At 58.0% G+C, this 57,671-nt stretch carries 41 protein-coding genes, 1 tRNA gene and 4 pseudogenes (2 of these 46 cut by a window edge); 32 read left to right on the forward strand and 14 right to left on the reverse strand.

All coding sequences use genetic code 11. The features are described 5' to 3' along the window. From cyoA to EC915_RS19790, 7 genes are all read left to right on the forward strand, one after another. Window positions 1-215 carry the final stretch of a ubiquinol oxidase subunit II gene (cyoA, locus tag EC915_RS19760; RefSeq protein WP_133752199.1) on the forward strand. 721 nt of this gene lie to the left of the window's left edge, so only the last 215 of its 936 coding nucleotides appear in the window; its start codon lies off the left edge, out of view; its stop codon occupies window positions 213-215. 3 nt (window positions 216-218) lie between these two features. Next, a complete protein-coding gene (gene cyoB / locus EC915_RS19765; protein ID WP_133752200.1) occupies window positions 219-2,237 on the forward strand; it encodes a cytochrome o ubiquinol oxidase subunit I in 2,019 nt (672 codons plus the stop codon). Between the two features lie 3 nt (window positions 2,238-2,240). Continuing rightward, on the forward strand, window positions 2,241-2,861 hold the full coding sequence (locus EC915_RS19770) for a cytochrome o ubiquinol oxidase subunit III (RefSeq protein ID WP_133752201.1): 621 nt from the start codon (window positions 2,241-2,243) through the stop codon (window positions 2,859-2,861). Next, a complete protein-coding gene (cyoD, locus tag EC915_RS19775) occupies window positions 2,862-3,194 on the forward strand; it encodes a cytochrome o ubiquinol oxidase subunit IV (RefSeq protein ID WP_133752202.1) in 333 nt (110 codons plus the stop codon). A 10-nt stretch (window positions 3,195-3,204) separates the two neighbouring features. Next, on the forward strand, window positions 3,205-4,095 hold the full coding sequence (cyoE, locus tag EC915_RS19780; protein WP_133752203.1) for a heme o synthase: 891 nt from the start codon (window positions 3,205-3,207) through the stop codon (window positions 4,093-4,095). Window positions 4,096-4,383: 288 nt separating this feature from the next. Next, window positions 4,384-5,241, forward strand: coding sequence for a glycosyltransferase family 2 protein (locus EC915_RS19785; RefSeq protein WP_305955401.1), 858 nt, complete (start codon window positions 4,384-4,386; stop codon window positions 5,239-5,241). Window positions 5,242-5,281: 40 nt separating this feature from the next. Next, a complete protein-coding gene (locus tag EC915_RS19790; protein WP_133752205.1) occupies window positions 5,282-5,905 on the forward strand; it encodes a CatB-related O-acetyltransferase in 624 nt (207 codons plus the stop codon). Window positions 5,906-5,951: 46 nt separating this feature from the next. Here EC915_RS19790 and EC915_RS19795 read toward each other — a convergent pair whose 3' ends face one another. From EC915_RS19795 to EC915_RS19805, 3 genes are all read right to left on the reverse strand, one after another. Then, window positions 5,952-6,929, reverse strand: coding sequence for an ATPase (locus EC915_RS19795; protein WP_133752206.1), 978 nt, complete (start codon window positions 6,927-6,929; stop codon window positions 5,952-5,954). A 145-nt stretch (window positions 6,930-7,074) separates the two neighbouring features. Continuing rightward, on the reverse strand, window positions 7,075-7,857 hold the full coding sequence (locus EC915_RS19800; RefSeq protein WP_133752207.1) for a transporter substrate-binding domain-containing protein: 783 nt from the start codon (window positions 7,855-7,857) through the stop codon (window positions 7,075-7,077). 131 nt (window positions 7,858-7,988) lie between these two features. Continuing rightward, on the reverse strand, window positions 7,989-8,579 hold the full coding sequence (locus EC915_RS19805; protein WP_133752208.1) for a DedA family protein: 591 nt from the start codon (window positions 8,577-8,579) through the stop codon (window positions 7,989-7,991). Between the two features lie 405 nt (window positions 8,580-8,984). On the opposite strand from EC915_RS19805, the gene EC915_RS19810 reads away from it, so the two are divergent. The 6 genes from EC915_RS19810 (at window position 8,985) to EC915_RS19835 (ending at window position 24,456) form a co-directional block, all read left to right on the forward strand. Further along, window positions 8,985-10,235: an MdtA/MuxA family multidrug efflux RND transporter periplasmic adaptor subunit gene (locus EC915_RS19810; protein ID WP_133752209.1), complete on the forward strand. Its 1,251-nt coding sequence runs from the start codon at window positions 8,985-8,987 to the stop codon at window positions 10,233-10,235. Beyond that, a complete protein-coding gene (locus EC915_RS19815; RefSeq protein WP_133752210.1) occupies window positions 10,232-13,402 on the forward strand; it encodes an efflux RND transporter permease subunit in 3,171 nt (1,056 codons plus the stop codon). Before EC915_RS19810 ends, EC915_RS19815 begins: the two co-directional genes overlap by 4 nt. Further along, on the forward strand, window positions 13,399-16,506 hold the full coding sequence (locus tag EC915_RS19820; protein WP_133752211.1) for an efflux RND transporter permease subunit: 3,108 nt from the start codon (window positions 13,399-13,401) through the stop codon (window positions 16,504-16,506). Before EC915_RS19815 ends, EC915_RS19820 begins: the two co-directional genes overlap by 4 nt. Before the next feature lie 15 nt (window positions 16,507-16,521). Beyond that, window positions 16,522-17,946: an efflux transporter outer membrane subunit gene (locus EC915_RS19825; RefSeq protein WP_133752212.1), complete on the forward strand. Its 1,425-nt coding sequence runs from the start codon at window positions 16,522-16,524 to the stop codon at window positions 17,944-17,946. 408 nt (window positions 17,947-18,354) lie between these two features. Then, window positions 18,355-23,571 carry an AvrE-family type 3 secretion system effector gene (locus EC915_RS19830; protein WP_133752213.1) on the forward strand — a complete coding sequence of 1,739 codons (5,217 nt, stop codon included), beginning with the start codon at window positions 18,355-18,357 and terminating at the stop codon, window positions 23,569-23,571. A gap of 372 nt (window positions 23,572-23,943) precedes the next feature. After that, entirely contained in the window at window positions 23,944-24,456 is a 513-nt protein-coding gene (locus tag EC915_RS19835) for a Bro-N domain-containing protein (protein ID WP_133752214.1), read from the forward strand. Between the two features lie 158 nt (window positions 24,457-24,614). On the opposite strand, the gene EC915_RS19840 is transcribed toward EC915_RS19835, so the two are convergent. The 3 genes and pseudogenes from EC915_RS19840 to EC915_RS19850 form a co-directional block, all read right to left on the reverse strand. Continuing rightward, the gene (locus EC915_RS19840; RefSeq protein WP_133752215.1) at window positions 24,615-24,770 is read right to left on the reverse strand and encodes a hypothetical protein; all 156 of its coding nucleotides are present in this window, start codon (window positions 24,768-24,770) and stop codon (window positions 24,615-24,617) included. Window positions 24,771-25,262: 492 nt separating this feature from the next. Further along, window positions 25,263-25,561: pseudogene (locus EC915_RS25355) on the reverse strand (transposase); the annotation flags it as partial. 109 nt (window positions 25,562-25,670) lie between these two features. Next, on the reverse strand, window positions 25,671-26,654 hold the full coding sequence (locus EC915_RS19850; RefSeq protein ID WP_133752216.1) for an NADPH:quinone reductase: 984 nt from the start codon (window positions 26,652-26,654) through the stop codon (window positions 25,671-25,673). A 141-nt stretch (window positions 26,655-26,795) separates the two neighbouring features. On the opposite strand from EC915_RS19850, the gene EC915_RS19855 reads away from it, so the two are divergent. Next, entirely contained in the window at window positions 26,796-27,140 is a 345-nt protein-coding gene (locus EC915_RS19855; RefSeq protein WP_133752217.1) for a helix-turn-helix domain-containing protein, read from the forward strand. A 251-nt stretch (window positions 27,141-27,391) separates the two neighbouring features. Beyond that, window positions 27,392-28,180 (forward strand): DUF6671 family protein, encoded by a 789-nt coding sequence (locus tag EC915_RS19860; RefSeq protein ID WP_133752218.1) that lies wholly within the window; start codon window positions 27,392-27,394, stop codon window positions 28,178-28,180. Window positions 28,181-28,186: 6 nt separating this feature from the next. Here EC915_RS19860 and EC915_RS19865 read toward each other — a convergent pair whose 3' ends face one another. Next, a complete protein-coding gene (locus EC915_RS19865; RefSeq protein ID WP_133752219.1) occupies window positions 28,187-29,170 on the reverse strand; it encodes a LysR substrate-binding domain-containing protein in 984 nt (327 codons plus the stop codon). A gap of 643 nt (window positions 29,171-29,813) precedes the next feature. Here EC915_RS19865 and EC915_RS19870 point away from each other — a divergent pair. From EC915_RS19870 to EC915_RS19890, 5 genes and pseudogenes are all read left to right on the forward strand, one after another. Continuing rightward, entirely contained in the window at window positions 29,814-30,143 is a 330-nt protein-coding gene (locus EC915_RS19870) for a hypothetical protein (protein ID WP_133752220.1), read from the forward strand. Next, on the forward strand, window positions 30,140-30,304 hold the full coding sequence (locus tag EC915_RS25720) for a M20 family metallopeptidase (protein ID WP_166651045.1): 165 nt from the start codon (window positions 30,140-30,142) through the stop codon (window positions 30,302-30,304). The genes EC915_RS19870 and EC915_RS25720 overlap by 4 nt, the downstream gene beginning before the upstream one ends. Further along, complete coding sequence (locus EC915_RS19880) at window positions 30,237-30,755, forward strand: peptidase dimerization domain-containing protein (protein WP_166651046.1); 519 nt, start codon at window positions 30,237-30,239, stop codon at window positions 30,753-30,755. The genes EC915_RS25720 and EC915_RS19880 overlap by 68 nt, the downstream gene beginning before the upstream one ends. After that, complete coding sequence (locus EC915_RS19885; protein WP_133752222.1) at window positions 30,752-31,288, forward strand: cysteine hydrolase; 537 nt, start codon at window positions 30,752-30,754, stop codon at window positions 31,286-31,288. The genes EC915_RS19880 and EC915_RS19885 overlap by 4 nt, the downstream gene beginning before the upstream one ends. A 213-nt stretch (window positions 31,289-31,501) precedes the next feature. Next, window positions 31,502-32,882 (forward strand): annotated as a pseudogene (locus EC915_RS19890) (IS1182 family transposase). Between the two features lie 175 nt (window positions 32,883-33,057). On the opposite strand, the gene EC915_RS19895 reads toward EC915_RS19890, so the two are convergent. Together EC915_RS19895 and EC915_RS25360 are read right to left on the reverse strand one after the other, a co-directional pair. Further along, window positions 33,058-33,963, reverse strand: coding sequence for an arginase family protein (locus tag EC915_RS19895; RefSeq protein WP_133752223.1), 906 nt, complete (start codon window positions 33,961-33,963; stop codon window positions 33,058-33,060). A gap of 229 nt (window positions 33,964-34,192) precedes the next feature. After that, entirely contained in the window at window positions 34,193-34,708 is a 516-nt protein-coding gene (locus tag EC915_RS25360; RefSeq protein WP_256658790.1) for a hypothetical protein, read from the reverse strand. Between the two features lie 477 nt (window positions 34,709-35,185). Between EC915_RS25360 and EC915_RS19900 the strand changes: the two genes are divergently transcribed. After that, complete coding sequence (locus tag EC915_RS19900) at window positions 35,186-40,093, forward strand: DUF3320 domain-containing protein (RefSeq protein WP_256658791.1); 4,908 nt, start codon at window positions 35,186-35,188, stop codon at window positions 40,091-40,093. 213 nt (window positions 40,094-40,306) lie between these two features. Here the strand turns inward: EC915_RS19900 and EC915_RS19905 are convergent. From EC915_RS19905 to EC915_RS19915, 3 genes and pseudogenes are all read right to left on the reverse strand, one after another. Further along, window positions 40,307-41,547 (reverse strand): annotated as a pseudogene (locus tag EC915_RS19905) (DUF1835 domain-containing protein). Between the two features lie 220 nt (window positions 41,548-41,767). Next, entirely contained in the window at window positions 41,768-42,094 is a 327-nt protein-coding gene (locus tag EC915_RS19910) for a helix-turn-helix transcriptional regulator (protein WP_133752225.1), read from the reverse strand. Window positions 42,095-42,146: 52 nt separating this feature from the next. Then, window positions 42,147-43,271: an alkene reductase gene (locus EC915_RS19915; RefSeq protein WP_133752226.1), complete on the reverse strand. Its 1,125-nt coding sequence runs from the start codon at window positions 43,269-43,271 to the stop codon at window positions 42,147-42,149. A gap of 742 nt (window positions 43,272-44,013) precedes the next feature. Here EC915_RS19915 and EC915_RS19920 point away from each other — a divergent pair. Both EC915_RS19920 and EC915_RS19925 read left to right on the forward strand, forming a co-directional pair. Then, window positions 44,014-45,210 (forward strand): hypothetical protein, encoded by a 1,197-nt coding sequence (locus tag EC915_RS19920; RefSeq protein WP_133752227.1) that lies wholly within the window; start codon window positions 44,014-44,016, stop codon window positions 45,208-45,210. Between the two features lie 142 nt (window positions 45,211-45,352). Further along, window positions 45,353-45,948 (forward strand): annotated as a pseudogene (locus EC915_RS19925) (IS5 family transposase); the annotation flags it as partial. 126 nt (window positions 45,949-46,074) lie between these two features. Here the strand turns inward: EC915_RS19925 and EC915_RS19930 are convergent. Next, window positions 46,075-46,159, reverse strand: a tRNA-Leu gene (locus tag EC915_RS19930). 108 nt (window positions 46,160-46,267) lie between these two features. On the opposite strand from EC915_RS19930, the gene queA reads away from it, so the two are divergent. From queA to EC915_RS19970, 8 genes are all read left to right on the forward strand, one after another. After that, on the forward strand, window positions 46,268-47,332 hold the full coding sequence (queA, locus tag EC915_RS19935) for a tRNA preQ1(34) S-adenosylmethionine ribosyltransferase-isomerase QueA (RefSeq protein ID WP_133752228.1): 1,065 nt from the start codon (window positions 46,268-46,270) through the stop codon (window positions 47,330-47,332). Window positions 47,333-47,346: 14 nt separating this feature from the next. Then, window positions 47,347-48,462, forward strand: coding sequence for a tRNA guanosine(34) transglycosylase Tgt (gene tgt, locus EC915_RS19940; RefSeq protein ID WP_133752274.1), 1,116 nt, complete (start codon window positions 47,347-47,349; stop codon window positions 48,460-48,462). A 55-nt stretch (window positions 48,463-48,517) separates the two neighbouring features. Further along, window positions 48,518-48,856 (forward strand): preprotein translocase subunit YajC, encoded by a 339-nt coding sequence (gene yajC / locus EC915_RS19945; RefSeq protein WP_133752229.1) that lies wholly within the window; start codon window positions 48,518-48,520, stop codon window positions 48,854-48,856. Between the two features lie 62 nt (window positions 48,857-48,918). After that, the gene (gene secD / locus EC915_RS19950; RefSeq protein ID WP_133752230.1) at window positions 48,919-50,787 is read left to right on the forward strand and encodes a protein translocase subunit SecD; all 1,869 of its coding nucleotides are present in this window, start codon (window positions 48,919-48,921) and stop codon (window positions 50,785-50,787) included. A 9-nt stretch (window positions 50,788-50,796) separates the two neighbouring features. Continuing rightward, a complete protein-coding gene (gene secF, locus EC915_RS19955) occupies window positions 50,797-51,708 on the forward strand; it encodes a protein translocase subunit SecF (protein ID WP_133752231.1) in 912 nt (303 codons plus the stop codon). 118 nt (window positions 51,709-51,826) lie between these two features. After that, window positions 51,827-52,372, forward strand: coding sequence for a glycine zipper 2TM domain-containing protein (locus tag EC915_RS19960; RefSeq protein ID WP_133752232.1), 546 nt, complete (start codon window positions 51,827-51,829; stop codon window positions 52,370-52,372). 272 nt (window positions 52,373-52,644) lie between these two features. Beyond that, window positions 52,645-53,886: an OprD family porin gene (locus EC915_RS19965; protein ID WP_133752233.1), complete on the forward strand. Its 1,242-nt coding sequence runs from the start codon at window positions 52,645-52,647 to the stop codon at window positions 53,884-53,886. 66 nt (window positions 53,887-53,952) lie between these two features. Beyond that, window positions 53,953-55,551: an argininosuccinate lyase gene (locus tag EC915_RS19970; protein WP_133752234.1), complete on the forward strand. Its 1,599-nt coding sequence runs from the start codon at window positions 53,953-53,955 to the stop codon at window positions 55,549-55,551. Window positions 55,552-55,608: 57 nt separating this feature from the next. Here EC915_RS19970 and EC915_RS19975 read toward each other — a convergent pair whose 3' ends face one another. Continuing rightward, entirely contained in the window at window positions 55,609-56,883 is a 1,275-nt protein-coding gene (locus tag EC915_RS19975; RefSeq protein ID WP_133752235.1) for a cation:dicarboxylate symporter family transporter, read from the reverse strand. A gap of 130 nt (window positions 56,884-57,013) precedes the next feature. Between EC915_RS19975 and EC915_RS19980 the strand changes: the two genes are divergently transcribed. After that, window positions 57,014-57,671, forward strand: partial view of a LysR family transcriptional regulator gene (locus EC915_RS19980; RefSeq protein ID WP_133752236.1) — the 5' portion only. It continues 275 nt past the right edge of the window; the window shows 658 of its 933 coding nt (coding positions 1-658); it begins with the start codon at window positions 57,014-57,016; its stop codon lies beyond the right edge, outside the window.

Consider the following 57,671-nt stretch of genomic DNA (forward strand, 5'->3'; position numbering starts at 1 on the left):
AACAGCTGGGAACGGCTGAATACGCTGCATTGGCCAAACCTAGCGAACGCAACCCCGTTGAACTCTACTCTGCAGTCGCCCCAAACCTGTTCCAGACTATCATCGATAAGTATGAAGGTATGAAGCCGGGCAAGATTGTTCACGAGAAGAAAGAAGTGGCCGGTACGGAAGTGATGGACATGGGTAAGCATTCAGCTGCGCAGGCAGAGGAGTAAACGATGTTTGGTAAATTAAGTCTGGACGCGATACCGTTTCACGAACCGATAGTCATGATCACGCTTGCCATGATCGCTATAGGCGGCGTGGCGGTATTCGGTCTGATTACATATTTCAAGAAATGGACCTACCTTTGGACCGAGTGGCTGACTTCGGTTGACCACAAGAAAATCGGTGTGATGTACATCGCCATCGCCATGGTCATGCTGATTCGTGGCTTTGCTGACGCCGTGATGATGCGTTCCCAGCTGGCCCTGGCCACCGAGGGTTCGCCTGGCTATCTGCCGCCTGAACACTATGACCAGATCTTCACCGCCCACGGTGTGATCATGATCATCTTCATGGCGATGCCGTTCTTCACCGGTCTGATGAACATCGTTCTGCCTTTGCAGATCGGCGCTCGCGACGTTGCCTTCCCGTTCCTGAACTCCCTGTCCCTGTACCTGCTGATCTCTGGCGTGGTTCTGGTGAACATTTCTCTGGGTGTCGGCGAATTCGCACGTACCGGTTGGGTTGCCTATCCGCCGCTGTCTGAACTGGGGTATAGCCCGGGCGTAGGTGTGGATTACTACATCTGGGCACTTCAGCTATCGGGTCTGGGTACGACACTGACGGGCGTGAACTTCCTGGTTACCGTCCTGAAAATGCGTGCACCCGGCATGAAAATGATGGACATGCCGATCTTCACCTGGACCTGCACCTGGGCAAACGTCCTGATCGTGGCTTCGTTCCCGATCCTGACCGCCACCCTGGCGTTGCTGACCCTTGATCGTTACCTGGACTTCCACATCTTCACGAACGAACTGGGTGGTAACCCAATGATGTACGTGAACCTGTTCTGGGCATGGGGTCACCCTGAGGTTTACATCCTCGTGCTGCCGGCATTCGGTGTGTTCTCCGAAGTTATCTCGACGTTCACCGGCAAGCGCCTGTTCGGCCACCATTCGATGATCTACGCCTCGGGTGCGATCTCCGTACTGGGCTTCATGGTCTGGCTGCACCACTTCTTCACCATGGGCTCGGGTGCAAGCGTCAATGCCTTCTTCGGACTGGCGACGATGCTGATTTCCATCCCGACGGGGGTGAAGCTGTTCAACTGGCTGTTCACCATCTACCAGGGCCGCCTGCGCTTCACCGCGCCGGTCATGTGGACCCTGGGCTTCATGGTGACCTTCTCCATCGGTGGTATGACGGGCGTGCTGCTGGCGGTGCCGGGCGCTGACTTCGTACTGCATAACAGCCTGTTCGTAATCGCGCACTTCCACAACGTGATCATCGGTGGTGCCGTATTCGGTTACATCGCGGGCTTCGCGTTCTGGTTCCCGAAAGCGTTCGGCTTCAAGCTGAACGAGAAGTGGGGCAAGGCAGCGTTCTGGTTCTGGATCTCGGGCTTCTACGTGGCATTCATGCCGCTGTACGCACTGGGCTTCATGGGCATGACTCGTCGTCTGAATACCACCGATAACCCGGACTGGACACCTTACCTGCACGTTGCCTTCTGGGGCGCCATGCTGATCGCGGTAGGTGTTGCCTGCCAGTTGATCCAGCTGTACGTGAGTATCCGTGACCGTGAGCAGAATCGCGACGTGACCGGCGACCCATGGAATGGCCACACTCTGGAATGGTCGACCTCGTCGCCACCTCCGTTCTACAACTTCGCAGAAATGCCGAAGGCTGAAGAAATCGATGCGTTCTACGCGGCCAAGCGTGATGGCGAAGCGTACAAGGTTCCGGCCAGGTACTCTGACATCCACATGCCGAACAACACCGCAACCGGGCTGATAATGGGTGCACTGCTGACCATTTTCGGTTTCGCGATGATCTGGCACATCTGGTGGCTGTCGATCGCAAGCCTTGCTGGCACGATCATCTATTTCGTCATTCATGCTGCACGTGACGATCAGGGCTTCATGGTTCCTGCTTCTGAAGTGGCACGTATCGAAGGCGAGCACCACAGGGTCCTGGAATCGGTCCGCAATGCCCAGGCAAACACTCCTGTCAACAAGCTGGAGCAGGCGTAAACAATGTCGAACTTAGTATTTGATAGTGCGAAGGGTCACGACCACGCGCATGACCACGGCCATCACGACGCCGGTGAGATGAAAATCTTCGGCTTCTGGCTGTACCTGATGACCGACTGCATTCTGTTCGCGTCGATCTTCGCCGCCTACGCAGTACTGGTTAACAACGTTGCCGGTGGTCCTTCGGGCCACGATATTTTCGAACTGCCTTACGTGCTTGGCGAAACCGCCTGCCTGTTGCTCAGTTCGATCACCTACGGCTTCGCCATGCTGGCGATGCACAGAGGCAACAAGTCGGGCGTCCTGGGCTGGTTGTTCGTGACCTTCCTGTTCGGTCTGGGCTTCATCGGGATGGAGATCAATGAGTTCCATACCCTGATCTCCGAAGGCTACGGTCCTAACCGCAGCGGTTTCCTCTCGGCGTTCTTCACGCTGGTGGGCACCCACGGTCTGCACGTTACCAGTGGTCTGATCTGGATGGCGGTCATGATGTATCAGGTCAGCAAGAATGGGCTGACGCCGTCCAACCAGACGCGCCTGAGCATGCTCAGCCTGTTCTGGCACTTCCTGGACGTGGTCTGGATCTGCGTGTTCACCGTTGTCTATCTGATGGGGACCATCTAAATGGCGAATTCACATCAATCTCATGACGACTCCAGCCACGGCAGCTACAAGTCGTACATGGTCGGTTTCGTACTGTCGATCATCCTGACCGCGGTTCCTTTCGGTCTGGTGATGTTCCCGACAATCTCGAAAATCGCCACCTTGTGGGTCGTACTGATCTTCGCAGTTGTGCAGGTTCTGGTTCATCTGGTGTATTTCCTGCACCTGGATCGTTCGAGTGGACAGCGCAACAACATGGTTGCTTTCGCGTTCGCAACGCTGGTTATCTTCCTGCTGGTGGGCCTGACTGTCTGGATCATGTTCAGCATTCACACCGCCATGATGGCGAAGTGAGGAAAACCTGATGTCACTGAAGCACTTTATCCAAATCACCAAACCGGGGATCATTTTCGGTAACGTGCTTTCGGTGGCCGGTGGCTTTTTTCTGGCGTCCAAGGGGCATGTCGATTTCGGCCTGTTCCTCGTAGCGATGATTGGTACGTCGCTGGTCGTAGCGTCCGGTTGTGTCTTTAACAACTGCATCGACCGCGACATCGATCTGAAGATGGAGCGCACCAGGAACCGAGTGCTGGTTCAGGGACTGGTTTCGTTGAAACTGGCCCTGACCTACGCCGTGGTGCTGGGTGTAGTCGGTGTGGGCCTGCTGTACTTCAAGGCCAATGCGCTGGCGGCACTGTTCGCAGTGATCGGTTTTGTGATCTACGTCGGCTTCTACAGCCTGTACCTGAAACGCAAATCCGTTCACGGAACATTGGTTGGCAGTCTGTCCGGAGCGATGCCTCCCGTCATCGGCTATGTCGCAGTGAGTAACAGCTTTGACCTGGCTGCGCTGACCTTGCTGGTCATGTTCAGTCTGTGGCAGATGCCTCACTCTTATGCCATCGCAATCTTCCGCTTCAATGACTATCTGGCTGCCTCGATTCCGGTTCTTCCGGTCAAACGCGGCATCCGGGTTGCAAAACGCCATATCCTGATCTACATCCTGGCCTTCCTGCTGGCGACTCTGATGCTGACGTTTGGCGGTTACGCCGGGCTCAACTATCTGGCCGTCGCCGCTGCCATGGGCATGTACTGGTTGTACATGGCCTGGACAGGTTACAAAGCCAAAGATGACACCGTTTGGGCACGCAAGCTGTTCGTGTTCTCCATCTTCACGATCACAGCCTTGAGCGTGGCAATGTCGCTGGATTTTCAGGTAACTAAGGAATTGCTGGTGACATACGCAGCTCCTTGATCACCTGAACCGAACATAAAAAACCCCGCTGTTCAACAGAGCAGCGGGGTTTTTTATTGCCTCGCCGCCCGTAGTGCTACGCAGATGGTCGCAATGCGCTGTAGGGCAAATCCGCTTTTTCCGTTCGTAACGCTTAATCCTCCATGACAAAAGCCATCGCTTTGCCGCATCATGTGTCTGTTTTGTACAGGGATCGTAGCGAAATGCCTTCGATCCAGTCGTAGAGACACAACAATCAGAATTATGACTGACCAAATCACTCCAGAACGCCTGCCCCGGAATGACTCGATGCCTCTCGTATCGATCATCGCGCCCTGCTACAACGCAGAAAGGTATCTGGACGCTGCCATTGCCAGCATCTTTGCCCAGGACTACCAAAACTTCGAAGTCATTATCGTCGATGATGGTTCGAGCGATAACAGCGTCGCGATGCTTCAGGCGCTCCAAAGCACGTACGATTTCCAGCTCTATGCTCAGCCCAATCAAGGTGTCAGTGCCGCTTTGAATCACGGGCTTCGGTACGCTCGCGGCGAATACGTGTGCACGCCCGATCTGGACGACATCATGCTGCCCTCGTCGGTGCGGTTGCGTGCGGACTACCTGAACCAGCACCCTGAAGTAGGCTGCGTAGGTGCGCTGATCATCTACATGGATTCGGACGGCAACGACACCAAGACCCAGAAGCTAGCGGGTATCAGAAAGCTCAGTTTCGATGAGATCCTCGGAGACGCCATCGTCGTCGGTGCACCGGTTTCGCTTTACCGGATGGATGCCATGAAGGCGGTGGATTTCTATGACCCACAGATCAGGGTTCAGGATTTTCAGATGACCCTCAAGATCGCCAACAGGGGCTATGAAGTCCATGTTTTGCCGATGAACGTCACGCGCTATCGCCGCCATCCGAACAACCTGTCGCGTCGCTACAAGGTGCTTCTGGACGCAGATATGCGCACCATTGCCCCTTATCGGGCGCATCCGGCCTACAACCGTGGTTTCACTGCGATCATCAACAAGGCGTTGAAGTACGCAGTGGTCAACGACAAGAAGTACGCGTGGACCCTGTTGCGCTCGATTCCGCTTCGACAATTCAACAAGACCACCTTTCGCCGCTTCAAGCGCCTGTTGCTGCACCGCCAAAGCAGTTAACCCGAAAACCAGTGCGCCTGCTTTCGCCCCGGACCCTCGCATGAAATTCTTCGAATTGCTCAAGACCCGCAAAACCAGAAAGCATCTGCGCAGCCTGGATAAACTCGAACGCGAGCCGGAAAGAATCCGCCTGCGTTACCCGCACTACGTTGTGGGCACAGGCACCTACGGCATCCCGGAGGTGTTCGAATTCGGTGATGACACCCTCCTGCGGGTCGGCTCGTACACCTCGATTGCCGCTGGAGTGAAGATCCTGCTCGGTGGCGAGCATCGCACCGACTGGCTGACCACTTACCCATTCCCGGCGATGATGAAGGGCCTGGAAGACATCAAGGACTACGCCCCCAGCAAAGGCGATGTGGTGATTGGCAGCGATTGCTGGATCTGTGCCGGAGCGACCATTCTGTCGGGCGTCACCATCGGCCACGGTGCTATCGTCGCCGCCGGTGCGGTGGTGGCCCGGGATGTGCCGCCTTTTGCGGTAGTGGGTGGCAATCCCTGCAAATTCATCCGCTGGCGCTTCGACGAAGAGGTTCGCGAGCGGCTGCTTCAGGCTGCGTGGTGGGATTGGCCGATGGAAGAGGTCAAGTCGGTTGCCAGAATGCTCTCAGGGTCGGATCTGAGCGCTTTTCTGAACTACCTCAGGTCACGCAAGGCGGCCTGAACCGTGGTGACAGGCCAGCGCTAATGGGATTTGCGTGAGTTTCGGGCTATTGCGCCTCGGCGCTGTCCGGGTTTTTTGCGGGTCCCAACACGATTGCCAAATGGCGCAAATCCTCGATTTCCACAGTGAAGCTTTTGCCCAATGGGCTGGCTTTCAGCGTGCCTAAGGCAAACACGGTAAAGAATCGAATCTCATCGGCGTGGCTCAACAGCTCGCTGATGTAACGGCTGGAGCGATAGGCTTGCATCTGTGCGGGCGACACGTACAGCGTCACCCGCTTGCCCTGCAGCCGATCAAAGAATTTGAATTTGAAGCCGGTGCCATAGCGCTCCACCAGACCGCCGCCATAAAGCACCCGACGCTCGTTGCCCAACTGGGCAAATTTGATGTGTCGGAAATACGAGCGCAGCGACACCTCGCCCTGACCCGGAACGCGCAGGCTCAGCAAGGCGAACTCTTCCTTGGTGAGTTGCGCCTGAGCCTGACGGAAACTGTCCACCAGACGCTCAAGGTTGGTGGTGCGAGTTTCGGCGGACTGTTTGATTTTTGGAGTGTCGGAAACAGCGCTTACCTCTGCAGGTTTCGCATCTTCCCCTTCGTCAGGTCTGGCGGCAGCGGGCTGTGCTTTCACCCGCTCCTTGAGCGCCGGATCGAACACGTCGATGTAGTCATCCAGTTTGCGCTTGGCCTTGCGCACTGCACTTTGCGTCTCGGTCTCCTGACGTTCAGGCATGTCTTCGACGGGCTCAGCCTCATCGACCCACTCACAATCCACATGGTGCTCGTAATTGGCGTTGGCCCTGAAGTGCGCGCAGACGAAAGTCGGATGCTCCTGGGGCTTGACGTCATAACGCACGCCGGTGATTTTCACGCCTTGCGCCCGGCAGGCTTGCGTCGAGCACAAGAAGTTGAAGCGTGCGCGAGGGGGCTCCTGAGAGAAATATTCACGTCGCGCGGCAACGATCGAAAGCTCCTGCTGCAACTCGACACAAAACGCGCGGGTGATGTTCTTGCTGGTCTTCATGAATGCGGCCGAGTCCTTCGCCGGATGACAGGCAGGCATGATGCTGAATCGCCACAGGACTGCACAAGCCCTTTAAGAATATCGCTCGCCGAAGATTGCGATCACGTCGCCGTTGGCAAGCCGACTGTCACAGGGATGGAAGTTGTCACTCCGAGGGCAGGGCCAACCACTGCGCCACCACCTTGTGATAGGCGCCCGTGGCCTTCGACAGGTGCAGCCACTGATCCACATACGATTTCCAGCTGACATCATCACGCGGCAACAGGTACGCCTTCTCGCCATATTGCATGTACCGCGACGGATTCACCGTACACAGGCCCGACAGGCGCTTCTGCTGGTACAACGCTTCCGATGCGTCGGTGATCATCACGTCCGCCTTCTTGTCCAGCAGTTGCTGAAAGATGGTTTTGTTGTCGTGAAACTCCAGCTTCGCGTCGGGCAGGTAAGTCCTTGCAAACGCCTCGTTGGTCCCGCCCTGTGGTTCGATCAGCCGCACATCAGGCCGATTGATCTGCGCGATGCTTTGGTACTTCGACTCATCCTCGCAACGCACCAGCGGCACCTTGCCGTCGACATCCAGGGTGTTGCTGAAAAACGCGTGCTTTTGCCGCTCCAACGTCACCGAAATACCGCCCACTGCGATGTCGCATTTGCCTGCACTGAAGTCCGTCATCAGGGTTTTCCAGGTCGTCGGCACCCACTGCACCTTCACCCCTAAACTCTGCGCCAGCGACTGAGCCAGTTCGATGTCGATACCCTCGTACTGTCCGTCAGATTTGAGAAAGGTGTAGGGCTTGTAGTCACCGGTGGTACACACCGCCAGCTCACCCTTCTGCTGCACGGTATCCAGGTGCGAAACCTCGGCTGCCTGCACCTGCGCGACGCCAAACAACCCCAGCAACAGACTGGCGCTAATACGTGTGTTCATCGTGTCGACCCCTGTGAATCCAACGTTTCAGGTAGCCGTTATAGAGGCGAGGGCAGAGGAAGGGAAGCAACGGCTGCAGATTCGGTAGCGGCGCGATTGGCTTTTCAGCAGATCGGTGAGGCTACCGTACGTCATTTTTGCTGTGACCGCGCGGCCCGGGCCTTCGACCGGTGATGCCGATAAAACGCAACCGCTGTGGCAATCACGACCACGCCGATGAGGATCGGCAGACGGTAAGGCTTGAGGTTGCCCAGCAGGTTCTCAAGGGCGTCGCCGGCCCAGTAACCGCCCATGACAAACAGAGTCGCCCACACAGCGGCGCCCAGCAGGTTGACCAGAGAAAACCGAACCGGAGACAGGCGGCTCGCGCCAATCACCAGCGGCCCGACCAGCCGCATGCCGTAGAGAAACCGCACGGAAAAGATCGATGCCGTGGGGTAGCGCTCAATCAAGCCGGAAACCCGGTCAATCGCTGCTTGCTGCCGGTGCAGGCGCGGCAGTATTCGAGGACCGTAATAGCGCCCGACCCAGAACAGGATCTGGTCGCCCACCATCCCGCCCAGCGTGGCAACGGCGATGACATCGATCAGTCGCAGAGACGTCTGGTGAGCCGCCAGTCCACCGAGGATCAGAATGGTTTCGCCTTCCAGCAGGCAACCAATGAACACAGCCCAATAGCCGTAGTTGACGAGCAGATAATTGATGTCGAGATGTTCGAACATGAGAACCGGCGGCCTCGCAGTGGAAAAACAGCCGCTGGATCATCCGGCGGGGGCATGCCGTTCGACCAAACCGGGGCGCGAACAGTTCTATCGCGTTTTGCCTCTGGCCTGAGAAGGCTGTCGCAAGCGGTGCGCGGATATTGCCGTGGCTTTGTCGGCGGCATGAGCGCTGTGCGCGGGTCAGGGAGTGTAAATAATCTGCAAAGGTCGGGCCCCTCACTTGTTCGCATCTTTTGCGCAGGGCTAAATGACGCAACAGTTTGAAACATCACCGGTCGACGGGGCCTTTCGACTGCTTGATATAGCCGGTGCCAGCGGCAAACGGGTCCTATGCTGACCGGTGAATGTTGTGCATAAGATTGTTGCCCATCCCACCCTTGCCTCTTGTCCATGCAGAAGTGCCCAATGACCCAGATTTCAGCAGCCCGCTCACGCAAGCGCCTTGTATTTGCGCTTTTGATAGCCGCAGCCATTGGCGCTGTTTTTGTCTACCTCAAGCACACACCGTCAACCCCGTCGGCAGCCGATGCCGGCAGTACTGCTGCCGCTGGCCCCGGCGGGCGTCGCGCCGGGCCGGGCATGTCAGATCCCAATGCAGCGGTCAGCGTTGCCGCAGGCACCGCAAGCGCCGCTGACGTGCCGGTGATCCAACAGGCGCTGGGCACGGTCATCCCGAACTATTCCGTGACAGTCACCAGCCGCGTCGACGGCGAACTCATGGCTGTTTACTTCACCGAAGGTCAGTACGTGAAAAAGGGTCAGTTACTGGCGCAGATCGACCCGCGCGCCTATCAGGCCACGCTGGACCAGTATCAGGGTGAAATGGCCCAGAATCAGGCGCTGCTCAAAAGCGCGCAGCTGACCGTCGAACGTTACAAACGCTTGTTCGCCAAGGACTCCATCGCCAAGCAGGACCTGGACACGCAGACCGCCACCGTCGGCCAATATGCAGGTGCGGTAAAGGCCGATGAGGGCCAGATCAATGCAGCCAAACTCAATCTGGTCTACGCCAAAATCGTCTCGCCCATCGACGGCTACGTCGGCCTGCGCCTTGTTGACCCGGGCAACATCGTGTCGTCCAGCAGCACGACCGGCATCGTTACCGTGACTCAGACCAACCCGATCGCAGTCACTTTCAGCTTGCCCCAGGCCCAGTTGGCGACGCTGCTGCCCAAGGTGCGCAAGGGTGAGTCATTGAGCGTGCAGGCCCTTGACCCGTTGGGCACCACGCCCTTGGCCAATGGCACGCTCAAATTCATCAGCAACGAAATCGACACCGCCACCGGCAGCATCAAGTTGAAAGCGCTGTTCGAGAACCCGGACGAGAAGCTCTACCCTAACCAGTTCGTCAACGTGAAGCTGACCACCGACATCCTGCATAACGCCGTCGTGGTGCCATCGGCTGCCGTGCAACTGAGCAGTGATGGCGAATTTCTGTATGTGGTTAAAGACGGCAAGGTCACTCGCCGTAGCGTCAAGGTCGGCCCGGCGATGGGCGGCCAGAGGGTGATTACCCAAGGCGTGGACAAGGGCGAACAGGTCGTTACCCGCGGCATTGACCATCTGCGTGAAGGCAGCAAGGTAGAGGTTGAAAAACCTGCGGAACAGGCTGCGGCTCAATCCGCCACGCCCGCCACAGGCAATGTCGCCCCATGAACCCATCGAGACTGTTCATCCAGCGCCCGGTCGCCACCATGCTGCTGATGCTGGCGGTCATGCTGGCCGGTATTTTTGCTTATCGCCTGCTGTCCACGTCGGCGCTGCCGGAAGTCGATTACCCGACCATCCAGGTCAGCACGCTGTACCCGGGTGCCAGCTCCAGCGTGCTGGCCTCCGCGGTGACTGCGCCGCTGGAGCGCCAGTTGGGGCAGATGTCGGGCTTGTCGCAGATGTACTCGACCAGTTCGGCCGGCGCATCGGTGATCACCCTGAAATTCTCTCTGGACCTGTCTCTGGATGTCGCCGAGCAGGAAGTGCAGGCGGCCATCAACGCCGCCAACAGCCTGCTGCCTAATGACCTGCCCAACCCGCCCACTTATAAAAAGGTCAACCCGGCCGACACCGCCGTGCTGACGCTGGCGGCCACGTCCGACAGTCTGCCGCTGACCCGGGTGCAGGACCTGGTGAACACCCGCGTGGCGCTCAAGCTCTCGCAGATTTCCGGCGTGGGCATGGTCAGCCTGGCGGGCGGTCAGCAGCCAGCGGTGAAGATCGAAGTCAATCCCACCAGCCTCGCAGCTCACGGCCTGACCCTGGAAGACGTCTATGACAAGGTCAATGCCGCCAACGTGAACGGCTCCAAAGGCGGTTTCGACGGCCCCTCGCATTCCATCACCATCGACGCCAACGACCAGCTGCGTGACGCGGTGGAATACGGCGAACTGGTGCTGGCCTACGAAAACGGCGCAGCCCTGCGCCTCAAGGATGTCGCGACCACCGCCGAAGCGCCCCAAGACCAATACCTGCAAGCCACGGCCAATGGCCAACCGGCAATCGTCATTGCCGTGCAGCGTCAGCCCGGCGCGAACGTCATCGAAGTGGTGGACAGCATCAAGGCGAAGCTGGCGGTGCTGCAAACGGCATTGCCTGACTCGGTCAAGCTGAGCGTGATCAGCGACCGCACGCAGACCATCCGCGCCTCCATCAAAGACGTGCAGATCGAGCTGCTGCTGTCCATCGCCCTGGTGGTGCTGGTGACCTTCGCCTTTCTCGGCAACTTCACCGCAACGTTGATTCCAAGCCTTGCGGTACCGCTGTCGCTGATCGGCACTTTCGGCGTCATGTACCTGGCGGGATTCAGCGTGAACAACCTGACGCTGATGGCGCTGACCGTCGCCACCGGTTTCGTCATCGACGATGCCATCGTGGTCGTCGAAAACATCTCCCGGCATCTGGAGGAGGGCGAAGAGCCGATGGCGGCGGCTTTGAAAGGCTCGCAGGAAATCGGCTTCACCATTATTTCGCTGACTTTCTCGTTGATTGCCGTGCTGATCCCGTTGCTGTTCATGGGCGACGTGGTGGGTCGGCTGTTCCGCGAGTTCGCGATCACCCTGGCGGTGGCGATACTGGTCTCGATGATTGTGTCCCTGACCCTCACGCCGATGCTCTGTGCCCATCTGCTGCGTCACGTGCCGGAGGACGGCAAGGGGCGTTTCGCGGCCTGGGGTGATCGTCAGTATCAGAAAGTGCTAAACGCTTATGACCGCGGCCTGATCTGGGTGCTGGACCACCAGCGTCTGACCCTGCTGGTAGCGATCGGCACAGTGGTGCTGACCGGCTTGCTCTATCTGATCGTGCCCAAGGGGTTCTTTCCCACTCAGGACACGGGCTTGATTCAGGGCTACACCCGCGCCTCCCAGGATGTCTCGTTCAGCGAAATGGCGCGTCGTCAGCAAGCCATGGTCGAGGTCGTGCGCCAGGACCCTGCCGTGGAGTCGGTGTCATCCACCATTGGCGTCGATGGCAACAATAACTCGCTGAACAACGGCCGCTTGCAGATCGAACTCAAGGGCTTCGAAGACCGCGACGACACCGCGACTGAGGTCATTGCCCGCCTGGAAAAATCCGCGAGCGCCGTTTCCGGTATGCAGCTGAATCTGGTGTCGTCCCAGGACCTCACTGTCGATGATCAGCTCACTCCCAGCCAGTACCAGTTCACCCTGGACGATTCGGAAAGCGCCCACCTGTCCGCACTGGTCCCCAGGCTGATGGAGAAATTGCAGCACCGCCCGGAAATGAGCGACGTCATCGACAATCTGCAGGACCAGGGCCTGGTGGCCTACGTCGAGCTGGATCGCGCGGCGGCCATGCGTTACGGCATCAGCGCTTCGGACGTCGACACAGCGTTATACAACGCCTTCGGTCAGCGTCTGATTTCCACCATCTTCACCCAGTCCAACCAGTACCGCGTGGTGCTGCAGGTGCCGGGCAAGTTCCAGCAGTCGCTGGCGTCGTTCGACAACATCTATCTGGCGGCCACCACCGGTACCGCGAGCACAACCACTTCCAGCAGCACAGCGTCGAGCACCACCGGCCCCACGACGACGAGCAGCACCGCCGCGCAGATGGTGCGCCTGACGGACTTCGCCAAAATCGGCCAGCGCACCGGCTCACTGTCACTCAGCCGCCTGGACCAGTTCCCCGCGGTGACCGTGTCGTTCAACCTGGCAGACGGCTATTCGTTGGAGCAGGCGCAACAGGCGATCAGCCAGGTAATGACCGAGCTGGATGCGCCGAGCAGCATCACCCTGCGGTATCAAGGCGCGGCCGAGGCCTTCCAGACCGCAACCGGGAACACGCTGTGGCTGATTCTGGCAGCGCTGGTGACCATGTACATCGTGCTCGGCATGCTTTACGAGAGTTTCATCCACCCGGTCACGATCCTGTCGACGCTGCCATCGGCGGCTATCGGGGCGTTGCTGGCGTTGTTATTGACGGGCACCGAATTCAGTCTGATCGCGTTGATCGGGGTGATTCTGCTGATCGGCATCGTCAAGAAAAACGCCATCATGATGATCGACTTCGCGCTTGAGGGGCGTCAGCAGCAGCGCCTCAACGCCCGTGATGCCATCCACCGGGCAGCGTTGATGAGGCTGCGGCCTATCCTGATGACCACCCTGGCGGCGCTGTTCGGTGCCTTGCCACTGATGCTGGCCACGGGTGCGGGAGCCGAACTGCGTCGACCGCTGGGCTTGGTGATCGTCGGCGGTCTCATGCTCAGCCAAGTGCTGACATTGTTCACCACGCCGGTGATCTATCTCATGTTCGATCGCCTGTCCGAGCGCGCCAAGGCTCGCTTTAGTCGGGGAAGGGCGTCTGCATGAACCTTTCACGGCTGTTTATCCGGCGTCCGGTAGCGACCCTGTTGCTCAGCCTGAGCATCACACTGGCCGGGATTCTGGGTTACACATTGCTGCCGGTGGCGCCGCTGCCCCAGGTGGATTTCCCTACCATCATGGTCAGCGCCTCGCTGCCCGGGGCCAGCCCTGAAACCATGGCCGCCACGGTGGCCACGCCACTGGAGCGCAGTCTGGGTCAGATCGCCGGCATCACCGAGATGACGTCCACCAGCAGCCAGGGATCCACCACGCTGATCCTGCAATTTGAACTGGACCGCGACATCAATGGCGCAGCCCGCGACGTGCAGGCGGCCATCAACGCCTCGCGCAGCCTACTGCCCAGTTCCATGCCGTCACTGCCCACTTACCGCAAGGCCAACCCTTCCGAGGCGCCGGTGTTGATGCTGGCGCTGACTTCATCGACCCGCAGCCCCGGTGAACTCTACGACCTGGCCTACAGCAAGCTGCAACAGAAAATCGCTCAGGTGAACGGCGTGGGCGAAGTGTCGGTGCGTGGGGGTGCGTTACCGGCCGTGCGCATCGATGTTCAGCCCAACCTGCTGAACCACGCAGGCATCTCGCTGGAGACAGTCCGCGAGGCGATCAATAACGCCACCAAGGCCAAGCCCAAAGGGATTCTGCAAGGGGAGGGGCAAAGTTGGGTGATCGACGGCAACGACCAGATCGACAAGGCCAGCGACTATCAGGCATTGGTGATCACCTACCGGAACGGCGCCGCCATACACTTGCGTGATGTAGCCAACGTCTACGATTCGGTGGAGGACACCTTCGTTGGCGGCTACTACAACGGCCAGCCCTCGGTGACTCTGGGCGTCACGCGCCAGGCCGGTGCCAACATGCTGCAGACCATCGACAGCATCAAGGCGCTGTTGCCTGAGTTGCAGCGGGAAATTCCGGGTGATGTGCAACTGATCAGCGTCATCGACCGTGGCCCAACCGTGCGCTCGTCCTTGCACGACACCGAAGAAACGCTGCTGATTGCCACGCTGCTGGTGATCGCCGTGGTCTTCGTATTCCTGCGCAATCTGCGTGCAACCTTGATTCCGGCGGTGGTGCTACCTGTCTCGCTGATTGGCACGTGCTCGATCATGTACCTGCTGGGATATAGCCTGGACAACCTGTCCCTGATGGCGCTGATCATCTGCACCGGTTTCGTGGTCGACGATGCCATCGTCGTGCTGGAGAACATCGCGCGTTATCAGGAACAAGGCATGCGGCCGTTGCGGGCTGCGCTGATGGGCACCCGCGAGGTGGGGTTCACCGTACTGTCGATGACCCTGTCGCTGATTGCGGTGTTCATCCCCATCCTGCTGATGGGCAGCATTGTCGGTCGCCTGTTCCGCGAGTTTGCGGTGACCCTGAGCATTGCGCTGGGCCTGTCGATGATCGTGTCCCTGAGCTTGACGCCGGTGCTGTGCGTGCTGCTTTTGCGTCAGCCTGCTCACGACGCCCGCGAGCCGCGTCTATATCGCTGGATCGAGGCAGGGCTCGCGCGTATGCAGGGCGCCTATCTGAGGGCGCTTGCCTGGGTGATGCGCCATCGCTTGTTGACCCTGTTCAGCCTGCTGCTGACTGTGGGGCTCAACGTCTACCTCTACGCCACCGTGCAGAAAGGTTTCTTCCCGGCGCAGGACACCGGCGTCTTGATGGGTGCTGTTCGCGCCGACCAGAACATTTCGTTCCAGGCACTCAAGCCGCATTTGCTGCAAATCGCTCATGACCTGGCCGCCGATCCCGATGTCGAGGCGGTAATGTCGTCCACCGGCAGCGGCAGGGCGGGGTCGCGCAACACCGGTGATTTCTTTGTTCGGCTCAAGGACTACAAGCAGAGGACCAGCAGCGCCGCCGCAGTGGCCAACCGCCTGACCCGAGCGAACAACAAGGTGGCGGGCATCCAGGTATTTCTCATGCCCGCCGAAGACATTCGTGTAGGCGGGCGCAGTGCCAATGCCACCTACCAGTTCAGCCTGCAGGCCGATGACCTGGACCTGCTGCGCGTGTGGGAACCCAAGGTTGAGGCGGCGTTGCGCGCGTTGCCGCAACTGACCGGGATCGACTCGGACTCGCAGACCGGCGGCCAGGAGCTCAAGCTGCACATCGACCGCGCCGCCGCTGCGCGTCTGGGGGTGAGCGTCAGCGACATCGACAACCTGTTGAACAACGCTTACAGCCAGCGTCAGGTCGCGACCCTCTACAAGACGCTCAACCAATACCATGTGGTGATGGGACTGGACCCGGTCTACACCAGTGACTCGACGATGCTCGAGCGCATGTACGTGATCAACAGCGACAACCAACAGGTGCCGCTGACCGCATTCGCCACCTTCAGCCCGGACAACGCTCCGCTGGCCGTGGCACATCAGGGACAGTCGGCCACCAGCACCATTGCCTTCAACCTTCAGGACGGCGTGTCCCTTGAGCAGGCCACCGCTGCCATCAACAACGCCGTTGACAAGGTTGGATTGCCGCGTGACATCCAGTTCGGTTTCGCTGGCACCGCCCAGGCCTATGCAGCGCTGGCGGCGAGCATGCCATGGCTGATCGCGGCGGCGTTGCTGGCGGTGTACATCGTGCTGGGGGTGTTGTACGAGAGCTATATCCACCCGCTGACCATCCTGTCGACCTTGCCGTCCGCGGGCGTCGGAGCGTTGTTGTTGCTCAAGGCGGTCAACATGCAGCTCACGGTCATCGCCTTGATCGGCATCCTGTTGCTGATCGGTATCGTCAAGAAGAACGCCATCATGATGATCGACTTCGCCCTGATGGCCGAGCGCGACCGCAAAATGCCCCCTGAGCAGGCGATCATCGAAGCCTGCCGCATGCGTTTCCGGCCCATCATGATGACCACCCTGGCGGCCTTTTTCGGCGCCTTGCCTTTGGCCTTGGGCAGCGGTGGCGATGCTGACTTGCGCAAGCCTTTGGGGGTCGCCATCGCAGGTGGCCTGGTGCTGAGCCAATTGCTGACGCTGTTCACCACCCCGGTGGTGTACCTCTATCTTGACCGCCTGAGCCGTGGCTCGCGGCGTTTCTGGCACACGTGTATTCGCCGCACCCATGTATCCGGCTGAATGAAGGTTGAATGAATGAACACTCTATTGCCGTCCCGCCTCTGCATCGCTTTGCTGCTGGCCTCCAGCCTTCTGGGAGGCTGCATGGTCGGGCCTGATTACCAGCGCCCGACTGCGCCGGTTTCTACTACGTTCAAAGAAGCCGAAGGCTGGAAAGCGGCAAACCCCCAGGACGAATTGCCCAAGGGCCCGTGGTGGGAGCTGTATCAGGACCCGCAGCTGAACGCGCTGGTGGCGCAGGTGCAACTCAATAACCAGAACGTGGCGCTTTACGCCGCTCAGTACCTTCAGGCCCTGGCTCTGGTGCGCGAATCCCGCGCCGAGCAGTTGCCGACCCTCAGCGGCACTGCATCAAGCACGCGCAGCGAGACGGCCACAGGCTCGTCCTCCAGCACCAGCAGTGCCGCCGGGGTCAGAAAAGAACACTCGGCCAGCCTGAGCCTCAGTTGGGAGGCCGACATCTGGGGCAAGCTGCGTCGCACGGTGGAAGAGGATCGTGCCAGCGCCCAGGCCAGCGCCGCAGACCTTGCCAACGCCACCCTCAGCGCGCAGTCGTCCCTGGCTCAGGATTACTTCCAGTTGCGCCTGCTCGATCAACGGATTGCGCTGTACCGCGAGACCATCACCGGTTACGAACGCTACCTGCACATCATCCAGAACAAATACGACGAGCAGATCTCTTCGCGGGCCGATCTGGCCACCGGCAAGACCCAACTGCAAAGCGCTCAGGCGTCGATGCTCGACCTGCAATGGCAACGCGCGCAATACGAGCACGCCATCGCCCTGCTGATCGGCAAGGCACCGGCCGATTTCGCGCTGGTGAGCGACCCGGCCTGGCAATACCACATTCCCACTGTGCCGCTGGGCGTGCCCAGCCGCCTGCTTGAACGCCGCCCGGACATCGCTGCGGCCGAACGTGCAATGGCCGCCGCCAACGCCGCTGTCGGCGTCGCCACCGCCGCGTACTATCCAGACCTGACCCTCAGCGCCAGCGGTGGCTACCAAAGCTCGACCCTGAGCAATCTGTTTTCCTTACCCAACCGCTTCTGGTCCATTGGCCCCAGCCTGACCGGCACCATCATCGACTTTGGTGCCACCCGCGCCAACGTGGAACAGGCCCGCCACGCTTACGATGCGAGGGTCGCGACCTATCGGCAAACCGTACTGACCGGATTGGGCGAGGTTGAAGACTATCTGGTGGAATTGCGCACGCTGCAGCCGGAACTAGAAGCGCGGCGTAACGCTGCACAGTCGGCGGAAGACTCGGCCTCTGTCAGCCGCGATCAATATGAAGCCGGGGTCATCGACTACCTGGACGTCGCCACCACCCAGGCCACCAGCCTCAACGAACGCCAGACCCTGCTCAGCCTCGTTGCGACGCAGTTGGTCACCAGCGTGCAACTGCAAGCTGCGCTGGGTGGCTCCTGGTCGGGTGAGTAGGGTGTTCCCAATGGCCCTGGCCTGGCCTGGGCTGGTTGCCGGAGTACCCAACATCACCGTGATGTCAGTCAGCGGGTGATTTGCAGGGTTTTTCTGATTTTCGCGATCTGGGTAACCCTCGACGAACGCGCTGCCTGGAAGCGCGGCCCCGCCCAACACCACTCAGGATGACTTTATCGAACAGGCTCTGTTCAGAAGGACTCATCGCCGCGAAGTGCTCGAAGCTGACGCGACCCCGCTTGCCATACAGTGTTTGGTGCTCGCGCTATGGCCTCAAGTTGATATCGGTTCTCGGCGCCATGCGCCACTCCGTACCTGGGGTAACATCAATGTGCGCCTGCATCGTGGAACCGTCTTCGAGCTCCAGCCACTCACTCATGATGAGGATAAGGATTCAGGTAGTTACTCATGTTGACCCCCGTCACGCGACCTACAACGACTGCGGTCACTAGCAGCGCTCCATCCCTGGACGAGGGTGCGAGCACTCTGACCCAACGTCCCGCCGTCCCGCCCCGGATGGCCGCTGGCAGCTCATCGTTAGCGACGGTCGGGCGCAGTGCCAGCGTGGATATGTCTTCCGCCCGCCAGCGTCGTGGCCAGGACGCGCACAATCTACCGCGCTCGATAAGGCCTACCCAATCGGCACCAGGTTTGGGCGCCTCGCCGGGATCGGATCTGAACGCAGCGCTAGGGTTTTTGACCGACCGCATGGAGGCGCCTGATCACGGTGCATCACTTGAGCAGATGATGGAGGCGCCCACGCCCAGCGGCCTGTCAACGCGTTCGACCAACAGCCCACTGCGCCAGCAGTTGCTGGAGGCCACCACCCCAAGCACCATGCTCGATCAATTGACCGATCGCATGGAGGCCGACAGCGAGCCAGCGTCCCTCATGCAGAGGCTCAAGCAGCCGGCAGATGACCCTGGCCGTTCGCAGCGCACCGGACTCAGTCCCATTCGCCAACAGTTGGAAAGGCTCGGGCGGGCACCGCCAGCGCCGAAGCCTGCGGACGCGATGGCAACGACTGCGCCGCTGACCGCGCCAACCATGACGATGAGCCTGCGCGATCAACAGTTGCAGATGGGTACCACGCCGCTGGATAACCTGATGAAAGCGGTTATGGGCAAACCTGAGAACCGCTTTCAGTTGCTCGATCAGCAGCATCATCTGCTGCTCGACACGGCAAACCGGTTACTGCACGCCCATGCCGGCCCCGGCGCAATCACCGTGCTTAAGGCGAGCGTCCCATTGAGCAGCCGGATGCCACCGGAAAACGGTCATTTGAGCGTTGGCGGCAATGGCATTCAGGTCGGGCGCAACGCGGTGTCAGCCACTGGCACCGGCCTGAAACTGCCGGAGTCCGGGCTGCAGGCGCAGATCAGCGGTGTGCATCAGGGGCACGGTAAACATTGGCGCACGGAGGACAAGAAGCTCTATCAACTGACCGCTGCGGGCTGGGAGGCGAAAGACGCCGACCGCGATTACAGCAGCCTGCACAGCCTGGGTCGGGATGCTGTTTATGGCATCGATGATTCCGGCAAGGTTCGCCCGCTGCAACACCCGCAACAACCCCTGGCCTTTGTGCACAAGGCCAGCGACGTGGCCATGACAGCTCGCGGCGAGCATCTGGCGATCACCAAACAGGACGATACCTTCAACATCGAAGTGTTAAAGAGCGGCGCTGCCAGCCAGGTTCAACCGTTCGACATCGCCGGACGAACCGCCCCGCTGGGCAGTGGCGACGCACCCAAGGCATTGGCCGTTGCGGGCGGCAGCGTTTTTGTCGCCACCGCCAACGGCAAATTGTTGAGCGCCGACCTGAAACGCCAGCCCTTGCGTTTCAGCCCGGTTCGCGACCAGCCGTCGCTGACCACGGCGCTTGGCGCACATCGCTTCACCGGGTTATTCACAGACAGCAACGGCACGTTGTACGCCAAGGTCAAAGGCGCCAACGGTCAGGAGCATGCCTGTCCGATGCAGGATGGCAGCCAGACCAGACCTGCCTTCCAGCCCGGCTGGAACATGACGCAGGCCATGAGGCTGGACAGTCGCCGGGGTCTGCCCGGCAACACGCCCGAGGCCCACGAACAATTGCACTTGCCCAACGGCAGCATTGCCGCGCGTGACCAACAACTGATGGTGCTGGATACCCGCACGGGCCTGTGGAAAAAAGCAAAAGAGAAAGACCTGCAAGACGTGCAGATCGGTCAGGACAAGAACGCCTACATCGTGACCAAGGAGGGCGAGGTCAAGCCGCTGGTGGTCAATCAGCAATCGGCCAGCCATCAGTTCAACGACGGGCCGGATCTCAATCTGCCGGGGCGCACCACCGAGATCAAGGCCGGCTCGCCAATGCCAGGGCTTGGGGGAATCAAGGCGGAAAAGATCGCGGTGCTCAATGATCAGCGCTTTGTCACCCTGAGCGAAGGCAAGCTGCGCGTGCATGATCAAAAGCGTCCCCTGCATCAATTGCCCGCAACGCCGGGAGACGCAGCGATCACCTCCCTGGCCACTGGCGGCAAGGATCTGTTCGTCATGTCTGGCAACAAGATTCATCGCATGGACGGCGCAACATGGGCTTCGAACGACATCACGCCACGCGCGGTAGACGCTTGGCACGAGGTCGCCCTCGCAGGCCTGGATGGCCGTCAGGTGACGCAGTTGCGCACGGGCAGCGAAGGGCAGGTGCTGGCCAAGACGGCTGAAGGCGAATTCACGTTGAAGGGTCAGACCTGGCAACGCGCTGTCGACAGCCCGGCCAGGTCGCAGTCCAGTCATGCAAGCTTCGGCGCGCTGAAGCATCGTGAAGAACTGTTTGGAGTGCCCACGGTGGGGCACCTTTCCAAACTCAACCCGACTGCCAAGTTTGATACCACGGTGTTTGGCCGTGGCAACGCCCAACAGCTACACGCCAAGGAACTGGCCCCGACGCAGATGGGGTTCCTCAAGGCCCACCTGTTACCCAGCCGCCTCTTCAAAACGCCGGCAATGCTCAAGGTCGCCGGAGATTACGTCGAGCATAAATACCGGGGACGCGCCGGTCTAAGCGAGGTTTATAAGGCGCAAGAAGATGCGCTGGCAGCTTTCGATGCGCTCAGGGCAACGCAACAGCAAACTGACAGCCACGCACAGTTGCCGACGCACCATTTCGACGAACGAATTCGCGCTCTCAAGACCCAACATGACGACCCTGCCACTCAGGAGCTTGTGCAGCTGTTCGAGTGGCTGAGCAAAGAGGTCAGCGACAGTATTCATTTGCAGCTGCGCACGCTGGGAGAGCATTCACCCGGCATCGGCTTGAGTACCGCCAATCCGTTGAAGCTCAACAGCGGCCCGAATCCTGACTATCGGCCGTCTTCGCGACAGCAGGACAATCTTGTCGAACAGATGCATGGCGCGCTGCGGGGCATAGGGCTGCCGCGCGATAACCCCGCTCGCAAATTGCTCGACCAGATGAGATCGAATCAGGTGGTGATCGAACGCTCGTCCGCCAAGCTACCGGGCAGTCGTCGCGATGCTCACGACAACATGTCGCTGGTTAAAGCGCGGTTGGCGCATGACGCTGTGTTGTTAAACAACATCAACAACCACCTGACGAGCCTGGAAAGTGATTTGGCTGCCGGGGCTGCAACGCCAGTCGACGCCGGCGCCCAGCCGGATCGATTGCCAACCGTTGCCCGCCAGCTGGCGGAACTGCACAACACGCAGTGGGGCAATAACCAACTCAAGCAACTGACGGACGCAGGCTTCAATAATCACACGCAACTGGAAGCCGACTACGACGCACTCAAGAGCATTCTCAAGTACCTGCGCAAAGAACATCACCCGGTGTCGATGAACCTACGTCAGGGATTGGAGACCAATCAGGCCGGTATCGGCCAGAAGTTGCTGGCGGCAATCCGCGAGCTGGAGCCAAGGGAAAACATCAAGATCAACCGGGTCTATAGCGGTGGCGGGGCGGCGACGATGGGTTTCGACGCGGGCATCGCTGTGTTGGGTCCGCGACTGAGCGTCGATCCCGAGCGCACCTATGCCTTGACCATCACGCGCTTCGACCGAGGTGTGAAAGTGACAATCGGTCGCGACGGCGCGCTCACACTAGGGACTTCATTGATAGCAGGCGGTGTGGCCACCGGCAAAAACGCCGGTAACGCTGGCAACGTTCCCGGCAGCACCGAGGTCCATCAGTCCAGCTCCGTGGGTGATCACCAGAAACACATGACGGTTGGCGGGCGTTTCGGTGGCTCGGTGGACATCAAGAACAAGTTCACCCAGACCCAGGCGCTGAGCTTCTTCGTGCGTGAGGATGAAATGGACGCTTTCATTGCCGACCTCACCTCTGCTCCGCTCAACAGCAGCAAGGCCTCGAGAGCGAACGGTTTGCGACCGATGTCGCTGATCGAGCGCGGGGTCGAGCACGAAGTGCGAACCGGGCAGAAATACAATCTCGACGTCCAAACCACAGCAGCGGCAGAGTTTCGCGTCAGTCTCGGGCAGACCAAAGCCAAGCCGGTCTCCGGCTTCATGCGCTTTGGTGCCGGTCTGGTCGCGACCCAGAACCTGCTCGGCGTGGAACGTCAGCGCACAGCAGGTCGCGGAGACGATGGGCTCAACACCAGAATCAGCAGCGATAATCGTCCGCGTTTTCTCGAGCAGACCAAGCTCAACGGTTATGCGCGGCTGTTCGACACGGCATTCGTCGCCCAGCCTGCCGGCGCTTTTGTGTCAGGCGGTATTCCCATGGGTATCAGCGCCAGTCTGGTACTGAACTCCAAGACCGGGAAGTCCTTTGATTCAAGGTTCAAGGCCGCTTTACCACCGCAGCAGAGTGAAGTGGATGCGCTGGAAAAGAGCCTGAAGGAGGCGTTCCCCGACATCAAGGCGCCGGGCGAGGCCGACGAAGCAGAGAAACCGGACCCACTGAAGCGCTTTGATGCGCTGAACACAGCTTATGGGCAGGCGTCCCGGACCGAGGACGACAGTCAGTACGCGGCGTTGAAAAGCCTGAGACAGATGGAGCGTCAGATCACTGCAGCGAAAAATGGCGGCGTGCTAATGACGATGATGGACATGACCGTGACCCATAACAACATCAGACGAGTTGGCTCGGCGAGCAATACCAAACGTGCTGTCGACTGGACGACTCAGTGTTTCCGTGAAGGTCATCAAGGCAACGCGGAAATCATCCAGGACCTCATGGCCAAGGATCCGCAGCTAAAATCGCTGCTCGACACCTTGCAGAGAGGCACAGGGACGCGAGCTGAAGTCATTCTGGAATTGAACGACGAGATCAAGGAACAGATCGAAAAAGCCGCAGCCAACGGCACCCTTGACGATGAGGAGCTCAAGCGGCTAGTCACCGACCGCAAGAACCTGCGCATCAGCAGCATCGCAGTGTTCAAGGCGGTGACCAAGGAGGATTCATTTGTGCTTCCCACGCCGTGGGTTAACTACAGTAGCAGTAGCTCCCTGGCCATGGAGCGTCTGCAAGGGGAGGTGAATTTCGACTACGGCAAGAACCAGCTCGAACCCAAGTCCTTTAAGCTCAAAGGCGAGCGAGTGCCGAGCGATGACGCTTCGGCCAAAGTTATGGGCTCGCAGGGGGAGAACTGGACGCCAGCGTGATTGAGTTGACAGGTGCTGGCACGTAGGACGTTTCTGATTTCCCGGATGCGGGTTGTTCACCAGAAATGTGCACGCTAGTCTCCCCGCCGTCGTTCATTGCAACGACCGGATTTGACGATCTGTTCTCAAGGCGCTCAGCGTTGCTCATCATGACTTAAGCTATTGCTTGAGGTCCGTGCTATGGCGGCTGTGCGTCGGAGACCTTCGGGTCTGCCGGATTCCTTGGGCCGGTTCGTCAACCTTCGCACAGTCGCCACCCTCATGCCTGACGACATGGGGTGGCTGCTCAAACCAAGGAGCTTTATTCATGCAGGCATCGCAAGCCCGTTTTAGGCATTCCATCTCGCGCTCTTTCCAATGTGAGATGACGCAATGACCGACCACTTCGAACCTCAAATTTTCACCCGCCACCAACGCCAACTCCGCGCTCTTCAACTGGAAAACCAGGCCTGGTTCTGCCTGCAGGACGTCGCCCGGCTCATGGGCAAACCCCTCGACGAACGCGCCACCTGGAAGCTCGATCCCGACCAGCGCAAAACCGCTTGGCTCGACGCCCACGGCCAATCAACCAAACAACTTCTCATCAGCGAATCCGGCCTGTTCACCATGCTGGTTCATCACTATGTTCCCGAGAACCGCGCGCTGCGGTATTGGCTCACGCACGAGGTACTGCCGGTACTGCGCGACAAGGTCGAGCCGCACGAACCTAATATGAACTCGATGCGATGGGCGGGAAGCTCGGTGGGGTTGCTGGAATGGCAGAGTGATTACTGGGTAAGGTTGAGGGATCTGCCGGACGTGATCGCAAGGCCCCTCGCCAAGAGCGGCACGGGGCTGCTCAACAAGTTTTTGCAGCTTTGGCGCGCCACTTGGTTGAGGCGATAGAAACGTGGGAGTTTATTGCTCACTTTTCATCTGATAGGTGGGCATCAAGCGCTCTTGCGCCAGAGTTTTTGCATGCAACGTGAATACGCGGCGATGTGGCGGCGGCCGGCTTCAGCCAGCGCCGCCAACGGCAATCTCAGGTCAGGTCAGTGCTTGGCTCAAGCCTGCTCGTCTTCCTTGTCATCGTCGTGCTTGAGTGCCGGCTTTAGGCCTGGCTGGGGGGCGTGCTCGGCATTGGGTGCGATTTCTTCGCCGTGATTCTTTTTCTCTTGCTGGACTTTTTTGTCGTGGGCGACGTTACGTGGGTCGGTCATGGGAGTTCCTTGGTTAGGCAGAGGATTGAAACACCCATCGACGCGATACGCTGCATGTGAGCGTCTGGGCAAGATTTGGAGCGACATCAAGCTCAAGCGTTCAGTGCATCTGCGCCGCAACTGCGATGTGAGGCCTAAATCAGAGCGACCCTTCAGCGAAAACATCAGATTACGCGGATCGCCATAGACACCTGTACCCAACGGGCGAACAACATTTCGCCTTTCTTACGTTCGTGACGAGAGCGCACATATTCCGGCGTGTTCGCGACTCGCCGAGCCACATGACGAGCCGCGTCAGGAACGTTGCGGGCGATGTTCGAACCGAAGTGTTCGGGCAGCACTGGCTTTCATCGGACAGGTCGCGCAGTCGGTTTGTCTGGATCGGAAGATGATGGTGTTGGCTTTGTGAGGTGCGAGCATTCGTTCTTGAAGGCTCGCTATTCGCTGCGCAGTACGTTGCCGGAAGGGCAGCGATACTCTTGCGCCTTTTCATTCATCCTCAAGGCTCAACCGACAAAACCAGCAATACGCCAGGTTCAAATGGGCCTCCTCATACAAGCGCCGTTCGGAGCGAATGCCATAGCAATAACCCGCGACTAGCATGCGGTCATCAGCTCAGGATCAATCGAAGGGCGCCCAATCGGGCTATAGAGATCGGCGAGGTAGTGGTGCAGATCGCTCAGATCGAGACACCGATCAATGCTGCACAGAAGGTGATTGGAGGGGATGTGATCTTCAAGGCTGAACGAGTAAGACAGCTGATCCTGCCCGCTCGATAACTGTCCCATCATGCTGCGTACTCTCCCGCTGGATTTGCCCCAGGCCAAGCGAGAGAGCTACTTTTTCAACAGAATCGGCCACTTGCAGCGCTTAGCGATGCCGGCTATGTGACTGACCCGCTCACAAAGCGACGAGTACCTTGCCCATAACGGATGCCGATTCAAGAGCGAAATGCGCGTCGGCGATCCTCTCCAGCGGCACACTCATCCCGATATGGGGCGCATAGTTGCCACTGGCCAGGCAGGCGCTGATGTCCCTGATCGCTTCGATTTTCGCCGCCACGGGTACCGAATAGATAAACACGAAGCGCAGCACGCATCCGTGCACCATCGCGCTTAATAGCGGTAACGTGAGCTCGTCGGTGGCATGCGTCATCGCGTAGGAACTGATGATCCCCCCAGGCGCCAGGCATGCAATGTCTATATCCAGGTTCGCTTTCACGTTAACGTCAACGATGCGGTCAACACCCGTATTGCCCGTGCGTGCTTTGACTACCTCGGCAACATCTTCATTTAGACGATCCAATACCACGTCTGCCCCCGCCGCCCGAGCGACGGCGGCCTGCTCTTCATTCATGACGGTGGCCGCTACCCACGCGCCCGCCCACTTTGCCAGGAGGATGGCGGCAGTGCCGACCACGCCCGCTCCGCCCTGCACCAGTACATTCCTGCTGCGGATGTCGCCATCGGCGAAGAGACAACGATGAGCAGTCAGGGCCGGGATGCCGAGTGATGCGCCGACCTCGAAAGACACGTTATCAGGCAGTGGCACGGCCTGCGCCGACGGCACCACGACATAGTCGGCTGCGGTTCCTGTGGGCCTGCCGTACTGCGCTTCATAGATCCATACCCGCTGGCCTACCCGACTAGCCTCTTTCGGATCGCCCACGGCGTCAATGACGCCCGCGCCGTCCTGGTGCGGAATGATTCGCGAGAACGGCATCGCGGAGGAGAACCCCGTGCGGGCCTTGAGGTCAGTAGGGTTCAGTCCCGACACGTGCACCCGCACTCGGACTTCTCCGGGGCCGGGTTGGGGGTCGGGGATTTCGGCGACGCAAAGCACTTCATGTGCGGGGCCTTGACGCTCGTAAAAAGCGGCTTTCATGGATATGTTCTCCGACGTAGAAGGCATGCTTCAGTGAGGCACTATTATCGAAATTAAGTATATTTTTACAAGTAGGCACACACTTTATACATAAGGATAAAAAGCATACTATTGAGGCTTTATCTGAACCGAGGTAGCGTCATGACGCGTGGCAAGCTCGATCAATACCGATGCACAGTCGAAATCACCGTCCACATCGCGGGCGGCAAATGGAAGCCGTTGATCATTCACTACCTGCTGAGCGGAACCAAGCGTTTCGGGGAACTGAAAAAGCTGATCGGCGGGGTCACGCAGCGCTCGTTGACGTTGCAGCTGCGCGAGCTTGAAGCAAACGGCATTGTCAGCCGTGAAGTATTTGCCGAAGTGCCTCCACGGGTGGAGTACACGCTGACGGCGCTCGGAAGCACCCTGGCTCCGACACTGGAAGCGATGAAGTCCTGGGGAGAACATTACCTAGAGAGCACGACCTGCAAACAGTGTGGCTAAGCGCAGCGAGCTACGGTTCCTTGCTTGGGAAAAGGACGCCCATGCAGTTCGGTAGGTCTGCTTTGGGTCGTATGGAGCCTTTCACGACCGGCGACCTCGGTCCAATGCGTTCTGCATCGAGTGTTTACGACTGCCGATATGAAAGTTGCATTCCAGCCAGGCATGCCAGCGTTACTCAAATGTCATTTGCGCCTGAATATCCTCGGCGCCTAGGCTCCTTACCGCGAACCCCTAGCCCAATGGACTCAGCCATGACATCTGCCTTTTTAAGCACGTCGGCATCAAGCGCTATCGATCCTGCTCAATCCCCTGCCGTTCTGGTGCAAAAGGTTGCCGGTAGCGAAACCGGTCTCCCTGTTCTGATCGCGACCATGCACGGTAAAGAAGCGGTCCTAGGCCCGACACTGGCCGCATTGGGTTTTCAGGTAATGCTCCCAATCGGTTACGACACGGATGCGCTAGGGACGTTTTCAGGTGATGTGCGACGGCCGGGCACGGCTTTCGAAGCGGCGCTCGAGAAAGCCAGGCGCGCTTGTGATGCCACCGGAGTGGCCCGCGCGGTGTCCAGTGAGGGCACGTACCGTCCATCTCAAGCTTTGTTTCCAGGCGCTCGAAACGCCGAACTGCTGGCGTTTGTCGACCGTGAAACCGGCTTCGAATGTGTCGAATATGTGACCGATACGCCGACACGCTTCGACAAGGGGCGGGTGCCTCCAGACATTAACGCCCCCGAAGTACAAGCTTTACTGAGAACGATCGGCTGGCCGCAGATCAAAGTGCTGGTCGTTCCGCAAGATCCGGGTGAGGGGGTGGTTATGCCGGAATGGGTGTTCAAGGGCATCGGCAATGAGCGGGAGCTTGCTGAGGCCTTCGACGTCTGTGCAAGTTACTCGACAGATGGGTGGGTCCATCTGGAGACCGACCTTCGCGCCCACATGAATCCTTCCCGTATGGCCTCAATCGCCACGGTCGGCGAGCGTCTGGCGCTGCGTCTCGCAGCGCAGGGTTATCGGAGCGACCCCTTTCGGTTGAGCCGATAACTTCCGCTATATCGCCATAGAGCTAATCCGCAGGCTGGCCCCGATCCGATAGGGCAAGCCTTCGACCGGAGTCGGCGACACGCTCAGAGGGCTGGTCATGCTTGTCAACAGCCACTGTATGAAGACCTCCACAGCTTCATTGTGACCAGGGCCGCGGCAGATATAGAAAGCACGGGGACTTTCGACACGGATTCCCAAAGGCGCTATCAGCGAGCCTGTTTCAATCAGATGATTGACCAACGGTGAGCTCCCCAGAGCAACGCCATGCCCCATCGTGGCGGCATGGATCATCTGATCGAAATGACTGAACCGTAGCCCCACCTGGTGGACGGGGGCGACAGCATGGCAAGCCGTCAACCAGTGCCCCCACTGCAACCAAGGCCAGGCATTCTGCGAATCGCTCAGGTGTAGCAGCGTGTGTCGGTACAAATCCTGAATGCAATCCAGAGCCCGCCCCTCTCGGCGTAACAATGAAGGGCTACATACCGGAAAAACCTTCTCGACCGCCAGCCGAACATCAGTCGTCGGGTCTATCTGGTCGGGTCCGCAGTAACGGATGGCGAGATCAGCAACATCCTGCTTGAGGTCGATGATCCGGTTATCTGCTTCGAGGTGAATGGCGATTTCGGGGTGCATATCTCGAAAATGCGCCAGACGCGGCACTAACCAAAGTGACGCGAAAGCGGTGGTGGTGGAAATCTTGACGCTCAACTGGGCGGGGTCCTTGCGCAGGCCGTCCACGGTCTGCGCCAGCTGTGCGAGGGTGACGTTGACGACATCGAATAGTTCGCGACCTGCTTGCGTCAACTCCAGCGAACGATGCCGACGCTCGAAGAGTGCGATGCCCAAGAAATCTTCGAGTTTCTTTACCTGGCGACTGATAGCGGACTGTGTCACGAAGACTTCGTCGCCTGCCTTTGAAAAACTCAGCTGCCGAGCGGCTGCCTCGAAGCCGATCAAAAGATCAAGGGGGGGTAGTGGCCTACGCATTCGCCAGCCTCTCCTCTTCGACCGGGGTCGTCCACCCGTTCAGTTGTTCATAGCACTGCTGCAGGGCACGGATCACTTTTCCCAAGTTCCGGACGCCCGCGTTGAAAGCGTAGCGAATCATAATCGTCCTTTGATCATCAACTCATTACACCAGCGCGCACAGCGCATGGCGGATTGGTTGCGGGCAAACGTCGTTACTTGTGGTTCCGAGGCTGACGCAGGGCCTTGCCAATATCTGTACTGCACAGGTCAGAAGCACTGCGCCCACCGACCGGGTCGAGTAGCGCGGGAAACTTCATGCAGATACTTCTTGAAACAAATTTATTATGCACCTTCCAAAACTCAGGGGCCAACCGATCCTGAGAATATTTTCCACACCGCTACATTCTTCTGACCACCCTCAAAATCGCCTCGCATGCCTCGCCGCGTTTCACGTATTCCCGGACCGCATTCAATACCTGCCAAATAGTCGTTTGAGCCCTTCGAGGCCGCGGATCACCATCGCCCTCTCGCCGCGGGTTACGTACAGGAGTGACAAGTTGAACGTTCAGCAAATTCGCAGGTTTCAGTCGGTCAGAGCGCAGTCATTAGTGCGGCTCACCCACAGCCGCATCCGGGTTAACGAACGAAAGGTACGCCAGTCGTGAAACTAACTAGCCACTTGACCAGCCCTTCGGTCCAATTAGGACTGAGTATTGGCGTACTGATGTATTGCAGTTACGGCCTGGCGCATGCCGCTTTTGCCAATCCGGTGCTTGCCTTACTGAGTGCCTTTGTCGGCCTGTTCATTCCGTACTACTCAAAGTTGAGCAATAAGCTGGAGGAGATCATCAATCTGCGCACCGCTTTGGTCAGCCTCGGGCGTCTGGGCCGGTTCGTTAGCTGTCGCAGGGACTGGCGTACGGGCTGGTGTTTGAGCCGGGCCTGGAGGATGGCGCCTACGTCAGCAGTCAGTCGGGTATTCGCTGGGTGAAATTAACGACCACAGGTAAGGCCTCGCATGCAGGGCTCGAACCTGAAAACGGCATCGACGCCTGCCTCGACCTTGCGATCAAAGTGCAGAAAATTGCCCGCACTGGCTCGACCGGACGAAAATCTGCTGATCAACCCAGGGGTCATCGAAGGCGGCACTAAACCCAACGTAGTCTGCGACAAGGCCAGCGTGACGATCGATGTGCGCTTCCAGCAACTGAAGGACTGGGACCATACCGTCACCGTGTTGGACGAGAACAGCGGCCATGTCGATATCTACAATCAAAAGTTGAAGCAAGGTACCCATAGCGAATGGGTCAAGCTCGCCGAAATGCCCGTGCTGCCAGCCACCGGCAGCCGCGAACTGGTCAACCTGGGCAGTGAGGTGGCGAAATCTCTCGGGCAGACGTTCAAGGCCCGCGCCGTTGGCTATGGCAGCGACGGCAATAATATAGCCAGTCCGAATATCCAGATATTGGTCGGATTGGGCCCGTACGGGGATGGCATGCATTCGGAGAAGGAATTCATGCAGTTATCGTCCTATCAAGAGCGTTTGATTTTTGCCACGGCTCTTATCAGAAAACTAAACCCAGCAACGAGGACCACTCCGTGAAAGCATTGATCGTAATAGATATTCAACGCGAATATATCGCGGCAGGCCGCAAGTTTCATATCGAGTCCATAGGCCCCTCGCTGCAAAACGCTTATTCAATGCTGCAGTTTGCGCGCGAAGCCAACTGGCCGATCATCCATGTTCAGCATCTGCAAGACGGCGACCTGTTTAACCGCGATTCGGACGCCGCGGACTTCATCGACGGGTTCACCCCGCAAGTCGGTGAATCCCACGCCGTGAAAGGCAATTATTCGTCTTTTTCGTCTCCGGCCTTCGTGGAGTTCGCGAAAGAACATGCCGATCACGAACTCGTAGTGATCGGCTACGGCACAACGATGTGCTGCCTTTCGACCATCGTAGATAGCTACCATCGGGGTTACCGCGTTGCCTTGGTCAAGGACGCCACAGCGGCACTGGCTGCCGACGGGCTGTCTGAGGCGACGTTGCACCAGCATGCGACGACCATCCTCAAGACCTTTGCGCGGGTCACCACCCTTGCTCAGGAAACCGAGGCGCTTGAGGCTGTAGGCTGACATCGATAGAGGCTAACGTTTACCAATGTGTCCGTCGAATTCACCTGTGCTCAACGCTTCGGGGCGTTTGGCGGGCCCTGAAACCTTGCTTGTTAATGCTGCCTTGACTGGACCACGTGCAATGGCGGCCATCGGCCGATTCTGTTGAAAAAGTAGCTCTCCTGCTTGACCTGAGGCAAAATCTGCTCATCGGCCAGCGGGAGAGTACGCAGCATGATGGGACAGTTATCGAGTGGGCAGGATCGGCTGTTTTACTCGTTCAACCTTGAAGACCACATCCCAACAAATCACCTGCTGCGCAGCATTGATCGGTGTCTCGATCTGAGCGACCTGCGCCACTATCTCGCCGATTTCTATAGCCCGATTGGGCGTCCTTCGATTGATCCTGAGTTGATGATCCGCATGCTGGTCGTGGGCTATTGCTATGGCATTCGCTCCGAACGGCGCTTGTGTGAAGAGGCCCATTTGAACTTGGCGTATCGCTGGTTCTGCCGGTTAAGCCTTGAGGATGAAGTTCCCAATCACTCGACGTTTTCCAAGAATCGACACGGCCGTTTCCGGGACAGCGATCTGTTTCGCTGGCTGTTTAATGAAGTGTTACGTCGCTGCATGGACGCGGGTCTGGTCAAGGGCGAAGGCTTTGCCGTGGACGCCAGCATTATCAAGGCGCACGCGAGTCGGCAGCGTGGCGTGCCTGGCGATGAAGAGATCAACTGGCGCGACCCGTCTCTGAGCACTCGTGCTGTCCGTGAGTACCTCGAAGCACTCGATGAAGAGGCGCTGACTGAAGCACTTCCCAAGCGCTTATCGCTGACTGATCCCCTATCCCCTATCCCGTTGGACGGCGGCCCCGGGTGGCCCAGCGTTTTTCGCCTACTCCACGAACTACCTGATTGATGTCGAGCATGGCGTGATCATGGACGTAGAGCCGACACCAGCTCATCGAACCGCCGAGGTCGAGAGCACCAAGACCATGATTGATCGAGTCGAAGAGTTGTTCGACATCAAACCGGATCGCTTAATCGGCGATACCGCTTACGGCACAGCACCGATGTTGGCCTGGATGGTGGAAGAGAAAGATATCGAGCCGCATGTGCCGGTGTGGGATAAAACCGAGCGTAAGGGCGACAGTTTTTCGATCAGCGACTTCCACTGGAATAAAGACGCTGAGGAGTATCGCTGTCCTGCTGGCAAGGCATTACGTAGCGAATGGCGAGCTTTCAAGAACCTGCGCTCACACGTGACGAAAGCCAACACCATCAACTTCCGATCCAGCCAAACCGACTGCGCGACATGTCCGATGAAAGCCAAGTGCTGCCCGAACACTGCGGTTCGTAAGATCGCCCGCAGTGTTCATGAAGCGGCTCGCGATGTGGCTCGGCAAATCGCGAAGACGCCGGAATATGTGCGCTCTCGTCACGAACGTAAGAAGGTAGAAATGTTATTTGCCCACCTCAAGCGCATCTTGAAACTGGATCGCTTGCGACTACGAGGGATGAGTGGCGCTACCGATGAATTTACGTTAGCGGCTGCGGTACAGAACCTGCGCCGACTGGCCAAACTCAGCTCTCACGGGCCGCCAACCACAGGATAGGTGCGCCCGAAATCAGCAAAAAACCTCAAATTAACCCACTGACAAAGCAGCAACGGTCAACGAAGTACCGAAAAACCACTTAACAGTGGTGAATAGGTTCTTTGATGAGGCCAAGCTCAGCGTCACGTTTCCTGAAAAATCGACTTTTTCAACAGAATCGGTCGAAAGTAGCCATTTAGTCCGGGAGCGGCAGCCGCGCCATCATCCCAATGAGGGTGGCGGCAAAGCGACCGTCGGGGTCCAGGTCAGGGTCGAATACCGTGACGGTCATCCCCCGGCAACGAGAATCAGCCACGAATGGGCTCATGATGCTCACCAGGTCGTCAATTGGAATCCCCGGAGAGCCCGGGCAATCGACGGCCGGCATAACTGCCTGATCCAAAACATCAACGTCCAGATGTATCCAGAAACCCTGATCAGGCACTTTGTCGAGCGTAGTACGAATGCGTTCAATGACTGCCGCCGGACCTATCATCACAGCCTCGAAGACATCGATCCGGGTGATAGCGGTGCTGTTTATGTCGGGCCAGGCGAAGTCATCATCGCGGTTTTCGCGTTCGCCCAATTGAATGACATCAGCCTCAGCAACCAGCGGACCGGCGATGTCTGGCCATTCAGTCGCGAGCGAGTCGCCACGACCGGTCGCCATTGCCAGGTCCATGCCCGCTACAGCCCCCAGGCTTTGCTCCGGGTCGTAGTTATCTGGGTGGCGGAAGTCGCTGTGCCCATCGATATGAATGAGCGAAAGCGGGCCTGCGTCACGCGCGCCTGCGAGTGCCCCCAAAAGAATTGAGCAATCCCCTCCAATAACGAGCGCAAAGTCACCGTTCCGGGATGCGCCACGCACCAGGTCCGCAAGGGCCAGATTGAATTCGCGCATGGCATAACCGTTACGCAACCGTGTGCCTGCTTGCGCCTGTGTTGAATAAACGAGGCGCGGCAATTCTTTGAATGTATGAGGCCCAGTCATCTGGAGCAGCCCGGCAGTGATCAGCGCAGCAGGAGCCCTCCATGTACCAGGCTCATGGTTTGGCCGCAGAGGGCTTAGCCCGAGGTTGGAGGGCGCTGCGATTACGAGCATGGTGTTGAGGTCAGCATTTGGTATTTTCCAACATGTTGTCCGGGGCGTGAGGCGAAGGGTTGTTAGCGTAGCACTCCCTATTCGTAGAGATTGGGGCTTGGTCTCAGCATCCTCATGGGCTTACCCCGGAAGCTGGCCGGGTTGTCTCGCAAGTACGCCTGCCTGTGGATATCGGCGGCTTTCCAATCCGCTGGATTCTACGATAAACAAATTCCCAACCATCGATTACTCATGGACTATAGGCGCCAATTGGCGGCCTCTTCGTGAGGCCAGCGCTCTCAGTTGCAGGAGCCCGTGAATGAACATCAAGATTGAGGCGCTGATCGCCCGCAAAATCGGTTTCGCCTCTCACCAGAATGCCGTTCCACTCGTACGTGAGTTGAGCCTCTGGAACCAGGAACAAACAAACTTTGAAAGCCTGCTCCTGACGTTGAGCACCGACCCGGATTTCGTCGAAAGCCGAACCTGGCATATTGACCGCCTCAACGCCGGTGATCGTCTCAGCATCTCTGAACGCGACATCAAGCTTAATGCCGGTTACCTGTCTGGACTGACTGAAAGCTTGAACGCCGATGTCGTAATGCGCTTGTCCCAGGGTGACAATCTGCTCATCGAGCAGCGGTTTCCGACCGAATTGCTCGCTCGCACCGAATGGGGCGGTTTGAGTGCCATGCCGGAGTTGCTGGCTGCTTTCTGCATGCCCAACGATCCGGCAGTGGATCGGGTACTCAAAGCGGCTTCTCAAGTCTTGCAACGTGCAGGAAAGAAGGACGGCATTGATGGATATGAGAGCAAATCGCGCACACGCACTTGGGAGCTTGCCTCCGCCATATGGTCTGGGGTGTGCAGCTTTCAGTTGAGCTATGCGTTACCACCAGCAAGTTTTGAGCAACAGGGTCAGAAAGTCAGACCTCCTGGTCTGGTTCTGGAAAATGGGGTGGCGACCTGTCTGGACACTGCATTGTTGTTCGCGGCAGCTCTGGAACAGGCTGGGTTGAATGCCTTGCTCATCATGACCAAGGGGCACGCGTTCGCAGGCGTTTGGTTGCAGCCTCAAGAATTTGCCCAGTTGCTGACCGATGAAGCGTCAGCAGTACGCAAGCGTCTCGATTTGAAGGAGATGGTGGTTTTCGAGACTACCCTCGCTACACAAGCGCCTGCGCCCAGCTTCTCTCAAGCGGTCGCAGCGGCTGAGCGGCAACTCGATGACGAGCAGTTCCTCATGGCCATCGATCTGCACCGTGCCCGGATGCAGAAGATTCGCCCTATGACATTAGCATCCGCAGTGAACGCATCTGATGGGAGTGATTACTCACCGCCGACCGCTGAAGGTTTGGAGGAAGCTCCGGTACTCCCAGGTTTCGATGTCGAAATCAATGAAGGCAACAAAGGTCCTGCCGACAAACTCACCCTGTGGCAACGCAAACTCCTCGATCTGACAACTCGCAACCGTCTCCTGCACCTCCCCGATAGTGCTAAAGGCGTGCGTCTTCTTTGCCCGGACCCCGCCGCTCTTGAAGATTTACTTTCCAGTGGCGGGCGTATTCGCGTGGTCCCGGTACCTGACCTGAAAAGCAGTGGCCGTGATATGGCTCTGTACGAGCAGCAAAATAATGAAAGCCTGGTCGACGAAGTCGCTCGTCAGGCACTCGCTCGGGGCGAGGTGCTCGCCAGCCTTGAGAAGGTCAAGCTTGAAGCAACACTGGTTGATCTGTTCCGCAAGGCGCGTAGCGATCAGGAGGAGGGTGGGGCAAACACCCTGTTCTTGGCCATCGGCTTTCTCAAGTGGAAGAAAAGCGCAGAAGATCCCAAAACCTACTCCGCCCCACTGATTTTGCTGCCGGTCAAACTCGAACGCAAAAGTGCCCTGTCTGGCGTGACGCTTAGCCTGCTGGACGAGGAGCCGCGCTTCAACCTGACGTTGCTTGAACTGCTGCGTCATGATTTTGAATTGATGATTCCAGGCCTCGATGGCGAATTACCAAGTGATGAAAGCGGTATCGATGTGACCGGCATCTGGAACATGGTGCGGCGAGCGGTACGCGACGTGCCAGGATTCGAGGTAAGCACAGAACTGGTTTTGGGCACCTTCTCGTTTGCCAAATATTTGATGTGGAAAGATCTGAATGCCAATGCGGCGCAGTTGATGCAAAGCCCTTTGGTCAAGCATCTGTTAGCGCCAAGCGAAACAGGTAATGGCTTCTCCGGCTCGGACGAATTTCCTAGACCTGAGCAGTTGGACTCATCAGTAACGCCTGCTCAGCTTTTTGCACCATTGCCGGCAGACTCCTCGCAGCTATCAGCCGTCGTGGCATCTGCCAGCACGCATAGTTTTGTAATGGATGGACCTCCCGGAACCGGTAAGTCGCAGACCATTGCCAACATGATTGCCCACAATCTGGCGCTCGGGCGTCGCGTACTATTCGTGGCAGAAAAACGTGCGGCACTCGACGTTGTTTATCGTCGCCTGGCAGAGAAGGGGCTGGGCGAGTTCTGCCTGGAGCTGCATTCAAGTAAGGCGTCGAAAGTTGAAGTGCTCAAGCAGTTGGATCGCGCCTGGGATGTTAGCGACGCGTTGAGCGCCGAAGAATGGGAGCGTGAAGCCACTCGATTGCAGACGCTGCGCTCGCGACTCAACCAGTTGGTCGAAGTCCTGCATCGCCGCAGGGGGAATGGTCTTTCCCTGCACCAGTCGATAGGTCGTGTCGTTCGTGACCATGGCTCTCAGACACCCAGATTGGCTTGGCCGCCTGGCACGGAACACAATGCAGTCGAGTACGGCCAAATGCTTGACCTTGCACGTCGTCTTGGCCTCAATGGTGCCACCGCACGCGATTTGTCTGGCAAGTTCGGCGCTCTGGCGCAGACCCAATGGTCGAACGCCTGGCAGGCGCAGATCGCCAGCGCCTCGCGCGAATTGCCTGAGGCGCTGGATGCACTGAATGGCGCAGGCGAAAGGCTGGTTGTCCTGACGCACCTGCCGTTGCCGATAGCTGAAGTGATACAGGTCCAGCAGCTGAGCGATTTGGCAGCCCTGATTGCGCAATCCTATGGACAGAACCTTTCATTCGCTTTTGCCCCCGATGCTATCGCGCGTATGGAGTCAGCCCGACGTGCTTGTCAATTGATCGAGGGCTATCGGGAGCTTGAGCAAAGCCTTTCACTGGATTACGCCGATCAGGCGTGCCGTCGCATTCCGGTCGAGCAGATGCGCAGCGAGTGGCGAGAGGCAGAAGGCAAGTTCTGGTTCCTGGCGACATCCGCCAAGAAAAAGGTGGCGAAGAAATTGGCCGCTTTAGGGGGCGCATCGGGCCTTCCAGACATGCTGGGCGACCTCGCTGTTTTCGAGCGCCTGAGTTCGCAGCTACTGGCGCTGGACGCGTTGTCGAGTGACATGCAGTCGATCCCAGGCTGGCAAGGGCTGGCCAGCGACACCTCCCAAATACTGCGCGCCGTTATATTGGCCGAGAATCTGCGTGGGCTACTGAGTGCGCTGGCGGAATCGCCCGACCACTTGGTGTCATTGCGCGGCACAGTTGCGCGTTTGGTCATTGATGCGAACGACATGCTGGCGCCGGGCGGGCACATTGGTGCTGCGTTAACGACGCTGCAACAGGCCTTGTCCCGCTATGCCGACCAAGCCCGGCGGTTTGCTGGGCTGGCCGCGACAAGCACCAACGCCCACCTGAGCGTTGCCGCATTGCGGGCTACGTCACTTTCCATTCAGCAGCAAGAAGAGCAGCTCAAGGCCTGGTGCGATTGGTGCCGGGTGCGCGAACAAGCTACCGAGGTTGGTCTGGGCAGTCTGGCGCAGGCATTGGAAGCAGGGAGTCTATTGCCAACCGCCTGTGAGGAAGCTTTTGTCACTGCTTATGCACACTGGTTTGCGACCCAAGGCATCGACAGCGAACCGCTTCTGAGAAACTTCGTCGCTGCCGAACACATGAGTGATATAGGCGCTTTCGTCCGCCTGGACGACGAACTGGCGAAACTGACGGTGCGTTATATCCGGGCGAAACTCTGCGGTCTGGTTCCTTCGAAGAATGACATCCCCAAGAGCAGCGGTTTCGCCATCCTCAAGCATGAATTGCAGAAGTCTCGTCGACACAAACCAGTGCGGCAGTTGGCCATTGAGATGGGCGATGCATTGAATCGCCTGGCTCCGTGCATGCTCATGAGTCCTCTGTCGATTGCGCAGTTCCTGCCTGCCGATCAGCCTCCATTCGATCTGGTCATTTTCGACGAGGCCTCGCAGATTGCTCCGTGGGATGCAATCGGTTCGATAGCCCGGGGCAATCAGGTGGTTATCGCTGGCGACCCGCGTCAGATGCCACCCACGAACTTCTTCAGCCGTGGTCCGAATGCTGGAGACGACGATACAGCAGAAGACATGGAGAGCATTCTGGACGAATGCCTGGGCGCCGGGGTGCCGAGCCACAGTCTGAGCTGGCACTACCGTAGTCGCCATGAAAGCCTGATTGCGTTCTCCAATCACCGTTACTACGACAGCAACCTGATTACTTTTCCTGCGGCAGAGACCCGTGCAAGCGCGGTCGAGTGGCGCAGGGTCGAAGGTGTTTATGCAAAAGGAAAAGGGCGCTACAACCAAGCCGAAGCTGAGGCCATTGTCAGCGAAACCGTGAAGCGTCTTACTGATCCTGCCTTCGTAGCGGCTGGGCATTCAATCGGGATCATCACGCTTAATTCTGATCAGCAAAAGCTGATTAACGATCTGCTGGACACGGCCCGAAAGCAATACCCCCAGATTGAGCCGTTCTTCCAGGACACCCAGACTGAACCTGTGGTCGTCAAGAACCTGGAAACGGTCCAGGGCGATGAGCGCGACCTGATAATGCTCGGCATAGGCTATGGCCCAACCGAGGCGGGCGCGCCGGTCATGTCCATGAACTTTGGCCCTCTCAACAAAGACGGTGGGTGGCGCAGGCTTAACGTCGCGATCACCCGGTCAAGACGAGAGATGTTGGTATTCACATCGTTCGACCCGTCGATGATCGACCTCAACCGAACCAACGCTCGCGCCGTTCGCGACCTGAAGCACTTCATAGAGTTTGCTCAACGTGGTCCAAGGGCTTTGGCTGAGGCGATACAAGGATCTGTAGGTGGTTATGACTCGCCCTTCGAAGAAGCCGTCGCCCAAGCGCTGCGGCGTCTCGGTTGGCAGGTGGTGCCGCAGATCGGCGTGTCGCGCTTCCGTATCGATCTGGGGATTGTTCACCCTGATCGTCCGGGTGACTACCTGGCCGGCGTTGAATGCGATGGTGCTACCTACCATAGCGCCGCCACCGCTCGGGATCGCGACAAAGTACGAGGCGCTATTCTCAAGGGCTTAGGCTGGAACCTGGTCCGCCTCTGGTCCACGGAGTGGTGGGTCAACAAGGAAGGCGCTCTGCAGAAACTGCACGCAGCTCTGAACGATCTTCTGGCTCAATCCCGATTGGAGGCGGTTCCTGTCCAGACTGATGAACAGGGAGCAGTACCAGTGGTTATTGACTTCGCGGTTCAGGCTGAGATGAGTGAAATCCTCAGTGAATCGCTGCCTGCTTCAGTGGTCGAGCTGCCAGCAGAGATCGCAGAGGTTCGGATAGCGCGCTCTTACGGCGACCAAACCGCTGCAGCACGGCAGGGTGAATACCGGATCACCGATTTTTCACCTCTCGCCCCGTTGATCCGGGCCGAGCAATTTCATATGCCCGAGTACACGCCAGTGCTGTGTCAGATCATCGAAGAAGTACTGCGCCAAGAGGCGCCGATTCTCGATGCACTCTTGGTCCAGCGCGTCGCGCGGGCACACGGTTTCCAACGATCAGGTCGGCTCATTCGGGATAGGGTGATGGAGTTAGCCGAACAGCATCATCACGTTAAGCAGGCGGATTTTGAAGAGGTATTCATCTGGCATGCCGAAGACGATGTAAAGGCGTGGTCGACGTACCGTGTTCCGGCTTCGGCCAGTGATATGCGTTCTATCGAAGAGATTGCGCCGGAGGAGCTGCGTATTGCTGCGAGTATTACTGATGCGGCTGACCGTGCTTTGGAGGTCGCTAGGCTGCTCGGCGTTAAACGACTTACCGGTGCTGCTCGTCAGCGTATCGAGGGGATTCTGCGTGTCTAAGGTGTCTGCATCGTAGAAAAGACATGCATGGTTGGGGGAGAATTTTCCTCAACACGCTCGTAACAATGCCTCGTTGATAAATACGAAGCCCGCTGAATTCAGCGACCTCTTATGCCTGATTGCATTCAAGTGCTGGAAGCCACTACAGCTCCCAGCGCTTGCCTCTATAAAAGCGCCGTCCAGCGGCGCCATGAACCCCTACAAAGACCCAAGTCAGCGACGCCACACCCTCCCGTCGTTACCCACCACCCAAGGCGCTTGGTCCGCAACGATATGCACCCCGCCAACCCAACGTTCTGCTGGCGCGTGATCGAGCCAGTGGGCTTGTCCTCGCAGAATTTGCTCGCCCAATGGAGTGATTCGAACAGCACGTTTCTGCCATTGGTTTGCTGGCTGTTCGTACACCAACGGATGCGGCGCATGAATCAGCGGTTGCAGCAGTGCGTTGAACATCAAATCCCCCAAATAGGGAAGCGGTTCGTAGCTCGTCATCAGGTGATCGAAGACTTTGCCGGAGGGCAGCTCGCCATGCTCGGCGAGGATGCGCAGTGTCAGGCGCTGAGTCAGGCTCAGACCATCCATCGCGCCGGGAAGCTCTTGCAATTGCCGCGTCAGAGCAGGTCCTAACAGCGGCAGTACGGGATGCTGCTGTGCGGCGAGCCTGGCCCAGGCACTTGGGTCTGCTGCGGTGTAGGCGGCCCATGCTTCACGTGCCAGTGCCAGCACGTTCTCGCCGAGCGGACGGCGTTTTGGCCAGAGCCAGGCGAGCAGGTCCGGGGCCAGTTGCCCTATACCTACAAATCGCTCCACGCCGGGCACTTGGTTGATCTCGATCAGTTCTAGTCTGCGCGGCAACGCGGGCAGGCTTGCCAATAGCCGCACCAGAAACAATTGATCGTAGGCGTCTGCCTCGCACCACAGCACCAGTTCGCTATCAGTATTCAGCCGCGCTAATGCGTCACGTTGCCCGGCCTGGCGCTGTTGGATATCTCGGGAGGGCAACCCGAATACCTGTTCTGCGAAAGCTGCCCGCACCGACCAGTACTCATCGTCAGGTAGAGCGGGGACCGGGCCCATGACCATCGGATCATCGAACATGTGAAACGAGCCTGAGAAGCCGGCTATTCGCAGGCTGTGCTCGATGTCGTTTCCGCAGCGCCAGTGCTGAACCGACGCTTCACTGCGTGCTGCGAGCCGGGATGGCGTGCCGCGAACGCGATACTGTCAACGTGTGAGATCAGCTTGGGCCAACTGGCGAAGCCCATTTCGCGTGCCAGTAGCCATTGTGCATCGGCAAGTCGATAGTCGGGGCCAGGCAAGCCCAGTGCTTGAAGCTGCGCCCGGGCCTCGTCAGCCTCGTTGTTTTTCAGTGCCTTCAAAAGACGCTTGGCGCGTTTACGCAGGGAGGGTAAATCCAGAAGACCGTGATGACGGGAAGTATTAGTGGCAGGCATGCCAACTCCTTACAGGGCTCGGTCCGCCGACAAGCCAGGAGCTGGAATGAAAAATGTGGGAAGCATGCTTTGGGTGAACCCTTCGCGCGGACCGCAGGCGCAGCAAACGCCCAGGTCCGGACTGTAGCGGGAACGGCTGGCGCAAGTAAAGCGGGCGTGCTCGCAGCCCCCTGGATCTTCCCCTCAGATCGAGATGATGAGGCAAGCTCATCATCTGCAATCATTGTTGAAGATCGACCCCTATATCGTCCAAAAGCCCGGTAATTGCAGCGGCCAAGCGATTTTCATCGCGCTTGTAATACGTCCACTTGCCGACCTTGCTTGCCTTTACCAGACCTTGGTCATGTAAGGACTTCAAGCAAATCGAGGTGGCGGGTTGTGAGAGCCCGCTTTTCTCCTGGATCAGGCTCGCACAGACACCGTACACGCTGAAGTCATACAGCTGCGGGCAACCTTTAAAGGACTCGTGCGGGTCTTTAAGCCAACCCAGCACGGCTCGCCGTGTCGGGTTGGCGAGCACCTTGAGCGTCTCGTTCAACTCCTGCATTTCAATACTCGCCCCTTGTCGACGAGACAGTCTCGCCATTGAGGGCGGCAGTTTATGGCTTACTAAATGGATAGTCGATATAGCCTTCCTTGCCGCCACCATAAAGCGTCGCGTGATCGACCGGGTTAAGCGGTACGCCGTTTTTGAATCGGTAAGGGAGATCGGGATTGGCAATAAACGTCCGACCAAACCCGAACAGGTCTCCATAACCGTCAGCCAGCATGCGCTTGGCTTTCTCTTCGGTGTAGCACCCGGAGTACATGATGGGCTTGGTAAAGACCTCACGCAGCGACTGGCGAAAGGACAGCGGCAGGTCAGGGCAATTATCCCAATCAGCTTCAGCAATGGACAGATAACCGATGCCCAAGCCATTGAGCATGGACGCGGCCTGAATGTAAGTGGCGTGTGGGTCGCTTTCCACAAGACCCAGATAAACGCGCGCCTCAGTGGTGGTTTCAAACAGCGGCGAGAACCGCACACCTACGCGCTGCGCTCCGAAAACAGAGATAACGGCTTCGGTCACTTCGCGTAAGAAGCGCAGGCGATTATCCAGCGATCCGCCATATTCATCAGTGCGATGGTTGGTGTGCTCGGAAATGAATTGGTTGAGCAGATAGCCATTGGCCGAATGCAACTCAACGCCGTCGAAACCCGCTTCTTTCGCATTGACCGCCGCCAGCCGATAAAGCTCGACCAACTCCCTGACCTCCTGAGTCGTCAGCTCACGGGGCAGGCTTGGGTCCGCCAAAGCGCCTGATGCCGGGCCAGTCTCGATAAACACTTTAACGGCCGTCGCTTTGATCGCAGAGGGCGCGACAGGAGGCTGTGAGTCAGGCTGCAAGCTGATGTGCGAAACCCGACCCACGTGCCACAGCTGGCAAAAAATCACGGCGCCTTGCTCATGAACCGCGCTGGTGATCTGCTTCCAGCCTTTGACCTGTTCTTGACTATAAATACCGGGCGTCCAGGCATAACCCTGGCCCCGTGGCTCGATCTGCGTACCCTCAGTCACCATGAAGCCTGCGGCAGCACGTTGCCTGTAATACTCGCTCATCAAAGCATTGGGGATGTCGCCGGGCTGCGTGCTTCGCGAACGAGTCAAAGGCGGTAAGGCGATTCTGTTTCTGAGCGTGAAACCAGCAAAGGAAAGCGGTTCAAACAAGCTTGAGTCGGTCATTTCGAATCCGGGCAGTTCAGGGAAGAGGTCGACACATTAACACATTCGAATGTGTATATGTGTTGATGTGCAGTGAAATGTCTTAGCGTGTGACCTGGCTACTGTTTCGTACGGCATCCTCCAAGAGCTGCCTGCTACCACAACAGGACGAGCGAGGAATGGCATTGGGTCGATTCCAGGCAGCGAGGTCTCACTGTGCTCGTCATCAAGGACTCGGCGGGGCAGAGGTGACGAGATTGGTTGTGACGTTATGAATCCCTATCCGATGATGCGGATTACATGAAGGATTCGTGCGCTAATCGATTACGACGGTCGGGCCAACATGTGAGGCTTGAGTGCGTGGTGAGTTGTTTCCTGAGGCCACAAGGGAACCGATTTGCCGCTGGCTACCACTCATGCTGTATGACAATGCCCTGAGAGAAGATACATGCCGTCAGGTTGAACATTAATAGCTCTTCATTATTTGCCCATATCGTCGAGCGGGCTTTAGCACCTTCCACAGCGCAGTTGAGATGAGTCTTAACGCTACTCAGTGCGCTGCAAATCCAGGTAGCGCGCTGGTATGACACGAATAACGAGGATGAACATTTACCTGCCGTATGTCATGTCTGTCACCGCAAGTCAGTCACGACGACGTTACCCGATATTGGGGAAAACTCTCCATTATTATTTCAGCGCTTACTTCAAGTTTGATCCTCTATGATAGGGGGTTTAAATACTTTGTCCTAACGGAATTTTAGAAATGTCATTCCCGATTAACAACGCTAACGACTTTAATCCATATATCAACGCTCATGCTGAGGCCGCTCGCTCGGTACCTCAAGCTGCTCCTCGTCCGGTTATGCGCCCAGGTGCTGGTATAGGCAGTGTTAATGGACAGCAAGTAAGCATGGCGCCGCTAAGTCGATCAGGCTTTACTTCTGCGTTTTCAACACAGCAGACCTCCGTGGTAGCACACCGCGCGCGTCTCGCAATCTCTGCGCGCAATGCGCAGCAGATCCTGGCTAACACTCGAGATTTGTCACAAAAGGCTGCCAGGGACATGCACGCAATAGCAACACTTGAACTTCGTGGTTTAGAGGCAACCTACGAAATCATATCTCTCATGAGTAAAAATCATATCGCGCGTTTTTCTCGGTCTGATATTGACACGATAGTTGAGGCGTTAGACGACTACCAGGCGCAATACGGCGACAACTTTCTTATGAACGTAAGCGCTATGGGGTACCCATCGCTCGAGCATTATCTTGATAGCACAGGGGTCAGAGGGACGCATGCGGTAGAAACGTTCATCCGCGAATTTACCGATAGACATACAGATGCCTCAGACCTGACCGAAGATGATATGGACGAGATCAAGACTCGCTTGACCGATCGCCTGGCTGAGCCTACCAGTATTTTAAAAAATTTCATTCATACAGGTCCGCGCCTCTCGAGCATTCCTCTTCTGAAGGGTGCTACCGGCACGGATAATCCGGTCACAACGCAAGTTAACGGTGCTGACACAGTTATATCGGCCCTTAACGGTCAAGCCATAAATTTCAATGGCTTTCTCAGCACGACTGCAGACTTTAGCGTTGCACTGGAGTTTGCCGGTTTGACTGCGGCTGAAGATTTAGGCACTCCCATGTTTACGGTGGATCTCAACAGCAACTCCGAGGAGTCAGAAGTACTACGGCGTACTGCACTTAGATTTGTGCAAAGCAAGGAGTGCGATACTGACTCCATTTTATATTACTTTAAAAGCAATAACGTAGCCGGTATCAGTATTAATGCCACTAAAGCAAGTGCTTACCCTGACGTTGAACCTGATCGTCTCGCTACTGAGGATGAGATCTTACTCAATCCGGGGCACTTCTTTCAGCCAGAGCAGATTGTGCTGCATTCTGGAGGCGTAGCTATGATTGGAAGTCTCAGCTACGGCAGAGATACAGGGTGAAAACCTTCATCTGAATAGTCGGCCGCGGGCATTGGTACCTCGCTTTAGATTCCGCCTTGATGCGGTTTACCCAAGCGAGGCTTAAATCTCGCGGATCTGCTCATTCTGGCTGCACATCATACGCTGTATCCTTTTGGGGCCTTGCTCTGGCGCAGCATGGCGAGGTGCCCGAGCGATTCGGTCCTTGGTCAACGATTTATCAGCGGTTCCGGGAATGGCGTGATTGCGGAGCTTTTGAGCTGATGCTCAAGCGTCTTCATATCCGCTTGAATGAGCAGGGTTTGATTGACCTGGAAACATGGATGATCAACTCCACTGCCGTACGAGCAACCCGGGCCTCATCAAGTGCCGGGAAAAAAGGGGGTGCAAAGAACCGCAAGACCACGCGCTCGGGCGCGGTCGGGGCGGTCTGACAACCAAGATTCACATGCTGTGCGACGCCAATGGTGTGCCTCTGCGTTTCCTGTTGTCGGGCGGACAAGCCAGCGATATTGCCTATGCCCAACCGCTACTCGATCAGGCTTGCATTCCCAGCCTGCGTGGTCGCCCGCGCAAGCGCTGCCGTTGGTTGCTGGCTGACAAGAAACATCATCGAACGCATGTTCGGCTGGCAGAAGGAGAACAGACGCATCGTGACGCGCTTCGACAAACTCGCAACACGTTTTGCGACGATGGTCTCATTGGCATGTGTATGCGATGCGATGCTTGCGACAATACTTTATGTACAGAGCCTTGTGATTCTATTCCCCGGACATATGAGGGGGGAGCGGCGCTTTTCGGCTCTGTAAGCCGCATACTGATTACGCAAAATTTACGCCAGACGAAAAAAAAGACCTTGAAAATCAAGGTCTTTTTTCAATTTGGTGGTGCCCCGAGGGAGAATCGAACTCCCACTTCTTTCGAAAACGGATTTTGAATCCGCCGCGTCTACCAATTCCGCCATCAGGGCTCAATGGCGGCGAAGTATAGAGATGAGACGACCGTTGGTCAATCATGTTTGATGGTCAATTTTCAGGTTTTCGGCTAAACTTCGCGGCCCTGCTAGACGAACCCCATCATGCGTGTCGCCGACTTTACCTTCGAACTCCCTGATGCATTGATCGCTCGCCATCCTTTGGCGGAGCGTCGCAGCAGCCGTTTGCTGACCCTCGACGGGCCGAGCGGTGCGCTGGCTCATCGCCAATTTACTGATCTGCTGGAGCATTTGCGCCCTGGCGATCTCATGGTTTTCAACAACACCCGGGTAATTCCCGCGCGTTTGTTCGGGCAGAAAGCCTCTGGCGGCAAGCTGGAGATTCTGGTGGAGCGGGTGCTGGATCAGCATCGCGTGCTGGCCCATGTGCGTTCCAGCAAGTCGCCGAAGGCGGGTTCGACGATCCTCATCGATGGCGGTGGCGAGGCCGGGATGGTCGCGCGCCACGATGCGCTGTTCGAGCTGCACTTTGCCGAGCCGGTCTTGCCCTTGTTGGAACGAGTCGGGCATATGCCGTTGCCTCCTTATATAGATCGCCCGGATGACGCCGCCGACCGTGAGCGTTATCAGACGGTGTATGCGCAGCGTGCCGGTGCGGTGGCTGCGCCGACGGCGGGGTTGCATTTCGATCAGACGATGATGGATGCAATTGCCGAGAAAGGTGTCGAGACGGCGTTCGTCACGTTGCACGTGGGGGCGGGGACGTTTCAGCCGGTGCGCGTTGAGCGTGTCGAGGACCACCATATGCACAATGAGTGGCTGGAAGTCACTCAGGACGTGGTCGACGCTGTTGCTGCCTGTCGCGCACGCGGTGGTCGGGTGATCGCGGTCGGAACGACCAGTGTCCGCTCGCTGGAGAGTGCAGCTCGCGATGGCGTGCTCAAGCCGTTCAGTGGCGACACCGATATCTTTATCTATCCGGGGCGACCGTTTCATGTGGTCGATGCCTTGGTGACCAACTTCCATCTGCCTGAATCCACGTTGTTGATGCTGGTTTCGGCATTCGCCGGTTACCCGGAAACCATGGCGGCCTACGCGGCGGCGGTGGAAAACGGTTACCGCTTCTTCAGTTACGGGGATGCCATGTTCATCACCCGCAATCCCGCGCCGACGGCTCCCAAGGACTCGGCCTCAGAGGATCAAGCATGAGTCGCACCTGTCGTATGTCTTTCGAGCTGCTTGCTACCGATGGCAAGGCGCGTCGTGGTCGTCTGACCTTCCCGCGTGGCGTGGTCGAAACCCCGGCGTTCATGCCGGTGGGCACCTATGGCACAGTCAAGGGCATGCTGCCCCGAGACATCGAGGCCACGGGTGCGCAGATCATCCTCGGCAATACCTTCCACCTGTGGCTGCGCCCTGGCACCGAAGTGATCAAGGGCCACGGCGACCTGCACGATTTCATGCAGTGGAAAGGCCCGATCCTGACCGATTCCGGCGGTTTTCAGGTGTTTAGCCTCGGCGCCATGCGCAAGATCAAGGAGGAGGGCGTGACCTTTGCCTCTCCTGTAGATGGCGCGAAGGTGTTCATGGGGCCCGAAGAGTCGATGCAGGTGCAGCGCGACCTGGGGTCTGACATCGTGATGATCTTCGACGAATGCACGCCTTACCCTGCTGACGAGGATGTTGCGCGTACGTCGATGGAGCTGTCACTGCGCTGGGCCAAACGCTCGAAAATCGCCCATGGCGAGAACACCGCAGCGCTGTTCGGCATCGTTCAGGGCGGCATGCACGAGAACTTGCGCATGCGCTCGCTGGACGGCTTGAACGAGCTGGATTTCGACGGTCTGGCCATCGGTGGTCTGTCGGTGGGCGAGCCCAAGCACGAGATGATCAAGGTCCTGGATTATCTGCCAGGCCGGATGCCGGCTGAAAAACCTCGTTACCTTATGGGTGTAGGCAAGCCCGAAGACCTGGTTGAAGGTGTGCGCCGCGGCATTGACATGTTCGACTGCGTCATGCCAACGCGCAATGCTCGCAACGGTCATCTGTTCATCGACACCGGTGTGCTGAAGATTCGTAATGCGTTTCATCGCCACGATGATTCGCCGCTGGATCCGACCTGCGATTGCTACACCTGCAAAAACTTCTCCCGTGCTTATCTGCACCACTTGGACAAGTGTGGCGAAATGCTGGGGAGCATGCTCAATACGATCCACAATTTGCGGCATTACCAGCTGCTTATGGCTGGTTTGCGCGAGGCTATTCAACAGGGTACATTGGCCGCCTTTGTCGACACCTTCTATGCCAAACGCGGGCTTGCGACGCCGCTGCTGGACTGAATGACAGCCGGTCTTACCGCTTCTTATTATTAAAAGTATGCAACTGGAGTGTTAAATGAGCTTTTTCATCTCTTCCGCTTTCGCGGATGCGGCTGCACCTGCTGCCGCAGGCCCAATGGGCGGTGGTTTCGAGTGGATATTTCTGGTCGGCTTCGTGGCCATCTTCTATCTGATGATCTGGCGTCCGCAGGCCAAGCGCGCCAAAGAGCAGAAGAATCTGCTGGGCAACTTGCAGAAGGGCGATGAAGTCGTCACTTCCGGCGGTATCGCGGGCAAGATCAACAAAGTGACCGACGACTTCGTTGTTATCGAAGTTTCCGACACTGTAGAACTGAAGATCCAGAAGGGTGCCATCGCTGCCACCCTGCCTAAAGGCACTCTGAAAGCCATCTGATTCCAGTCTTTTACCAATCGACGGGGCGCGCAAGGCGCCCCGCGTTATAAGCAGGCGGCGTGATGTTGAACAAATACCCTCTGTGGAAATACATCCTGATCCTGGCAGTGCTGGCGATCGGCTTTATTTATTCCGCACCCAATCTCTACCCTGATGACCCGGCTATTCAGGTCAGCGGCGCAAGCACTGCGCTGCAAGTCAATCAGGCTGATCTGGATCGCGTAAGCAAGGCGCTTACCGATGCTGGCATCGCGGTCAAGGGCGCGTCTCTTGCCGAGAATGGCAAGGGCGGTTTGTTGCGTCTGACCAAACAGGAAGACCAGCTGCCAGCCAAGGACGTCACCCGCAAGGCGCTGGGCGACGACTATGTCGTGGCGTTGAACCTGGCTCAGACCACGCCCAAGTGGCTGCGCAGCATTGGCGCGACCCCGATGAAGCTGGGTCTGGACTTATCCGGCGGCGTTCACTTCCTGCTTGAAGTCGACATGGATAAGGCCCTGAGCGCCCGTCTGAATGTCTATGAAGGCGAAGTGAAAAGCCTGCTGCGCAAGGATAAACTGCGCTATCGCAGCCTGCCGCAGGATGGCAACGCCATTCAGCTGGGCTTCAGTGACACCGATTCCCGCGAACAGGCCCGTGCCCTGATCCGCAAGGATTACAGCGATTTCGATATCACCACGACCGATCGTGGCGAGATGCCGGTCCTGCGTCTGGCAATGACCCAGGCCAAGATCGCCGAGATCCGCGAATACTCGATCAAGCAGAACCTGACCACGGTACGTAACCGCGTCAATGAGTTGGGCGTGGCCGAGCCACTGGTTCAGCGTCAGGGTGCCAATCGCATCGTGGTCGAGCTGCCAGGCGTGCAGGACACTGCCGAGGCCAAGCGTATTCTCGGTAAGACTGCCAACCTTGAGTTCCGTCTGGGCGCAGGCCCGGATGACTCCAGAGCCACCACCGAGATGTTCGAATTCCGCGAAGGCGGTCGTCCAGCCGCTGCGGTCGAGCGCGGCCTGATCATCACCGGTGATCAGGTGACCGATGCCAAGGCTGGCTTTGACGAGCACGGTCGTCCTCAGGTGAACATTAAGCTTGATGGCCACGGCGGCGATCTGATGAGTCGTGCCACCCGCGCTAACGTTGGTCGCAGCATGGCGGTGATCTTCATCGAGCAGAAACCGACCACCACCTACACCAAGCAGGTTGTGGATGGCGTCGAGAAAGACGTGCCGGTGCAGACTTTCAAGGAAGAGAAGAAAATCATCAGCCTGGCGACCATTCAGTCGCCGCTGGGTGCTCAGTTCCGGATCACCGGTCTGAATGGCCAGGGTGAGTCGTCCGAACTGGCGCTGTTGTTGCGTGCCGGTGGTCTGGCCGCACCGATGTACTTCGCTGAAGAGCGCACAATCGGCCCGAGCCTGGGTGCCGACAACATCACCAAAGGTATCGACGCATCCCTTTGGGGCATGCTGTTCGTGTCGATCTTCATCATCGCCATCTACCGTTTCTTCGGTCTGATCGCGACGGTGGCACTGGCTTTGAACATGGTCATGCTGCTGGCCCTGATGTCGCTGCTGGGGGCAACACTGACTCTGCCAGGCATCGCCGGTATCGTCTTGACCATGGGCATGGCGGTAGACGCCAACGTACTGATCTTCTCGCGGATTCGTGAGGAACTGGGCAACGGCATGAGCGTGCAGCGTGCGATCAACGAAGGTTTCGACCGCGCCTACACTGCGATTCTCGACGCCAACCTGACTTCGCTTCTGGTCGGCGGCATTCTCTATGCCATGGGCACAGGGCCAGTCAAAGGTTTCGCCGTGACCATGTCCCTCGGGATCTTTACCTCGATGTTCACAGCCATCATGGTGACCCGCGCAATGGTCAACCTGATTTATGGCGGTCGTGACGTCAAGAAGCTGTGGATTTAAGGGGCTGACATGAAACGTACGATCAACTTCATGGGCGTTCGCAACATTGCGTTCGGTATTACCATGCTCCTCACCGTGCTGGCGTTGTTCAGCTGGTTCCATAAAGGGCTCAACTTCGGTCTGGACTTCACCGGCGGTACGCTGATCGAGCTGACTTACGAGCACCCTGCCGATCTGGGCAAAGTGCGCCGGGAGCTGGCTTCTTCGGGTTACCACGAAGCCATCGTGCAGAGCTTCGGCGCGACCACCGACCTGTTGGTGCGGATGCCGGGTGAGGATCCGCAACTGGGTGCTCAGGTGGCCCAAGCGCTGCGCAAGACTGGTGCCGATAACCCGGTAACGGTCAAGCGCGTCGAGTTCGTCGGCCCGCAAGTGGGTGAGGAACTGCGTGACCAGGGTGGCATCGGCATGTTGCTGGCGCTTGGCGGTGTTCTGATCTACCTGGCTTTCCGCTTTCAGTGGAAGTTCGCGGTCGGCGCCATCGTTTCGCTGATCCACGACGTGGTGGTGACGATGGGCATCCTGTCGTTCTTCCAGGTGACGTTCGACCTGACCGTACTCGCAGCTGTGCTGGCGATCATCGGTTACTCGCTCAACGACACCATCGTGGTATTCGACCGGGTGCGTGAGAACTTCCGCTTGCTGCGCAAGGCTTCGCTGATCGAGAACATCAACATCTCGACCACTCAGACCCTGCTGCGGACCATGGCCACCTCGATCTCCACGCTGTTGGCAATCGGCGCACTGTGGATTTTCGGTGGCGACAGCCTGCACGGTTTTTCCGTTGCCCTGTTCATCGGCGTTCTTGCCGGTACCTACTCGTCGATTTACATCGCCAACGTGGTGCTGATCTGGCTGAACCTGCGCTCCGAGGACCTGTTGCCTCCTGTGACCGCTGAGAAAGTTGACGATCGGCCATAACGATTGTTCTGGTCAGCCGGCACACTAAAAAGGCGCGAGTATGAACTCGCGCCTTTTTTTGTGCTCCAAGGCTGGGAGTAGCGTGAGCAATTGCGCTGAATAGGGTCAGGAGGTTCACGTGAACAAATCGTTGCTAGTTGGTGCGGTATTGGGTGCTGTCGGTGTCACCGCCGGTGGCGCTTTGGCCACCTATAGCCTCGTTAAATCAAACGGTCCGGAGTACGCAGACGTACTCGCCGTCGAGCCTGTAAAAGAACAGATCAAAACCCCTCGTCAAGTGTGCAAGGACGTCGCCGTCACGCATCGCGCTCCGGTCAAGGATCAGCATCAGATCGTGGGTAGCGTCATCGGTGCTGTAGCGGGTGGCTTGCTCGGTAACCAGATCGGGGGCGGTAACGGCAAGAAAGTCATGACCGTTGCCGGTGCTGTCGGGGGTGGCTACGCCGGTAACAAGGTTCAGGAAGGCATGCAGAACCGCGATACCTACACCACGAGCGAATCGCGCTGCAATACCGTCAATGACATCAGCGACAAGGTGGTGGGCTACAACGTGAAGTACAAGCTCAACGACAAGGTCGGCCAAGTGCGCATGGATCGTGATCCGGGCAGCCAGATTCCGGTTAATAAAGAGGGGCAGCTGGAATTGAGTCAGGCGGGTCAATAAAGCCTCTGGTTCACGCAGTTCAAAAAACGCCCTACATGCAAGGGCGTTTTTTTGTGCCCGGTTTTATACACGGGCTCTGCAAGCCTGCTCCTGTAGATGTGCCAACTCGCCTTTGTGATCCCATATGTATTAAGTATCGAATGGGTAGTAACTATATATTTTTAATCCGAAACCCTGCCGCGTAAGCTTTTTCAGGTGGCTTTTGGCGTCTGTGCCTGTGAGTCCACTGCATAACTCTAATAAAAATCAGCAACACCACGCGGGATATAAAAATGCATAAAAGCCCTGTTTCCATAGGCCTTAAGACTGCTACCTTGGGTTTGAGTCTGACCTGTCCAGGTTTTGCCGAAGCCGATTTCTTCGAAGACAGCAAAGCCGATCTGGAATTTCGAAATTTTTATTTCAACAGCGACTACCGCCAGGAAGGCGCGAGTCAGTCCAAGCGCGATGAATGGGCCCAGGGCCTGATTCTCAAGTTCGAGTCCGGGTTTACTGAAGGTGCGGTGGGCTTTGGCGTGGACGCCATTGGGCTCTTCGGCCTGAAACTGGACTCAGGTCCTGATCGCCGCAACACGGGTCTGCTGCCGGTCGGTGACCAAAAAGCGCCCGACGACTATGGCCGTTCAGGCGTGACCGCCAAGGCCAGAATCTCCAAGAGCGTGTTGCGCGTCGGCACCTTAATGCCCAAATTACCCACGGTTCTGCCCAACGATGGACGCCTGTTACCGCAAACCTTTCGCGGTGCTCAACTGACCTCAAAAGACATTAACGATATGACCCTTAATGTCGGGCGCCTGACCAGCAATACCGAGCGCAACGACAGCGGCCACGAGGACATTGAAGCTACCGGCAAAAGCATCAAGGGCGGTCGTCCCAGTGAGAGGTTCGACTTCGCCAGTGCCAGCTTCAACTGGAGCAAAGGCCTGACCACGTCCTACAACTACGGCGGCCTTGAGAACAATTACAAACAACACATTGTCACGCTGCTGCACAGCTTTCCCTTGAGTGAATCGCAGTCGATCAAGAGCGACCTGCGCTACGCACGCTCGCTCAAGGACGGCAACACCAACGTCGACAACACGGCCATCGGCGCCAAATTCACCTACAACATCAGCGGCCATAGTTTCGGCGTGGCGTATCAGCGCATGAATGGCGAAACCGGCTTCCCTCATCTGGCGGGTACCGACTCGTTTCTCGTCAACTACGTGATGATCTCCCCTGACTTTGCCAATCCTGAAGAGCGTTCATGGCAGGCTCGCTACGATTACAACTTTGCCACCGTCGGGGTGCCGGGCCTGACCTTCATGACTCGTTACCTCAAAGGCGACAACTTCGCTCGCGGCAGCAAGGAAGGCACCGAATGGGAACGCAACACCGATATCGCCTACGTGTTCCAGAGCGGCGCTCTGAAAAACCTCGAGTTGAAGTGGCGCAACGGCAGCTATCGAAGCAATGGCGGCAGCAACATTGACCAGAACCGCGTGATCGTTAGCTACACATTGCCGTTGTTGTAAGTCCTGACTTTTTGCACAAGACCCCACACCGCTTACCCGCGGCCTTCGCCGCATTGGAGCCTGAAGATGCTAACAAGAAAAACCCTTATCCACCTGGCCGTGGCTTTTGCCCTGTTCAACAGTTATGGCGCCTACGCGGCCAATACTGCGGACCTGCCGTGCAAGACCACCGAAGAGTGCGCGGCGCAGGCCGCAAAAATCGGCGCGTCGGTGGATAAGTCGAAGACCAAGGGCAGCAAGACCGAAAGCCAGTTTTCCTGGCTGAACCGGATCAACAAAGCTTCAATCGTCATGCTGACAGAGGAGGGGATCGTCAAACCCGAAATGGGCCAGAAGATCGCCACGGGTGTGCGCTATGCCATCGACCAGGCGGATCAGCCAAACGGCAAGCGCCCCAGCGACGTGCTGCAGTTGGAGGAAATCATGACCGACAAGATCGGCCCGGAAGCCTCGCTGATCCACTCCGGTCGCAGCCGTCAGGACATGCTCGCCACTTACCGGCTGGCCAAGTTGCGTTCCGACGTTCTGGCCTACAGCGAAGCGATGAACGCGACGCGTAAACGCCTGCTGGATCTTGCAGATAAAAATGTTGATACGCTGATTCCGGCGTACACCAACGGCGTCCAAGCAATGCCGATTACCTACGCGCATTACCTGCTGGCGTTCGAGGCGGCCTTCGATCGCGACGGCCAGCGCATTCGCGAGCTGTATCAGCGCTTGAACCAGAGCCCGATGGGCACCGCAGTGCTGGCCAATTCGGCGTATCCGCTTAACCGCGAGCGCCTGGCCGAACTGTTGGGCTTCGACGGCGTGCGGGAAAACTCACTGGATTCCAGCCAGGTCTCGACCTATGACATTCCTATCGAGGCGGCGAACATCGCCTCGTCTTCGGCCATCCGGGTCGGGGCGATGATTGGCGATATCCACACTCAGTACCACCAGATCCGTCCGTGGTTGCTGCTGGACGAGGAAAAAACCTACACCAGCAGCGCGATGCCGCAGAAACGTAATCCGGGTTTGCTGATGCGAACTCGTGAAACCGCCTCGGACGTTGTAGGACTGGCGCAGACGGTCACCTTGCGTGCGCACAACGTGACCACCGGCATGACTGACTACAAGTTCGCTTTCGACTCGCTCGGCATCTTCGATTCAACCAAGGACATGTTCGGCGCCATGGATGCGGTGCTCGATGCATTGCAGGTCAATCCGCAGCGTGCCCGCGAAGAGCTGGAGAACGAGTGGACGACTTCCATGGAACTGGCTGACACGCTGGAGCGTACGCAGAAGGTGCCCTTCCGTATTGGTCACAGCTTTGCGTCGCTGATCGTCGAGCAGGCGCGCAGCGAAGGCCTGACCCCGAAAACCTTCCCCTATGCCGATGCACAGAAGCTCTTCACCAAGGCCGCGGACAAGTATCAGTGGAAGCAAAACACCTTGCCGCTGGACGAAGCGACCTTCCGTGCCTCGCTGTCGCCGGAGAATATGGTCAAGACCCGCAAAGGCACTGGCGGTCCGCAACCGGAAGAGGTCAAGCGCATGCTTGCCGAAGCGCACAAGACGCTGGACGCTGATCAGACATGGCTTCGCGAGCGTAGGGAAAAGCTGACCCAGGCTGAAGGTAATCTGGATCGGGCCTTCGAGAAACTGTTGTCGTCCAAGGGGTAAGACTGCTGGCGAGGGAGCGCCGCAGAGCCGGCAGGTGCAGGTTCTGTGGGAACGAGTTCATTCGCGATTGGGTGCTTTGGGCGATGGAGGTTCATCGACCACGCTGCCTTCTCGCGGATTAATTCGCTCCCAGAGGATCAATGCATTTTGCCACCTCGCAATCGCGAGACAGGCCACGCAGTTGCCCAAGACATTGGTCAGCACGCGGCATTTCATTAGACGCTCCACGCCCAGCAGTAATCCCACGCCCTCCACAGGCACTACGTGCAGCAGATTCAACGTTACGATCAAGGTGAAAAAGGCCGATCCCGCCATACTGGTAGACCCCAGCGACGTTACCAGAGCAATCAGCAGCAGCGTCAGCAAGTCGGTCGCCGACAGGTCGATGGCTGACATCTGCGCCAGAAACAGCACTGCCGTGATCAGGTAGATATTCGAACCGCTGAGGTTGAAGGTGTAGCCCGTAGTAAGAACCAGGCGCGTCACTTGCCGGTCGCAGCCCGCTGCCTGCATCTTCTCGATCAGCCCCGGCAGCGCCGCGACTGAAGAGCCGGTGAAGGTGACCAGCAACAGCTCATCCTTGAGATGAATGACCAATGACCACAGCGAGGTGCCGCACGCTCGTGCTATGGGCGTTAATATCAGCAGAACAAACGCGCCACAGGCCAGGTACATGACGGCCACGAACTTGAGCAGCGGCAGCGCGGAGGCCGGGCCGAACCTGCCGACGGTGAACGCGATGGCGCCGAACGCGGCAATGGGGGCGAATCGAAGGACCTGCCTCAAGCCCTTGAACAGCACGTCGACGATTTTTTCCAGCATCAGTCGCGCTGCATCGACATGACGACGACCGCGGGCTCGCGCCATCAAGGTTCCTGTCAGCAGACCCGCGAGCATCACTTGCAGAATAGGATTTTGCGTCAGTGCGCGAGTCAGCATTGAGCCTGCGGCTGCCCAGGCAAAGGCGGTTGATGATGGCGGCGCAATGTCGAAATTCGTCGCAAGCGCCGAAACACCCAAGCCCGTTCCAGTGCCGGGGTGCGTGAGCTGGGTAACCAGGCAGCCCAGCGCCAGAGAAAGCAGCGCCATGCTTTGAAAGTAAAGCCACACCCTGACACCCAGCCCACGCTGCCTGACCTGCAGGCCCGCGACGCCGGACGCGATCAACAGGAACATCATGAACGGCATCAGCCACCCGATGACGCGGATAAACCCATCGCTCAGCGGTTTCATCTCCATCGCGAGCCCAGGATCGAAGACACCCAGAAGCGCGCCACAGACGATGGCCAGAAGAAGGTGCAGAGTCGTGCTGCGCAGGAGCCTGTCAGGCATCAATGATCCGTAAGTGGCGTGCTTATTGTTATGAGCGTGCCTTGCCAGTGAGGTGGCGATTGGGCACGCTTGCCGGCCAGTGTCGCATTGATCGGCGGCAATCATAAAATCTCTCCACGGGATAGACCACATGGAGCTTCGTCATCTGCGCTATTTCGTGATGGTGGCCCAAGAGCGCCATTTCACTCGCGCGGCAGCACGGCTGAATATGCAGCAGCCGCCGCTCAGCCAGCAGATTCGTGCGCTGGAAGATGAACTGGGCTTCGAGCTGTTCAAGCGTCACCCCAAAGGCGTGGATCTGACTGCTGGCGGGCAGGTATTCCTGCAAGAGGCGCAGGACATTCTGACGCGGGTCAAAGAAGGGGCGCTCAAGGCCTCACGCGCTGCCAGTGGCATAGAGGGCCAGCTGTGTGTCGGCTTCACCAGCTCGGCAGCGGCTCATCCATTGATCCCGCGCATCATCCGCGCCTATCGCGAACGCTTTGCGGGGGTGGCTGTTTCACTCAAGGAGGGCAGTGCCCAACAACTGACGGATGCGACCATCGAGGGCAGCGTGGATGTCGGTATTTTGCGCGCGCCGGTCAGTCGTCATCAGAGCATCGAGTTTCATCGGCTGCTCAATGAAGAAATGTTGCTGACATTGCCGGTAGGGCATGGGTTACTCGCAGGACATGCGGCGGGAGATGAAGCGCCTGTCATCTCTCTGCCGGATCTTGCTGGCGAGCAGTTCATTCTCGTCCGTCGCCCAGGTGCACCGGGCATGTACGCCAATCTGATCAAGGCCTGTC

Origin of the sequence: Pseudomonas sp. LP_7_YM (assembly GCF_004364435.1) — a bacterium.
Classification (GTDB): domain Bacteria; phylum Pseudomonadota; class Gammaproteobacteria; order Pseudomonadales; family Pseudomonadaceae; genus Aquipseudomonas.

What these genes read in the sequence shown, in the direction of transcription:
- EC915_RS19835 (WP_133752214.1), top strand. Translation starts at nt 23,944, where the DNA reads ATGACCGACCACTTCGAACCTCAAATTTTCACCCGCCACCAACGCCAA.
- cyoB (WP_133752200.1), top strand. Translation starts at nt 219, where the DNA reads ATGTTTGGTAAATTAAGTCTGGACGCGATACCGTTTCACGAACCGATA.
- EC915_RS19815 (WP_133752210.1), top strand. Translation starts at nt 10,232, where the DNA reads ATGAACCCATCGAGACTGTTCATCCAGCGCCCGGTCGCCACCATGCTG.
- EC915_RS19800 (WP_133752207.1), bottom strand. Translation starts at nt 7,857, where the DNA reads ATGAACACACGTATTAGCGCCAGTCTGTTGCTGGGGTTGTTTGGCGTC.
- EC915_RS19790 (WP_133752205.1), top strand. Translation starts at nt 5,282, where the DNA reads ATGAAATTCTTCGAATTGCTCAAGACCCGCAAAACCAGAAAGCATCTG.
- EC915_RS19850 (WP_133752216.1), bottom strand. Translation starts at nt 26,654, where the DNA reads ATGAAAGCCGCTTTTTACGAGCGTCAAGGCCCCGCACATGAAGTGCTT.
- EC915_RS19910 (WP_133752225.1), bottom strand. Translation starts at nt 42,094, where the DNA reads ATGCAGGAGTTGAACGAGACGCTCAAGGTGCTCGCCAACCCGACACGG.
- EC915_RS19795 (WP_133752206.1), bottom strand. Translation starts at nt 6,929, where the DNA reads ATGAAGACCAGCAAGAACATCACCCGCGCGTTTTGTGTCGAGTTGCAG.
- EC915_RS19965 (WP_133752233.1), top strand. Translation starts at nt 52,645, where the DNA reads ATGCATAAAAGCCCTGTTTCCATAGGCCTTAAGACTGCTACCTTGGGT.
- tgt (WP_133752274.1), top strand. Translation starts at nt 47,347, where the DNA reads ATGTCTTTCGAGCTGCTTGCTACCGATGGCAAGGCGCGTCGTGGTCGT.
- EC915_RS19855 (WP_133752217.1), top strand. Translation starts at nt 26,796, where the DNA reads ATGACGCGTGGCAAGCTCGATCAATACCGATGCACAGTCGAAATCACC.
- EC915_RS19770 (WP_133752201.1), top strand. Translation starts at nt 2,241, where the DNA reads ATGTCGAACTTAGTATTTGATAGTGCGAAGGGTCACGACCACGCGCAT.
- EC915_RS19805 (WP_133752208.1), bottom strand. Translation starts at nt 8,579, where the DNA reads ATGTTCGAACATCTCGACATCAATTATCTGCTCGTCAACTACGGCTAT.
- EC915_RS19830 (WP_133752213.1), top strand. Translation starts at nt 18,355, where the DNA reads ATGTTGACCCCCGTCACGCGACCTACAACGACTGCGGTCACTAGCAGC.
- EC915_RS19865 (WP_133752219.1), bottom strand. Translation starts at nt 29,170, where the DNA reads ATGCGTAGGCCACTACCCCCCCTTGATCTTTTGATCGGCTTCGAGGCA.
- cyoD (WP_133752202.1), top strand. Translation starts at nt 2,862, where the DNA reads ATGGCGAATTCACATCAATCTCATGACGACTCCAGCCACGGCAGCTAC.
- secD (WP_133752230.1), top strand. Translation starts at nt 48,919, where the DNA reads ATGTTGAACAAATACCCTCTGTGGAAATACATCCTGATCCTGGCAGTG.
- EC915_RS19920 (WP_133752227.1), top strand. Translation starts at nt 44,014, where the DNA reads ATGTCATTCCCGATTAACAACGCTAACGACTTTAATCCATATATCAAC.
- EC915_RS19915 (WP_133752226.1), bottom strand. Translation starts at nt 43,271, where the DNA reads ATGACCGACTCAAGCTTGTTTGAACCGCTTTCCTTTGCTGGTTTCACG.
- EC915_RS19810 (WP_133752209.1), top strand. Translation starts at nt 8,985, where the DNA reads ATGACCCAGATTTCAGCAGCCCGCTCACGCAAGCGCCTTGTATTTGCG.
- secF (WP_133752231.1), top strand. Translation starts at nt 50,797, where the DNA reads ATGAAACGTACGATCAACTTCATGGGCGTTCGCAACATTGCGTTCGGT.
- EC915_RS19860 (WP_133752218.1), top strand. Translation starts at nt 27,392, where the DNA reads ATGACATCTGCCTTTTTAAGCACGTCGGCATCAAGCGCTATCGATCCT.
- EC915_RS19900 (WP_256658791.1), top strand. Translation starts at nt 35,186, where the DNA reads ATGGCCATCGATCTGCACCGTGCCCGGATGCAGAAGATTCGCCCTATG.
- EC915_RS19785 (WP_305955401.1), top strand. Translation starts at nt 4,384, where the DNA reads ATGCCTCTCGTATCGATCATCGCGCCCTGCTACAACGCAGAAAGGTAT.
- EC915_RS19970 (WP_133752234.1), top strand. Translation starts at nt 53,953, where the DNA reads ATGCTAACAAGAAAAACCCTTATCCACCTGGCCGTGGCTTTTGCCCTG.
- EC915_RS19820 (WP_133752211.1), top strand. Translation starts at nt 13,399, where the DNA reads ATGAACCTTTCACGGCTGTTTATCCGGCGTCCGGTAGCGACCCTGTTG.
- queA (WP_133752228.1), top strand. Translation starts at nt 46,268, where the DNA reads ATGCGTGTCGCCGACTTTACCTTCGAACTCCCTGATGCATTGATCGCT.
- cyoE (WP_133752203.1), top strand. Translation starts at nt 3,205, where the DNA reads ATGTCACTGAAGCACTTTATCCAAATCACCAAACCGGGGATCATTTTC.
- EC915_RS19840 (WP_133752215.1), bottom strand. Translation starts at nt 24,770, where the DNA reads ATGACCGACCCACGTAACGTCGCCCACGACAAAAAAGTCCAGCAAGAG.
- EC915_RS19895 (WP_133752223.1), bottom strand. Translation starts at nt 33,963, where the DNA reads ATGCTCGTAATCGCAGCGCCCTCCAACCTCGGGCTAAGCCCTCTGCGG.
- EC915_RS19825 (WP_133752212.1), top strand. Translation starts at nt 16,522, where the DNA reads ATGAACACTCTATTGCCGTCCCGCCTCTGCATCGCTTTGCTGCTGGCC.
- EC915_RS19975 (WP_133752235.1), bottom strand. Translation starts at nt 56,883, where the DNA reads ATGCCTGACAGGCTCCTGCGCAGCACGACTCTGCACCTTCTTCTGGCC.
- yajC (WP_133752229.1), top strand. Translation starts at nt 48,518, where the DNA reads ATGAGCTTTTTCATCTCTTCCGCTTTCGCGGATGCGGCTGCACCTGCT.